Origin of the sequence: Halopenitus sp. POP-27 (assembly GCF_029889855.1) — an archaeon.
GTDB lineage: Archaea > Halobacteriota > Halobacteria > Halobacteriales > Haloferacaceae > Halopenitus > Halopenitus malekzadehii.
The window spans coordinates 1-50,203 of the sequence record NZ_JARANU010000019.1; the positions used below are offsets into that span (position 1 = coordinate 1).

45 protein-coding genes and 2 pseudogenes are annotated in these 50,203 nt (G+C 64.7%); 27 read left to right on the forward strand and 20 right to left on the reverse strand.

Annotated features, from left to right (window positions below):
* Positions 1-151: pseudogene (locus OQF70_RS11405) on the forward strand (RNA-guided endonuclease TnpB family protein); the annotation flags it as partial.
* Positions 152-162: 11 nt separating this feature from the next.
* Here the strand turns inward: OQF70_RS11405 and OQF70_RS11410 are convergent.
* Positions 163-732, reverse strand: coding sequence for a DsrE/DsrF/DrsH-like family protein (locus OQF70_RS11410; RefSeq protein ID WP_280537710.1), 570 nt, complete (start codon positions 730-732; stop codon positions 163-165).
* A 2-nt stretch (positions 733-734) separates the two neighbouring features.
* The gene (locus OQF70_RS11415; RefSeq protein WP_280537711.1) at positions 735-980 is read right to left on the reverse strand and encodes a sulfurtransferase TusA family protein; all 246 of its coding nucleotides are present in this window, start codon (positions 978-980) and stop codon (positions 735-737) included.
* A 245-nt stretch (positions 981-1,225) separates the two neighbouring features.
* On the opposite strand from OQF70_RS11415, the gene OQF70_RS11420 reads away from it, so the two are divergent.
* The 7 genes from OQF70_RS11420 to OQF70_RS11450 all read left to right on the forward strand — a co-directional run bounded on the left by OQF70_RS11420 (position 1,226) and on the right by OQF70_RS11450 (position 10,595).
* On the forward strand, positions 1,226-2,419 hold the full coding sequence (locus tag OQF70_RS11420; RefSeq protein WP_280537712.1) for an MBL fold metallo-hydrolase: 1,194 nt from the start codon (positions 1,226-1,228) through the stop codon (positions 2,417-2,419).
* Positions 2,420-2,427: 8 nt separating this feature from the next.
* Positions 2,428-2,985 (forward strand): YeeE/YedE family protein, encoded by a 558-nt coding sequence (locus tag OQF70_RS11425; RefSeq protein WP_280537713.1) that lies wholly within the window; start codon positions 2,428-2,430, stop codon positions 2,983-2,985.
* Positions 2,982-3,440: a YeeE/YedE family protein gene (locus OQF70_RS11430; protein WP_280537715.1), complete on the forward strand. Its 459-nt coding sequence runs from the start codon at positions 2,982-2,984 to the stop codon at positions 3,438-3,440. Before OQF70_RS11425 ends, OQF70_RS11430 begins: the two co-directional genes overlap by 4 nt.
* Before the next feature lie 15 nt (positions 3,441-3,455).
* Complete coding sequence (locus tag OQF70_RS11435; protein ID WP_280537717.1) at positions 3,456-4,631, forward strand: inorganic phosphate transporter; 1,176 nt, start codon at positions 3,456-3,458, stop codon at positions 4,629-4,631.
* A gap of 32 nt (positions 4,632-4,663) precedes the next feature.
* Positions 4,664-4,804: a hypothetical protein gene (locus OQF70_RS11440; protein ID WP_280537718.1), complete on the forward strand. Its 141-nt coding sequence runs from the start codon at positions 4,664-4,666 to the stop codon at positions 4,802-4,804.
* A 117-nt stretch (positions 4,805-4,921) separates the two neighbouring features.
* Positions 4,922-7,531, forward strand: coding sequence for a PD-(D/E)XK nuclease family protein (locus OQF70_RS13450; RefSeq protein ID WP_280537719.1), 2,610 nt, complete (start codon positions 4,922-4,924; stop codon positions 7,529-7,531).
* A 61-nt stretch (positions 7,532-7,592) separates the two neighbouring features.
* Positions 7,593-10,595 carry an ATP-dependent DNA helicase gene (locus OQF70_RS11450; RefSeq protein WP_280537759.1) on the forward strand — a complete coding sequence of 1,001 codons (3,003 nt, stop codon included), beginning with the start codon at positions 7,593-7,595 and terminating at the stop codon, positions 10,593-10,595.
* Positions 10,596-11,154: 559 nt separating this feature from the next.
* Here the strand turns inward: OQF70_RS11450 and ppc are convergent.
* Positions 11,155-13,848 (reverse strand): phosphoenolpyruvate carboxylase, encoded by a 2,694-nt coding sequence (gene ppc, locus OQF70_RS11455; protein WP_280537720.1) that lies wholly within the window; start codon positions 13,846-13,848, stop codon positions 11,155-11,157.
* Between the two features lie 414 nt (positions 13,849-14,262).
* Between ppc and OQF70_RS11460 the strand changes: the two genes are divergently transcribed.
* Positions 14,263-15,069, forward strand: coding sequence for an aldo/keto reductase (locus OQF70_RS11460; protein WP_280537721.1), 807 nt, complete (start codon positions 14,263-14,265; stop codon positions 15,067-15,069).
* A gap of 185 nt (positions 15,070-15,254) precedes the next feature.
* Positions 15,255-16,364: a Gfo/Idh/MocA family oxidoreductase gene (locus OQF70_RS11465; protein ID WP_280537722.1), complete on the forward strand. Its 1,110-nt coding sequence runs from the start codon at positions 15,255-15,257 to the stop codon at positions 16,362-16,364.
* A gap of 114 nt (positions 16,365-16,478) precedes the next feature.
* Here OQF70_RS11465 and iolM read toward each other — a convergent pair whose 3' ends face one another.
* Complete coding sequence (gene iolM / locus OQF70_RS11470) at positions 16,479-17,633, reverse strand: scyllo-inosose 3-dehydrogenase (protein ID WP_280537723.1); 1,155 nt, start codon at positions 17,631-17,633, stop codon at positions 16,479-16,481.
* Between the two features lie 122 nt (positions 17,634-17,755).
* Positions 17,756-19,498: a thiamine pyrophosphate-binding protein gene (locus OQF70_RS11475; protein WP_280537724.1), complete on the reverse strand. Its 1,743-nt coding sequence runs from the start codon at positions 19,496-19,498 to the stop codon at positions 17,756-17,758.
* A gap of 141 nt (positions 19,499-19,639) precedes the next feature.
* Here OQF70_RS11475 and OQF70_RS11480 point away from each other — a divergent pair, with 141 nt between their 5' ends.
* Positions 19,640-20,476, forward strand: coding sequence for an MBL fold metallo-hydrolase (locus tag OQF70_RS11480; protein ID WP_280537725.1), 837 nt, complete (start codon positions 19,640-19,642; stop codon positions 20,474-20,476).
* Positions 20,477-20,504: 28 nt separating this feature from the next.
* Here the strand turns inward: OQF70_RS11480 and OQF70_RS11485 are convergent, their stop codons facing one another.
* Together OQF70_RS11485 and OQF70_RS11490 are read right to left on the reverse strand one after the other, a co-directional pair.
* The gene (locus tag OQF70_RS11485) at positions 20,505-21,524 is read right to left on the reverse strand and encodes an LLM class flavin-dependent oxidoreductase (RefSeq protein WP_280537726.1); all 1,020 of its coding nucleotides are present in this window, start codon (positions 21,522-21,524) and stop codon (positions 20,505-20,507) included.
* Positions 21,525-21,701: 177 nt separating this feature from the next.
* Positions 21,702-22,934 (reverse strand): mandelate racemase/muconate lactonizing enzyme family protein, encoded by a 1,233-nt coding sequence (locus OQF70_RS11490; protein WP_280537727.1) that lies wholly within the window; start codon positions 22,932-22,934, stop codon positions 21,702-21,704.
* Between the two features lie 304 nt (positions 22,935-23,238).
* On the opposite strand from OQF70_RS11490, the gene OQF70_RS11495 reads away from it, so the two are divergent.
* Both OQF70_RS11495 and OQF70_RS11500 read left to right on the forward strand, forming a co-directional pair.
* Positions 23,239-24,006, forward strand: coding sequence for an IclR family transcriptional regulator (locus OQF70_RS11495; RefSeq protein WP_280537728.1), 768 nt, complete (start codon positions 23,239-23,241; stop codon positions 24,004-24,006).
* Positions 24,007-24,523: 517 nt separating this feature from the next.
* Positions 24,524-25,339 carry a sugar phosphate isomerase/epimerase gene (locus OQF70_RS11500; protein WP_280537729.1) on the forward strand — a complete coding sequence of 272 codons (816 nt, stop codon included), beginning with the start codon at positions 24,524-24,526 and terminating at the stop codon, positions 25,337-25,339.
* Positions 25,340-25,380: 41 nt separating this feature from the next.
* Here OQF70_RS11500 and OQF70_RS11505 read toward each other — a convergent pair whose 3' ends face one another.
* Complete coding sequence (locus OQF70_RS11505) at positions 25,381-26,310, reverse strand: EamA family transporter (protein ID WP_280537730.1); 930 nt, start codon at positions 26,308-26,310, stop codon at positions 25,381-25,383.
* Positions 26,311-26,505: 195 nt separating this feature from the next.
* Between OQF70_RS11505 and OQF70_RS11510 the strand changes: the two genes are divergently transcribed.
* The 3 genes from OQF70_RS11510 (at position 26,506) to OQF70_RS11520 (ending at position 29,233) form a co-directional block, all read left to right on the forward strand.
* Positions 26,506-27,642, forward strand: coding sequence for a C-terminal binding protein (locus OQF70_RS11510; protein WP_280537731.1), 1,137 nt, complete (start codon positions 26,506-26,508; stop codon positions 27,640-27,642).
* A gap of 62 nt (positions 27,643-27,704) precedes the next feature.
* Positions 27,705-28,694 carry an aldo/keto reductase gene (locus tag OQF70_RS11515; protein ID WP_280537732.1) on the forward strand — a complete coding sequence of 330 codons (990 nt, stop codon included), beginning with the start codon at positions 27,705-27,707 and terminating at the stop codon, positions 28,692-28,694.
* An 86-nt stretch (positions 28,695-28,780) separates the two neighbouring features.
* A complete protein-coding gene (locus OQF70_RS11520) occupies positions 28,781-29,233 on the forward strand; it encodes a universal stress protein (protein WP_280537734.1) in 453 nt (150 codons plus the stop codon).
* Positions 29,234-29,354: 121 nt separating this feature from the next.
* On the opposite strand, the gene OQF70_RS11525 is transcribed toward OQF70_RS11520, so the two are convergent.
* From OQF70_RS11525 to OQF70_RS11550, 6 genes are all read right to left on the reverse strand, one after another.
* On the reverse strand, positions 29,355-30,482 hold the full coding sequence (locus tag OQF70_RS11525) for a substrate-binding domain-containing protein (RefSeq protein WP_280537736.1): 1,128 nt from the start codon (positions 30,480-30,482) through the stop codon (positions 29,355-29,357).
* 94 nt (positions 30,483-30,576) lie between these two features.
* Positions 30,577-31,107, reverse strand: coding sequence for a VOC family protein (locus OQF70_RS11530; RefSeq protein ID WP_280537737.1), 531 nt, complete (start codon positions 31,105-31,107; stop codon positions 30,577-30,579).
* Positions 31,108-31,304: 197 nt separating this feature from the next.
* Positions 31,305-32,063 carry an ATP-binding cassette domain-containing protein gene (locus tag OQF70_RS11535; RefSeq protein ID WP_280537738.1) on the reverse strand — a complete coding sequence of 253 codons (759 nt, stop codon included), beginning with the start codon at positions 32,061-32,063 and terminating at the stop codon, positions 31,305-31,307.
* A 6-nt stretch (positions 32,064-32,069) separates the two neighbouring features.
* Entirely contained in the window at positions 32,070-32,990 is a 921-nt protein-coding gene (locus OQF70_RS11540; protein WP_280537739.1) for an ABC transporter permease, read from the reverse strand.
* 200 nt (positions 32,991-33,190) lie between these two features.
* On the reverse strand, positions 33,191-33,979 hold the full coding sequence (locus OQF70_RS11545) for a TIM barrel protein (RefSeq protein WP_280537740.1): 789 nt from the start codon (positions 33,977-33,979) through the stop codon (positions 33,191-33,193).
* Between the two features lie 103 nt (positions 33,980-34,082).
* On the reverse strand, positions 34,083-35,153 hold the full coding sequence (locus OQF70_RS11550; protein WP_280537742.1) for a 2,3-butanediol dehydrogenase: 1,071 nt from the start codon (positions 35,151-35,153) through the stop codon (positions 34,083-34,085).
* Positions 35,154-35,410: 257 nt separating this feature from the next.
* Here OQF70_RS11550 and OQF70_RS11555 point away from each other — a divergent pair, with 257 nt between their 5' ends.
* Complete coding sequence (locus OQF70_RS11555) at positions 35,411-36,208, forward strand: aldolase/citrate lyase family protein (RefSeq protein WP_280537743.1); 798 nt, start codon at positions 35,411-35,413, stop codon at positions 36,206-36,208.
* Positions 36,209-36,324: 116 nt separating this feature from the next.
* On the opposite strand, the gene OQF70_RS11560 is transcribed toward OQF70_RS11555, so the two are convergent.
* Complete coding sequence (locus tag OQF70_RS11560; RefSeq protein ID WP_280537744.1) at positions 36,325-37,392, reverse strand: Gfo/Idh/MocA family oxidoreductase; 1,068 nt, start codon at positions 37,390-37,392, stop codon at positions 36,325-36,327.
* 1,141 nt (positions 37,393-38,533) lie between these two features.
* Positions 38,534-39,133 carry a TetR/AcrR family transcriptional regulator gene (locus tag OQF70_RS11565; protein WP_280537745.1) on the reverse strand — a complete coding sequence of 200 codons (600 nt, stop codon included), beginning with the start codon at positions 39,131-39,133 and terminating at the stop codon, positions 38,534-38,536.
* Between the two features lie 174 nt (positions 39,134-39,307).
* Between OQF70_RS11565 and OQF70_RS11570 the strand changes: the two genes are divergently transcribed.
* The 3 genes from OQF70_RS11570 (at position 39,308) to OQF70_RS11580 (ending at position 42,328) form a co-directional block, all read left to right on the forward strand.
* Positions 39,308-40,078 carry a creatininase family protein gene (locus OQF70_RS11570; RefSeq protein WP_280537746.1) on the forward strand — a complete coding sequence of 257 codons (771 nt, stop codon included), beginning with the start codon at positions 39,308-39,310 and terminating at the stop codon, positions 40,076-40,078.
* A gap of 30 nt (positions 40,079-40,108) precedes the next feature.
* Positions 40,109-40,666 (forward strand): HD domain-containing protein, encoded by a 558-nt coding sequence (locus tag OQF70_RS11575; RefSeq protein ID WP_280537747.1) that lies wholly within the window; start codon positions 40,109-40,111, stop codon positions 40,664-40,666.
* 84 nt (positions 40,667-40,750) lie between these two features.
* Positions 40,751-42,328, forward strand: a complete 1,578-nt coding sequence (locus OQF70_RS11580) for an MEDS domain-containing protein (protein WP_280537748.1) — start codon at positions 40,751-40,753, stop codon at positions 42,326-42,328.
* A 43-nt stretch (positions 42,329-42,371) separates the two neighbouring features.
* Here OQF70_RS11580 and OQF70_RS11585 read toward each other — a convergent pair whose 3' ends face one another.
* Together OQF70_RS11585 and OQF70_RS11590 are read right to left on the reverse strand one after the other, a co-directional pair.
* Complete coding sequence (locus tag OQF70_RS11585) at positions 42,372-43,145, reverse strand: GTP cyclohydrolase IIa (RefSeq protein ID WP_280537749.1); 774 nt, start codon at positions 43,143-43,145, stop codon at positions 42,372-42,374.
* A gap of 170 nt (positions 43,146-43,315) precedes the next feature.
* Positions 43,316-43,950 (reverse strand): annotated as a pseudogene (locus OQF70_RS11590) (IS6 family transposase).
* Positions 43,951-44,051: 101 nt separating this feature from the next.
* Here OQF70_RS11590 and OQF70_RS11595 point away from each other — a divergent pair.
* Complete coding sequence (locus tag OQF70_RS11595) at positions 44,052-44,849, forward strand: HAD-IIA family hydrolase (RefSeq protein WP_280537750.1); 798 nt, start codon at positions 44,052-44,054, stop codon at positions 44,847-44,849.
* An 18-nt stretch (positions 44,850-44,867) separates the two neighbouring features.
* Here OQF70_RS11595 and OQF70_RS11600 read toward each other — a convergent pair whose 3' ends face one another.
* Positions 44,868-45,266, reverse strand: coding sequence for an OsmC family protein (locus OQF70_RS11600; RefSeq protein ID WP_280537751.1), 399 nt, complete (start codon positions 45,264-45,266; stop codon positions 44,868-44,870).
* 93 nt (positions 45,267-45,359) lie between these two features.
* Positions 45,360-46,079, reverse strand: coding sequence for a metal-dependent hydrolase (locus OQF70_RS11605; RefSeq protein WP_280537752.1), 720 nt, complete (start codon positions 46,077-46,079; stop codon positions 45,360-45,362).
* 160 nt (positions 46,080-46,239) lie between these two features.
* On the opposite strand from OQF70_RS11605, the gene hisC reads away from it, so the two are divergent.
* From hisC to OQF70_RS11635, 6 genes are all read left to right on the forward strand, one after another.
* Positions 46,240-47,334, forward strand: coding sequence for a histidinol-phosphate transaminase (gene hisC / locus OQF70_RS11610; RefSeq protein ID WP_280537753.1), 1,095 nt, complete (start codon positions 46,240-46,242; stop codon positions 47,332-47,334).
* The gene (locus OQF70_RS11615) at positions 47,334-47,876 is read left to right on the forward strand and encodes an adenylate kinase family protein (RefSeq protein WP_280537755.1); all 543 of its coding nucleotides are present in this window, start codon (positions 47,334-47,336) and stop codon (positions 47,874-47,876) included. The genes hisC and OQF70_RS11615 overlap by 1 nt, the downstream gene beginning before the upstream one ends.
* A 4-nt stretch (positions 47,877-47,880) precedes the next feature.
* Positions 47,881-48,540, forward strand: coding sequence for a CDP-alcohol phosphatidyltransferase family protein (locus tag OQF70_RS11620; protein ID WP_280537756.1), 660 nt, complete (start codon positions 47,881-47,883; stop codon positions 48,538-48,540).
* Between the two features lie 62 nt (positions 48,541-48,602).
* Positions 48,603-48,839: a hypothetical protein gene (locus OQF70_RS11625; RefSeq protein WP_092814752.1), complete on the forward strand. Its 237-nt coding sequence runs from the start codon at positions 48,603-48,605 to the stop codon at positions 48,837-48,839.
* A 180-nt stretch (positions 48,840-49,019) separates the two neighbouring features.
* On the forward strand, positions 49,020-49,610 hold the full coding sequence (locus tag OQF70_RS11630; protein ID WP_280537757.1) for a transcriptional regulator: 591 nt from the start codon (positions 49,020-49,022) through the stop codon (positions 49,608-49,610).
* 3 nt (positions 49,611-49,613) lie between these two features.
* Entirely contained in the window at positions 49,614-50,096 is a 483-nt protein-coding gene (locus tag OQF70_RS11635; protein ID WP_280537758.1) for a hypothetical protein, read from the forward strand.
* Positions 50,097-50,203 lie beyond the last annotated feature (107 nt).

Below are 50,203 nucleotides of genomic sequence, written 5' to 3' on the forward strand. Positions count from 1 at the left end.
TCGCGGACTCTCCAAACTAGGAGTGGGACACTCCGAAGCAACGCCTGTGGAGACTGCGCTCCCTGTGGATACACCCGTATCTGCAAAGCGCGTCGTGGAAACAGGAAGCCCTACCCTCAAGGAACGAGCCGCGTCAGCGGCGAGTGAGTAGGGTGGGGTAGTTCACACGAGGAGCTGGATGTCGGCGTCGGCCATGTCTTGGAGGGCGGTGGCGGCGCCGACGCCCGTGGTGACACCGTCGTAGAAGTCGTCCTCGTCGTAGTCCATCAGGTCGATGGTCATCTGACAGGCCTGGAACTCCACACCCATGTCGAGGCTCGTCTCGATGAGCTCCTCGATGGTGGCGGTGTCGTTATCCGCGATCTTCTTCTCCATCATCTTCGTCGTCACGCGGTCCATACCCGGGAGCGCCGCGACGGCGTTCGGCACGGGCATATTGGGGTTGCCGACGGAGCTGAGCTTGAGGTTCTTCGAGCGCTCCTCGTGGAGAATGTCGAGCCCCCAGAACGTGTGGAAGACGGTCACGTCGTAGCCGAAGGCGGCGGCGGTGCTGGCGAGGATGAGTGGGGGGTACGCCATGTCCAGCGTCCCCTTCGTCGCGATGATGCTCATCTTCTTGCCGTCGTCGTCACTGGTGGCTTCTGCGAGCGCGTCCTCCAGTTCGTCGACGCGGGCAGCCAACTCCGCACGCGAGGGCGCGTCGTCGGCCGAGTCGGGTGTGTCCGTGCTCATCGTTACTCCGTCTTGCGCACGTAGTGTTTGTATACGTCGTCGCCTTCCTCCTGGTCGACGAGCTCGACGCCCTCGGTACCGTCGGCCCAGCCGTCGATGTCGCTCATACTGCCCGGATCGGTGGCCAGCACCTCGAGGACCTCGCCGGCGGCGAGGTCGTCGATGGCGCCTTTCGTCTTCACCACAGGCATCGGGCACGATGCACCTTTCACGTCGAGCGTCTCCGCGATGTCGTATTCAGCACTCATTGGTTATCTGCTCCGTCTGTATTGGAGCTATCGCACAATACCTCCCACCCGACTAAAAGATTGTCGATTATTGTGCTTGATACAAACTACTGCTTGGGGTGGTGATCCCGTCTAATAGCTCCATCACCGTTTATCCGGGTGAATTGATGATATTTGGCGTGTCTGCTCCCGGATAGTATTGTTCAATTAGGGAAATACTATGAAAATGCTTTTGTACATCCGGCCGGTAGAAACGATTGCACACCATGAACGCTGATGACTTTCCGACTCCCGACGTCGAAGTCGCGTCGGTCGAGCCGGAATCGCTGAAGGACCGCATCGACGCTGGCGAGGACATTACCCTCCTCGACGCGCGCATGCAATCCGATTACGAGGAGTGGCGTATCGACGGCGAGAACGTCACGTCGATCAACGTTCCGTACTTCGAGTTCCTCGAGGACGACATCGACGATGACGTCCTCGATCAGATTCCCGACGACCGCGAAGTGACCGTCCTGTGTGCGAAGGGTGGCGCCAGCGAGTACGTCGCGGGCACGCTCGCGGAACGTGGCTATGACGTCAACCACCTCGAGGACGGCATGAACGGCTGGGCGAGCATCTACGAGACCGTCGAGGTCACCGACTACGACGGCGCGGGCACGCTCCTCCAGTACCAGCGCCCGTCCTCGGGCTGTCTCGGCTACCTCCTCTATGACGACGGCGAAGCCGCGATCATCGACCCGCTGCGGGCGTTCACCGACCGCTACCTGGAGGACGCCGACGACCTCGGTGTCGACCTGCAGTACGCGCTGGACACGCACATCCACGCCGACCACATCTCGGGCGTGCGTGCCCTCGACGACGAGGGTGTCGAGGGCGTCATCCCCGAGGCGGCCGTCGACCGCGGCGTCACGTACGCGGAGGAGCTGACCACGGCCGAGGACGGTGACTCCTTCCAGGTCGGCGACGCCACCATCGAGGCCGTCTCCACGCCCGGCCACACCACCGGAATGACCGCCTACCTCGTCGACGGCAGCCTGCTCGCGACCGGTGATGGACTGTTCATCGAGAGTGTCGCTCGCCCCGACCTCGAGGAGGGTGACGATGGGGCACCGGACGCGGCTCGTATGCTCTACGAGTCCCTCCAGGAGCGCGTGCTGACGCTGCCCGACGACACCCTGATCGGGGGCGCGCACTTCAGCGATGCCGCCGAGCCAGCCGCGGATGGGACCTACACGGCGCCCATCGGCGAGCTCGTCGCGGAGATGGACGCGCTTACGATGGACGAGGACGAATTCGTCGACCTGATCCTCTCGGACATGCCGCCCCGTCCGGCCAACTACGAGGACATCATCGCGACGAACCTCGGGCAGAACGCCGTCGACGACGAGGAAGCGTTCACGCTCGAACTCGGCCCCAACAACTGCGCGGCGAGCCAGGAGTCGCTCGCGGGTGACTAACCACGCCAATGGTGACTGATCCAGTCCCGCTCCAGCTCGCCGCCGAGCTGTTCCCCAACGGGATCAGCCGGTACGCCGTCGGTGGGCTACTCGTCGGGCTCGGTACCGTCGTCATCTATCTCGGGACGGGCATCCCAGCAGGGGCGAGCACGTTCCTCGAGTCGACGCTGTCGTACGTGTCCGGCCAGTCGCGGTTCCAGCAGTACGGCGCCTCGCGGGACTGGCGGCTCGTGTTCACGGCCGGCATCATCCTCGGCGGACTGGCCTTCGCCGCGACGGTCCAGTCTGGAGTGGTCACGAGCTCCCTGTACGAACCCGGGACCACCGGACAGCTGTACGAGGTCGCCGGCGTCACGCTCTGGACGACGGACGTCCAGCCGTGGCGGCTGTTCCTCGGCGGCATCCTCGTCGGCATCGGGACCCGCGTCGGCAAGGGCTGTACGTCCGGTCATGGTGTCTGTGGCGTCGGCTCGGCGTCGAAGACCTCGCTCGTCGGCGTCCTGACGTTCCTGACGGTGGCGATCGGGACGGCACAGGTCGTCGCCGCACTGGGGGTGAGCCCATGAGCGACCGACACCCGCTGTTCAAGCCGCTGATCTTCATTGGCGGCCTGATCTTCGGGTTCGGACTCGGGTTCAGCCACATGGCGCGCCCGGAGGTCGTGCTGAACTTCCTTCAGTTCGATGACCTCGGCCTGCCGTTCGTGATGTTCGGCGCCGCCATCGTCTCCGGGGTCGCGTTCGCGCTGCTCCCCCGGATTCGCGATGCCGCGCCGCTCACCGGTACTCCCTACGAGCGGCGGCTGAAGCCGTTCGACCGGAACGTCCTCGTCGGCGGCGCCATCTTCGGCGTCGGCTGGGGGCTCTCCGGCATCTGTCCCGGGGCAGCGTACGCGAGCCTCGGGGTCGGTAACATCACCATCCTCTGGGCGCTCGCCGGGATGTTCCTCGGCGCGTACGCCCAGGGCTACTGGCGCAGCCATAGTCAGGCACGTAACACCGCCCCAGCGGGCGGCGACTAACTTCACCCCATCTCAATGGACCCCGCTCTCATCGCCCTCTTCATCGGGGCAGCGCTCGCCAGTCTGTTCATGGCGTGGGTCATCGGCGCCGGATCGAGCGGTGCAACTCCGTTCGCCCCCGCCGTCGGTGCCAACGCCATCGGGACGATGCGAGCTGCCTTTTTGGTCGGCATCTTCGGGTTCGTCGGTGCCGTTACACAGGGCGGAAGCGTCTCGGAAGCCGTCGGGAGCGGTCTCGTCGGCGGGATGAGTATGCCCGTCGCCGGCGTTATTCTCGTGCTTGTGTTGGGCGCAGGGCTGATGGCCGTCGGCATCGTGACGGGATACCCGATTGCAACTGCGTTCACCGTGACCGGCGCCGTCATCGGCGTCGGCCTCGCTCTCGGCGGGACGCCGGTTTGGTCGAAGTATCAGCAGATCGCGGCCGTCTGGGTGTTGACGCCGTTCGTGGGTGGCGGGATCGCATACGCAATTGCGAGTCTCCTCCCGCGGCCTGACGTCCCTGAACGGTACAGTATTCCCGTCCTCGTCGGTCTCGTCACCGCTGTTCTTGTGAACATCGAGTTCAGTTTTCTCGGTGGGAAGAATTCCGCAGGAACCCTACGGGAAGCCGGACAGCAGATATTGGCAGTCGACGGCCGTGCGTCGGCGCTCGTCGTGACTGGTGGTGTCGCCGTGGCTGTCGCTGCCGTCGTCTGGTGGGACGTCGGTCGCGACCAACATGGGGGGCTACAGCGCGTGCTGCTCACCCTCGGCTCGCTCGTTGCGTTCTCCGCGGGCGGTAGCCAGGTCGGACTCGCTGTCGGGCCACTGATTCCACTCCTCGGGGAGATCGAGACGGTGTCGACAGTCGTGGTGCTGGTCGGTGGTGGCTTGGGGATGCTTGCGGGTTCGTGGACGGGTGCGCCCCGGATGATCAAGTCGCTCGCGCAGGACTACTCGTCGCTCGGGCCGCGACGCGCCATCTCCGCGCTCGTCCCGTCGTTCCTGATCGCACAGCTGGCCGTCCTGCTGGGTGTGCCAGTCTCGTTCAACGAAATCGTCGTCAGTGCGATCATCGGGAGTGGCGCGGCCGTCGGCGGGTGGGACGCCGTCGACGCCCGGAAAATCGGTATGACGCTCGGAGCGTGGGCGGGTTCGTTCGTCCTCTCGTTCGTTCTCGCATACGCGGCGGGCGCTGTCTTCCTGTAACCGAAAACTGAGTCAATCAACTTCGAACATCCATGACTACGACACCAGAATTGAATCAGGGAATCCGCGAACACCTCGGACAGTTCTCGCTGCACGTGCTCTTGGTGTTCGCGACCGGACGGTTCCGTCCTGAGAGCGAGCCGCTCGACTACCTCCCTGTTGTTGCGAAATAGCGAACGTAGTTATATTCGGATCGTAAATACGCAACGTCGTGTGACCGAGGCGGAACTTCGAGCGCTGGATTCCCCGAGCCACTCAACCTTTTTGAGGGAGACGCGAGCAGTACCACCGTGGCAGTCACACGGTCCCGCTCCATCGACGCGCTCTACGACGCGGTCGCCGACTACGATCTCGTGTTGACGACCGATTCCCCGCTCAGCCTCGCGTTGAACCGCCGACTCGATCGGCCACGCCTCGGCCGCTTTGCGGCGACGCCGCGGATGCTGGCCTCGGGGGAGCTCAACCCGCAGGACGACCGCTCGTTGTTCGTGCGCCTGGTCGAGGAGACGGATCTGCGGTACAAACACGCCGCCCATCTCCTCGAGAACGTCCTCGGGTGCTGGGAGGAGACCGGCGACATCCGCGCGATCCTCGACTACGAACGGTTCGATACCGCGGAGACGCGGCGGGTGATCGCGGTCATCGAGTCCGCCGAGAGCGCCCACCGGGACCTCGCCGAGTACCGGATCGAGGCGGGCACGTCGGTCGCGGTCATCGGCGAGGACCGGTTCACGGCGCTCGACAGGTCGGTGCTCCCGGCCGACTACGACGCGATCGACCCGTTCGTCGACGACGAGTTCGACCTCCCGCCGTTCCACGTCTTCGACGACTCGACCGCGATCGTCGACGCCGTCGTCGACAACGTCACGCCCGAGACCGCCGGCGACGTTGCGGTGGTTATGGACGGCGGGAGCGAGTATCCCGCCCTCGTCGAATCCGCGTTCGAAGCGGCCGGCATCCCCTTCCACGGCGGACCGGGATTCTCCGACGACGAAGCCCTTCGAACGTACCTTCGGTTGCTTCGGACGGCACAGGGCGACTCGCGGGCACGCGTCAGTGACGTTCGACCGATCCTCTCCCACCTGGGCCGCGCGCCGTCCGCCGTCGACGACGAGACGTTCCTCCACGAACTCGACCACGAGGCCCTTCGTCCGCTGCAGGCGTTCTGTCGCACCGTCGACGACCACACGTTCGGCCAGGCGCTGACCACGTTCGAGGAGTGGGGCGGGCGGTCGCTCGACGCGTTCCGCGAGGAGCTGCGGGCACTCGGGCTCCACGACGAACGGGTGACGACCGATTCGGTCGCCGATCTCGAGTTCTACCTCCAGACGTTCGACGTGCCCGTCGACCGCGACGACGCGGGCGTCCTGCTGGCCGATGCGACCGCCGCGGCGTACGTCGACCGGCCGGTCGTGTTCCACCTCGGGATGGACGTGGACTGGACGCATCGCGTGCTCGACCGCCCGTGGATCGATGCCGACGAGACGGACGAGCAGTACCTCCGGGAGTTCCAGATCCTCCTCCAGAACGGCCAGGACCGGTACTATCTCGTCCAGGAGACGAGCGCCGGCCAACCCGTCACGCCGTGTCTCTACTTCCACGACCTCCTCGACGGCGACCTCGAGACGTTCGGCGATCTGCCGCACGTGGCACACGCCCGTCGCCGAACCAGCGACGGCGAGACGGGCTTCGAGACGGCGGCCGTCGACGTCGCGCCGGCCGAGATCGAGACGGTCAGCCAGTCGAGTCTGAACACGTTTCTCAACTGTCCGCGGGACTACTTCTTCGACGCGATCGTCGACACCCCCGACCGCGACTACTTCCGGAAGGGGACCCTCTTTCACGACTACGCGGAGTTCTCCGTCAATCACCCCGATGTGGTCGAGGACGCCGACCGCTCGGAGCTGGTCGACCTGATGCTGGCGGAGATGCGACCATACGTCCCCGATATCGAACTGGAGCCGCTTGCGACCGAACTCGAGATCGGCCTCGACACGATCGAGCGATTCATCGCCGACGATCCGCCGACCGACCGGGAGTACAGTCTCTACGAGCAGCAGGAGGGTGACAACGTCTTCGCGGACCACTTCGGCACGTCGATCGACTCGCCCATCACCGAGCGCTGGTTCGAGGATCCCCAGCTCGGCGGCAAGGGGAAGGTCGACCTGATACACGCCCCGGAAACGCTCCTCGACTACAAGAGCGGCGGGCGCACGTCGGCGTCCACGGTCGTCTCGCGGTCGGACATCCAGGAGATTAGCGACGATCCCGACTTCCAAGCGCTGCTCTACCTCGCCCACCATCGACGGGAGTTTCCGGACGAGCGTCTCGAGTTCGTCTTCTTCCACTTTCTGGAGTTGGTCGACGACGTCGTCGCCGGGGGATCGACCGGGGACTCGGCTGACGCTCCGGCCAGGAAGCCGGATCTCGAGGACGCGCTCGTTCGGATCACCTACCACCCGACGTCGTTCGGGACGTATGCCGGCAGTCGCGAGGCGTTCGATGCACTCTGCGCGGGCGTTGCCGAGAGCAACGACCGGCGGAAGACGCTGGAGCGACTGGGGTACGACGCGTACGCGTCCTTCTTCGAGCGCCACGACGTTCCGGCGACCGACGATCCCGACGCGTTGCTCGCCACCGCGTTCGCGACCCGCTTCACCGAGCACGCGAAGTCGGAGGTTGGAGACTACGTCTACGTCGAGAACGGCACCAAGAGCGCGCTCAAGACCCTCCTCCGGATTCGCGGCCGCAACTACTTCGCGGACGAACTCGACGCGTTCGAGGACTTTCTCGACGACCAGATCGACCGGATCAACCGGTATCGTGCGTCGCAGTTCCCCGTCGGCGAGCCGAACGTCGATCGAGTCACCCACCGCGACCTGATCCGCACCGATGACTGAGGACGACCCCACGACGACCGAGGACGGCCCCACGACGACGACCGAGGACGACCCCACGACGATGACCGAATACGAGCCGAACGACCGACAGCAGGAGCTGATCGACGCGACGAGCGGCATCCACGTCGTCGACGCCGGCGCCGGAACCGGCAAGACCTTCACCATCACGCGCCGCTACGCGAACCTTCTCGAGCAGGAGGACGTCGAACCCGAGGACACCCTCCTGATCACGTTCACGCGCAACGCCGCGGGCGAGATGACCGAACGCGTCGTGGCCAACTGCGACTACTCGATGGCCGCGCTACGGGATGCGCCGATCGACACGTTCCACGGGTACTGCCACGATCTCCTCCTCCGGCACGGGTTCGACGCGCCGACGCGTCTCGGCATCGACGACCGGATCACGTCGTCGACGCGACTCCTCGAGAACGAGGTCATCGAGGAGGACCGCTTTCGCGAGTTCCTCGACGGGTTCATCGAGGCCCACCCCGAGCATCACGACTTCGTCCGGACGCTCACCGACTCGACGTCGCTTCTCGACCTGATCACGCAGCTCGCCGCCAAGGGCGTCTTCCCGACTGATGAGGGCTGGTTCCGCGACGGCGAGTCCGTTCTCGACGGCGACGAGGAGGCGTTCGAGACGCTCTTCGAGGCGGCCAACGAGCCGAACGAGGGCGCGAACGGTCCGACCCAGTCGGACTTGCGAGCCGGTCTGAGCGGGTTCGACCGCGATCGCTGCTACGACCCCGACGCGCCAAGCGAGAGCGACCTTCGAGACGGGTATCCCCGGATCGACGACGCGTGGGCGGGCCGGGCGTTCGACGAGGACCGTGAGGACCTGAAGGCATTCGTTCACGACGTCTACTTCGAGTACATCGCGTTCGCGCTCCGGCGGAACTACCTGAACTTCAGCTTCCTGCTGATGTTCACCTTCGCGATGCTCTGTGAGGATCACTCGCTGCGGGAGTCGGTTCAGTTCGACCACGTGCTCGTCGACGAGTTCCAGGACACGAGCGAGATCCAGTTCAAACTCGCGCTGTTGCTCGCCGGCACGGACAACCTCTGTGTCGTCGGCGACTGGAAGCAGAGCATCTACGGGTTCCAGTACGCCTCGGTCGACAACATCCGTCGCTTCGAGGAGCGCCTCCGGACCTACAAGCGGGAGCTCAACGGCGACCACACGCGGGTCGAGTTCCCCGTCGACGACGTGAACGAGATCGCGCTGGTCGAGAACTACCGATCGACGCAATCGATCCTCGACTTCTCCGAACACAGCCTCACGCTCCCGGCGACGGGCAGCGAGGACGTCGATCCGTCGATCCGGGACGACGTCACGTCGCTCGTGGCGACCACGGACCACGACCACAGCACCATCGAGGCGTTCACGAGCGAGGATGAGCAGGCGGCGATCCTGACGCGGATTCAGGAGATCGTCGGAAACCGGGAGTACGCCGTCGAGGTCGATGGAGACGGTGACCAGAGCGACGGTGACCGAAGCGACGGTGACCGTTCTGACGCCGCCGGTGCCGACGCCGCCGGTGCCGACGTCGCCCGTTCCGCCGACGACGTGGACGACGCCGACGCGGACGACGAACTGCGAGTCCCGACGTACGACGACATCGCGGTGTTGACGCGGACCCGTGACTTCGGCCGCGAGTTGCAGGCGTGTGCCGCGGACTACGGGATCCCGGTGGCGTACGAGGGTGGCGTCGAGCTGTTCGGCACCGAGCAGTCGATCCTGCTGCTCGCGTGGCTGCGCATCCTCGAGGACGAGGACTCCACGCGCGGCTGGGCGGTCGTCCTGGAGGAGGCCGGCTACACCCTCGACGAGGTGACACACGTCCTCGGGACCGGGGCGTACCCCGCGACGATGGTCGCGTTCCGTGACCGGCTCGCGGCGGCGGAGACCGTCGGCGGGATCGCGCGTCGGGTGTTCGATCGATACGGGTTCGACGACGCGTACGCGGACGGCCTCGTCTCGCTGGTACAGGGTACCTTCGAGAGCACCCACCACAACCGCGGCGACATCGTTCGGTTCCTCGAGCGAAGCCTCGAGGCCGACGCCACCCACGACGTCGAGGACGCCCCCGGCGGCGACTCGGTAACGGTCCAGACGATCCACGCCGCCAAGGGACTCGAACACCCCATCGTCATCGTGGCGAACGTCAACCGGCACCGGTTCCCGCCGTCCGGCGGCGGCGCGGATCGGATCCGGTATGAGGAGCCGGTCGGTCTCCGACAGAGCAAGCGCTACACCGACGCGCACGGTCGCCCTCATCTCTACGATAACTGGCGGTATCGGATCCTCTCGGCCTGTCTCGGTCGCGAGTACGACGAGGAACGGAGACTGCTCTACGTCGCCATCACGCGCGCCCGGAGCCACGTGCTGTTCTCCGCCGGCGAGTCGCCGAGCCCGTTCTTCGAGACCCTCCCGCTCGAGCCGTCGACGGTCGACCCGAACGTCGAGGAGGTCGTCGTCGACGGGACGGATCGGACGCCGCTGCAGGTCTCGGTCCCGGTGTCACACACGCCCTCCCGTCAGTCCCCGCACTCGTTGATGGACGACGACGTGTTCGGCGACGTCGAGGAGGGGATGGGAACGGCGTTCGGGACGCGCGTCCACGAGTTCGCCGAGGAATACGCGCTGGGACGGGCGGTCGAACCGACCTCATCCGACGAGCGGACCGTCCGGACGTTCCTCGATTCGCTGCCCGGCGAACTGCGGGTCGAGGAGCACGTCTCCCTCCCGGTGTCGGTTGATGGACACCGGGTGACGATCGCCGGGATCGTCGATCTCCTCCACGTGACCGACGACCGCGTCGAGATCGTGGACTACAAGACCGACCGCGGTCGCCACGCCGAATCCGAGTACCGGAAACAGGTAAGCGTCTACTACCACGTCGTTCGGCACGCGTATCCCGACCGCCGGGTCACGACGAGCATCTACTACACCGCCGACGGCGAGCGCGTCGCGATCGACCCGCTGTCGATCGCGGACCTCGAAGGACTCGTCGACGTCGACGAAACGGACGACGACCGCGGTCACGATCCGCGAGTCCGGTAATCCGTTGGTTCTCTGTCGGTGGTGTGCGATCGGGATCGTCGACCGTCACCGTTCGTCTGGCGGCTTCGGACCCGATCGTCGCCGTTCGATCCGTATCCGTCGACCACGATGGCCGGATTCGGTCCGATCGTTTCGCGGCGATCCCTCCCGAGAGGATACATCCGCGATGTGTGTCCGGAAACACCATTTTAAAACTATTATAAGTTTATATAGTATATGGAATGGATCAACCACCCAGCCCCTATCGACGACACACGCAATATAATTTCGTTGTTTATATATACAGTAATACTGGATCTTTGAATCATATTTATAGATGTTTGATCAATACTCTGTCGGAGAAGGAGAACTGCACCGCCCCTTCGTTATCATATGAATAAATATATTTATCCAATACTATTGGTTTTTCATCACTAGATCGGATCGCGGATCGCGACCGTCGATGTCGACGACCACGATCCGGGGCGATCGCCGCCCCCATAACGACCACGAGACGGGCGATCACGATCGCGATCTCCTCGTCATCGCCGCCAACGATGTTTCGCTCCCGAGTACGGCCTCATCCCGTGTTCTTCATCCCGGCGGCGATCCCCTTAACGGTCAACCGGAGCGTCCGCTCCTCGATGTCGGTCCGGTCGTCCCGGTCGAGGAGGTGGACCTGCAGGACGTGCAGCGGATCGACGTAGGGGTTTCGGAGATCGAGACTTTCGCCGAGCCACTCACGGGTGTACAGGGTCTCACGCCGACCGATCTCGGTGATCAGTTCGGTCGCCCGATCGTACTCGTCGATGAGACGCGGGAGGAACCGATCGCGGAGATCCGCATCGGCCATCGCCGCGTATCGGGTCGCGATCTCGGGATCGGTCCGGGTCAGCGCGAGGGCGGCGTTATCGAGCGTCGTCCGGAAGAACGGCCACTCGTCGTACATCTCCTGGAGCGTCTCGACGGACCCGCCGTCCTCGAGGTACGCGTCGATCCCGGTCGCGAGCGCGTACCACCCGGGCAGGATGCACCGCGATTGGGTCCAGGAGAACACCCACGGGATCGCGCGGAGGTCCTCGACGGTGCGCTCGCCGCTTCTGGAGGCCGGCCGTGACCCCAGATCGAGGTTCTCGATGACCGTGATCGGCGTCGCCTGCTCGAAGTAGCGGACGAACCCCTCACTCTCGAGCAGGTCGCGGTACTCCGCTCTGGCGGCGTCGGCCATCGTCTCCATCGCGTCGATCCACTCCTCGCGAACCGGCTCGGTGGGCCGTTCGATCGCCTGCTTGCGTGCCCGAAGCTGTGCGTTCAGCATCTGTTCGATGTTCCGCTCGGCGATCCGGGGATTGGCGTACTTTTCGGCGATCGCCTCCCCCTGCTCGGTGAACTTGACCTGTCCCGTCACGGTCGCGTTCGGCAGGGCCAAAAGCGCCTCGTTCATCGGTCCGCCGCCGCGGGAGATCGACCCACCCCGGCCGTGAAAGAGCCGCATCGTCACGTCGTGGTCGGCACAGATATCTCCCAGCCGGCGCTGGTTCCGGTACAGCGACCAGTTCGCGGCCAAAAACCCGTTCTCCTTGTTCGAATCCGAGTACCCCAACATGATCTCCTGGGTCCGCCCGCGGGCGTCGAGCGCCTGCGCGTAGGCCTCGTTCTCGAACAGCGTGCCCATGATGCGACGGGCACCCGAGAGGGCGGATTCGGTCTCCAGTAGCGGCACGACGTCGAGGCCCGAGTGGTCCGGCAGCGAGACGACGCCGGCCTGGTCGGCCAGGAAGAGCACCTCGAGCACGTGGCTTGGTTCCTCGGTCATCGAGATGCAGTACGTGTCGATCGCCTGGGTGCCGTACTCGTCCTGCCAGTCAGCGAGCCTGTCGAAGCGCGTGAACACCCGGGTCGCCGCCGCCGAGAGGGACTCGGTCCGGCCGAGATCGAGAACGGGATCGTCCTGCAGGATGGCGTCCGTCAGGAACTCGACGCGTTCCGTCTCCGAGCGCTCGCGATAGTCGATCCCGTTCGCCTCCAGCGCTTCCGCGATCGCATCGGTGTGCTTCTGCCGGTGGTCCCGCAGGTCCAGGCTCGCCAACGAGAATCCGAACGTCTCGATCCGCCGACGAAGCGGCTCGATGTGTGTCTCCACGATGCTGTCGGCACCGGCGGTACGGAGGCTCTCCGCGATGGTCTCGACGTCGGTCACGAACTCCTCGGCGTCCGCGTAGCCCCCCGGTCGAACGTCGTCGACGCGGCGGAGCCGCTCGTGCATCAGCTTCAGCTTCTGTCGGTAGGGTTCATTGGGGTAGCGCTCGGCGGCGGCGGTCCGGGCGCCGTCCGGGAGCCGGTCGCGATCCGCCTCGAGCGACGCACGGAACGTCTCGCCCACGTCTATCCGACTTCCGTCCTGACTCAGCACGCCCGCGAGGCGCTCGAGCTGCTCCCGGTACCGGTCGAGGACCACGGACCGCTGTCGCTGTAAGGTGGTGTCGGTCACGGACGGGGTCACGTACGGGTTTCCATCGCGGTCGCTTCCCGCCCACGATCGGAACTCGAAGAGTTTCGGCACGTCGATCTCCTCGTGGAACTCGGCCTCGATGGCGTCGTCAAGCACGTCGTAGACGTCGCCGACGACGTCGAAGAGCGTGTTCTCGAGGTACCACTGGACGTTGCGCGCCTCGTCTTCGGGCTCCGGCTGTCGGTTGCGAACCTGTGGCGTCTGCCAGAGGCTCGTCACCTCGGCCTCGATCTCCCGCCAGACCCGGTCCCGCTCGTCGTCGGTGAGGGTTCGTTCGTCGAGGGTTTCCAGGGCGGTCGCGATCGTTCGAAGCTTCGACTTCACGGTCTTGCGACGCGCTTCGGTCGGATGAGCCGTGAAGGTCGGCTCGATGAGGACGTCGTCGAGGATCTCGCGGGCAATCTCCCCGTCGGCCGCTGTGAGTTCGGCGACCGCGGCTTCGATGCCGTCCTCGACGGGGCCGTCCTGTGCGGCCGTCCGGACGGTTCGGATCCGTTCGCGTTCCTCCGCGAGGTTGATCAGCTCGAAGTACGTCGTGAACGCGCGTGCGACGACGCGTTGATCGTCCGTCGAGAGCCCGGTGAGGTCGTCGACGAGCGGGGTACGCGACTCCAGATCGCCGTTGCGGTAGTCGATCGCCGCGCGGCGACACGACTCGACCGTGTCGAACGTCTCGGCGGACGTCTGCTCCTCGAGGATGTCCCCCAACAGCGTGCCGAGTTCACGAACGTCTCGGCTAACGCTCCTGTTATGTAGTTCCATATCACAGACGATCCTGTGTATTCCTTATAAATCCTTTGTCCATCGGGACGTCGTGGATCCGCCGACTGCCCCATTCAGTTTGTTTCTCACGAACGACGGGCCGACCTCGGTCACGATCGAGCGACTCACGCGGTCGAGACACGACATAGCTTACAAGATTATGCGTGTAATGAATCGTGGGCGAGCGTGAGGTCCCGTTCGATGAGAGATCGTCCGCCGATCGGCCCACGCCACCGACGTTCGGCGATGAATTGCGTTTGTATCTCCCAAACGGTTGGCAGCGGTGGTCTCGTGCCCCGGAACGCGTCGACCGAACCACGACAGTCGAACACGGCAGCGATCGCCGTCCCCTTTCGCTGGCCGGCGGGGCGAGAGACGGGAAAGTATAAGGGAAACTCGACCGTTCCATCGAATATGCTGGATGAAGACGCATACGGACTCGGATTCGGGACGTACAGCCTCACGGACGAGGACGGGATCGACGCGCTCGTGACGGCGATCGAGGCGGGCTATCGGCACCTCGATACGGCCCGTCTCTACGGGAACGAGGAGGAGGTCGGCGAGGCGATCGACCGCGCCGACGTCGATCGGGACGAGCTGTTCGTCGCCACAAAGATCGCCCACTTCGAGGAGCCGGAGCCGACGCCGTCGTACGTTCGTGAGGGGGTCGCCGAGAGCTGTGACCGGCTGGGCATCGACACGATCGACCTCCTGTATCACCATTGGCCCGGCGGCTCGGAGGATATCGAGGCCGTCCTGCCGGTCCTCGACGATCTCCGGACGTCGGGGCCCGTCGAGCGCCTCGGCGTCAGCAACTACACGCCCGCCGACCTGGAGCTCGCCGACGACCTTCTCGACGCCCCGCCGTACGCGGTTCAAGCCGAGATGCACCCGTTCTTGCCACAGGAGGAGCTTCGTGGTGCCGTTCGGGACCGCGACGCGTACTTCGTGGCTTACTCGCCGATCGCCCAGGGCGAGGTGTTCGACTCGCCGGTCATCACCGAGATCGCCGAAAAACACGGCGTTGCCGAGGCGGTGGTGACGTTGGCCTGGCACCGCTCGAAGGACGTCGTCCCGATTCCGCGCTCGAAGACGCCCGAGCACATCCGGAGCAACCGCGACGCGCTCACCCTCGAACTGGACGAGACGGACCTCGACCGTATCGACGCCATCGATCGACGACTCCGCTGTGAGGACCCCGACTGGATGGAGTGGTCGTAACGAACGTGGCCGGAACGGCCGTCCCGATGCGCCGGATCGGGTCCCGGTACCTATTTGCACATCGGGGCGAATCGGGTCCATATGTGGCTTCCACGCCCATCCGAGGGACTGCTCGGTAACGGCGCGGTGAACGAACTGACGGGGGCAGCGACCACGACCCAGGGTCCGCCACGGAGGCGATCACGATGACGCTACGGGCCGGCTTCATCGGATACGGTTTTATGGGGAAGGCCCACGCCAACGCGCTCGCACGCCTGCCGATGTTCTTCCCCGACGTGCCCGCGGTCGAACGCCATATGCTCTGTGGCCGCAACGAGGAACGCGTCGAGGCGGCCGCGGACCGATTCGGGTTCACACACACCACCGACGACTGGGAAACGCTGGTCGAGTCGGTGGACGTGGTGTACAACCTCGGGCCGAACGGCCTCCATGCCGACCCGTCGATCGCCGCCCTCGAGCGGGACGTCCACGTTCTGTGTGAGAAGCCGCTGGCGTCGACCCTCGAGGACGCGGAGCGAATGGTCGAGGCCGCACGCGACAGCGACGCGGTCGCCGCCTGCGCGTTCAACTATCGGTACGTGCCGGCGCTCCGGCTCGCGAAGGACCTCATCGATCGGGGGGCGCTCGGCGACGTCCGACACGTCCGCGGGAGCTACCTCGGCGACTGGCAGGCCGACGCCGACCACCCCTGGACGTGGCGCAACGACGCCGACCTGGCCGGGTACGGACAGGTCGCCGACGTCGGGTCCCACACGATCGACCTGGTCCGGTGGCTCGTGGGCGGGATCGACGACGTCAGCGGTCGGCTCGCCACACAGGTCGAGGAACGACCCGCACCGGACGGTGACGGAACCCGTCCGGTGACGACCGACGACGCCTACGTCGCGACCGTCTCGTTCGAATCGGGCGCGATCGGCGTCCTGGAGGGGTCAAGCGTCGCCACGGGACACAAGGCGTCGAACACCGTCGAGGTCATCGGGTCCGACGGCGCGATCCGGTTCGATCTCGAGCGACTCAACGAGCTCGAGGTCCACGATGCCGACGGCCGCGGCTACGAGCGGATCCTCGTCACCGACGAGGACGATCCTTACGGTGACCGATGGTGGCCGGCCGGCCACGCGATCGGCTGGGAACACACGGTGGTTCACGAGAACTACGAGTTCTGCCGGGCGATCGCCGGCGATGGTGGCGACGTGGTTCCCTTTTCCGAGGCGTTCGAGGTCCTGCGGATCGTCGATGCGCTCGTGGAGAGCGATGCGCGCGGCGAACGCCGCTCACTCCACGTCGACGATTGATGACGTCTCGGCGAGTGAGAACGCATCGACGGATGAGAGCGTCTCGGCGGCTGAAGTCGTGAGCTGACGATCGACTCGTCCTCGACGACCGACTCCGCTCTCGACGACCGCCGATCAGACCTCGATCAGCACTTTCCCGTCGACGCGCTCGGCCGCTTGCCGAACCGCGTCGTCGGCGTCCGCGAGGTCGAACGTCGAGGTGATGATCGATCGGTTATCCAGCCGTCCGGCAGCCATCAGCCGGATCACCCGCGGGTAGACCCGTTGGCCAGTATGCCCCTCCGAGCCGTAAAGCTGTGCGCCGTTCCCCTGGTACTTCCGCAGGGCGAGGTCGGGGTCGGCGCCGGCGTTGCTGATGTGGACGACGGTGGCGTCCTCCGCCAGCGTGTCCTCGATGACCGGGTAGGTCTGGGTCACGGCGCCGGCGGTCTCGACGTGGACGTCCGCGCCCTCGCCATCGGTGATCGAGGCGACCGTCTCGACCGGATCGCACTCGATCGGGTTATAGACGTGTTCATAGCCGAGATCCCGGGCGATCTCCCGGCGCTCGGGCGAGGGTTCGAAGGCGATCACCGCGCCGGCGCCGGCGGCCCGGGAGACGTTCATTCCGGTGAGTCCGATCGGTCCTGCCCCGTGGTAGACGTGGTGGTCGCCGGGCATAATCCCGTCCGCCCGGACGAACAGGCCGTGATAGGTGATCGTGCTCGGTTCGATCGTCGCCGCGGCTCGCAACGCCTCGTCCTCCGTCTCGTAGGTCTCCCGTAACGCCGAGACGTCCCAACAGAGCTTCTCGGGAACGGCGACGTACTCGGCGAACGCCCCGGGGATCGTGAACCCGATCTGCTCGAAGTTCTCACAGTGGCCGTGAAAGCCCTGCCGGCAGGTGTTACACCGGCCGCAGTAGTCGGTGACCTCGGCGGTGACCAGATCCCCCGGCTCGAACAGCCGCGTGTCGTCGCCCGTCTCGACGATCTCGCCGGCGAACTCGTGACCGGTCACGTTCGGAAGCCCGAGATACGCTGAGTAATGGACGTAGCCGTCCTCGTCCGTCTCGATCATCGAGACGTCGCTGCCGCAGATCCCGGCATACCGAACTCGCACGAGCACCTCGTCGTCGGCGGGCGTCGGTCGCTCCCGGTCGACCACCCGCAACTCGGGGTCACGCCACACCTGTGAGGCGTTCATCGCCGTCCGTGACTCGCGCTCGTCGTCCGACACGTCGTACTCCGGCCGTGGGTCCCACTCGGCATCCACTACAAGGGATCGCATACCACGGGATTCAGCCCAATCCACTATAAGAATACCGAAGCCGGAGCGGCGTCGAGCCGGGGACGACCGCCGTCCGGCGATCGAATCGCCCACCCAGCCGTCCATCGGCCGGTTCGTCGTCCTCAGTCGTCCGCCTCGAGGTCCGCCAGGTCCCACTCGCCGGTGATGATCGCGCCGGAGTCGGGGTTGTCCGGTTCGACGACGGCTTCGACGAAGGCTGGACCGTCGTGGTCGATCGCGGCCTCGAGCGTCTCGGCGAGGTTCTCGGGTTTGACGACGCGCTCGGCGAATCCGACGCTGAACGCCTCGGCCATCGCCACGAAGTCGACGTCGTCCTCCCCGTCGAACTCCGTGTTGAGGACGCGGTCCCAGCCGTACTTGTCGACCTGGAGGTTCCGGATCGACTTCCAGCCGTTGTTGTTGACGACCAGCCAGGTGACGTCGATGTCGTGTTCGACCGCACAGGCGACCTCCTGGTTGCACATCAGGAAGCTCCCGTCGCCCTCGATGTTCACGACCGGGCGGTCGGGCTCGGCGAGCTTCGCGCCGATGGCGGCGGAGACGCCGAATCCCATCGTCGAGAACCCGCCACAGGAGATGTTCGTCTGGGGATCGTACACCGGGAACTCGGGGTTCGTGACCTCCTGTGGCTGCCCCGCGCTCGAAACGATCATTCCCTCACGCGGTAGCACGTCGCGGAGCCCCGCGAGCACGCGGGAGATGCTCATCGGGACCTCGTCAGTGTGGCGCTCCTCGACCCGGTCCTGCCAGTCGTTCCACAGGCGCTGGATCTCCTCGTAGTACTCGTTGTCCTCGGTCGTGACCGGCTTGAGCCGCTCGGAGACGGCGTCGTACAGCTGGTCGGTGACGACCTTGGCGTCGCCGAGTATCCCGACCTCCACGGGATAGTTCTTGCCGATCTCCGTGTTGTCGATGTCGACGTGGATCAGCTTGCTCGGCGGGATCTCGAAGCTGACCCCCTGCTCGAAGGAGGACGTGTGGAGGTCCGAGAATCGACAGCCGATCGCGAGGACCACGTCGGCGTTGCTCGCGAGTTCGTTGCCGGCGGTGGAACCGATCCACCCTGCGTACCCGACGAAGAGCTCGTGGTCCTCCGGGATGATCCCCTTCGCCTGGAAGGTCGGAATGACGGGCGCCTGTAGGTGTTCGGCCAGCGCCTGGACCTCGTCCCAGGCCTCGCCGAGCATACAGCCGCCGCCGGGGACGATCACCGGTCGATCCGCCTCGGCGAGCAGGTCTGCCGCCTCCGCGATCGATCCGGGATCGCCGCCCGGCCGACTGTGCGTGCGTGTCTCCGCCGGATCGGGAATCTCGACGTCGGCCGCAGCGCCCTGGACGTCCATCGGTACGTCGACGTGGACCGGGCCGGGACGCCCCGTCACCGCGATCTGGAACGCGCGCCGCAGGATTCGAGGCAGCCGCTCGACGTCGTCCGCGACGAAGCTCCGCTTGGTGACGGGCTCCATCACGCTCGGGAAGTCGCCCGGTTTCTGTCGGTCCAACTCCTGGAGGATACCCTCGCCGTACTCGTGGGTCTGTGGCGCACCGGTGAAGATCACCATCGGGATGGAGTCGACGTAGGCCGTCGCCGCGCCCGTCACCGTGTTGGTCGCGCCGGGACCGATCGAGGTGAACACGGCGAGGGGCTCGCCGGACGCGCGAGCGTACCCGTCCGCGAGGTGGGTCGCACCCTGTTCGTGTCGCGGCTGGATCACCTCGACGTCGGACTCGTTGAACGCGTCGAGCAGGTTCGTGCTGCCGTGGCCCGGAATGCCGACGAGGTATTCGACGCCCTCCGTTTCGAGATACTCGGCGATGATCTCGCCACCAGTACGCATAGGCATGTCTGATCGATCAGCACGGTGTGTTATAAACATTCGCCCTCGCGGGTTCGGCATCGTGCCCGGGTCGTGACGGTCCCTCGGTTTTGAACGCCGGTTCACGGAACCGATACACTCTTGAACACAACGACCACTCCGGTGAGTATGGCCGTTCATAGCGACTGGGGGGACTGGCTGCCGCAGGCGATCGCGGACAGCGACCCCGACGGCGTCGCCGTCTGGTACCTCGGCTGTAACGGGTTCGTCCTTCGGGACGGGGAGGGAACGACGATATTCATCGATCCGTATCTCGGAACCGGCGATCCGCCGCGAACGATCCGGATGATCCCGGTTCCGTTCGATCCGACCGATGTCGAACACGCGGACGCGATCCTCGCGACCCACGAACACGTCGACCACGTTCACGGTCCCTCGCAAGCACCGATCCTGGAGGGGACCGACGCCACGTTCTACGGCCCCGACGACGCCGTCGCCGTGGCTCGTGAGGAGGAGGCGTGGCCGGAGACGTACGACGTCGCGGAGGATCGGTTGGTGCCCGTCGCGGAGGGCGACGCCGTCGAGATCGGCGCGTTCACGGTCCACGTCGAGCCCGCAACCGACCCCGACGCGAGCCACCCGGTCACCTACGTGATCGACCACCCGGCCGGAACGATGTTCCACGGCGGCGATTCGAAGCCGGACCCCGAATTCGCCGACATCGGGTCACGGTACGACATCGATCTCGGGGTGTTGGCCGTCGGCACCGTCGGGATGATGCCGGATCGCGAGACCCGCGTTCCGGCCGTCACGAAGTGGTACAACGACGAAACACAGTGTGTTTCGGCCGCTCGGGACCTGCAACTCGATCGACTGCTGCCGAGCCACTGGGATATGTGGAAGCGGCTGACCGCGGATCCGACCGCCCTTCACGATCACGTTCGTGGGCTCGAGCACCCGCAACGGCTCGAGATCGTGGAGATCGGCGACCGAACCGATATCTGAGTCGTTCCCACGGCCTCAGTGGAACCGATCACAGTGACGGGATGACCTCGTCGTGCATCACGTCGAACAGTCGTTCGGGCTCCGGGCTGGTGTTGCCGACGGCGATCCGGTCGAACCCCATCTCGGCGTACTCCTCGAGTTGCGCCGCGATCGCCGACGGATCATCGGCGATCAGGAACTTCTCCTCGATCTCCTCGCGGGTCGCCTGCTCGCCTTCCGCCTCGATCTCCTTCGGGTTCGCCATCGCCCGGTCGAAGACGTTCTGCGTGGTCGCCCACCACGGTCGCGTCGCCTCGAGGGCGCGTTCGTACTCGGGATGGTACGAGGCGGTCACGAGCAGCGTCGTCTCGATCGCGTCCGGATCGTTCCCCTCCTCCTCGGCGTACCGCCGGATCGCCGGGTAGAGCCGGTCGGTGTACTCCTCGCCCTTCTTGACCGTGATGAAGCCGTCGGCGTACCGTGCCGCAAGCCGAGCGGTGCTCGGCCCGTTTGCCGCGATATGCAGCTTCGGCGACCTATCGGCGGTCGTGTACAGTTTCGCCTCGTCGAGGTCGAACCGATCGCCGTCGTAGCTGACGAATCCCTCCTCGTTGATCCGCTCGCGGACCGCATCGCTGACCCATTCCTCGTCGCCCCACAGCGCGCGGATGATCTGGATCGCCTCCTCGAGGCGGTCGCGGCGTTCGGGATACTCGGGCCAGTCGAACCCGAGCGGCGTCTCGTTCATCGCCTCCCCGGTCGAGAGGCCGAGGAGCACCGGATCGTCGTGGAGCTGCTGCAGCGTCGCGAACGCCTGCGCGATCATTCCGGGATGGTAATGGCCCGTCGCCGGCGTGACGCACGTGCCGATCGGGCCGTCGAGCCGTTCCGTGGCGGCGCCGAGCCAGGACCACGCGAATCCGGACTCCGCATCCGTATGGAACCACGGGTGGAAGTGGTCCGACGTCCAGACGGTCTCATAGCCGCTGTCGATGGCGTGCTCGCCGTAGTCCAACAGCGTGGTCGGGTCGTACTGCTCCTGATGAGCCATATAGTCGATGCGAACCATCGTCGTCCACCGGTACGAACGGCCCTGCATTAGGTGTTGTGCTCGATCGAGCCGGTACTGTCGATCGTCTCAGTGAGCCCGTGGGTCTCGCCCCGCGGCCATCGGACGGTGAACGAACGAGACGTGTGACGGAACGGCGTCGGACTACGATGCGGTCTCAGGACGCGACGATGTCCGTCACGTCTTTCGGTGGCTCTCGACGACGTCCCAGTCCAGTTCGATGCCGAGGCCTGGCCCGTCCGGCACCGTGATCCGGCCGTCCTGGATCAGCGGTTCGTCTCGCGCGAGGAGGTCGTCCCACCAGGACACTTCCCGGGCGTGGTACTCGAGGGCGACGAAGTTCGGGACCGTCGCACCAACGTGTGCCGTTGCGACCGTGGCAACCGGGCTGCCGATGTTGTGGGGGACGAGCGCCTGGTAGTAGGCTTCGGCCATCTCGGCGATCTTTTTCGTCTCCGCGATGCCGCCGGTTTTGGGTACGTCCGGCGCGAGGAAGTCCACGGCCTGGTCCTCGATCAGATCCCGGAAGCCGTGCCGGCCGTACCGGTTTTCCCCGGTCAGCAGGGTCTGGTCCGTCGACCGCTGCAGCTCCCGCATCGCGTCGGTGTTCTCCGGCGGGAGTGGGTCTTCGACCCACGCGAGGTCGTATGGCTCGATCGCCTGACAGAGTCGTTTGGCGGTTTCGGGACTGAAGTTCCAGTGGAGGTCGACCGCAACCTCGGCGTCGTCGCCGACCTCCTCGGTGACGGCCTCGACGATCGACCGTTTGTGCTCGATCTCCGGCGGGTCGAAGTGACGGGAGAGCGTGTCGATGTCCCGGCCGGACGGAACGTCGAGATCGAATTTGACAGCGTCGAACCCGTCATTGACCGCCATCCGGGCGGCCTGGGCGTACGCCTCCGGCTCGTAGGTCGCTTCCTCTTGCCCCTCCTGGGCCGACGCGACCATCGCCTCGCCCGCGTGACAGTCCGCATAGACGCGGACTTCATCGCGGGTTTTCCCACCGAGAAGCTGGTAGACCGGCTGATCGAGGATCTTTCCGGCCGCGTCCCACAGGGCGATCTCGACGCCGCTTATCGCGATCGTCCCAACCCCCCATTGTGACCCCCGGCCGGAGAGGCTCCCACGCATCAGGTTGTAGAGCCGCTCGACGTCGAGCGGATTCTCCCCGACGAGTACGGGCCGCAGGTAATCCGTCACGATCTCGTGTACTCCCGGCGAGGGATACGCTTCCCCGATCCCGGTTACGCCCTGATCGGTCTCGAGCGTGACGATCGTCCACGGGAAGTTCCCGTCGATGACGATCGTGTCGATATCGGTGATCTCGGGCGTCGGCCCGTCCCGTTCCGGCGTCTCGTTGAAATCGGTCCACATCGTCGCCGCAAGCGTGGATGCAAAGTCCTCGTACATGGTGTGTGAATCTGATGTCGCTGTCGTCGACTCCCACGTCGGTCGATCCGGACGATTCCTCCCACGTCCGGAGGGTCGATTCCGTGATCGGCGGCCGTGCGACCAGCCATCGATCGCATCGGATCACGCGTCGCGTCGACGGCGGACACGGGCGCGTTCGAGGCGGGTCGCATTATCAGGTCGATTGCGGAGATGGCTGTTATAACTTCCGGTGACGAGCCCGGATCGAGACGATCCGGATCCCGTCTGCGTCTGCGTTTGGAGCACACAAACAATTTAGTATGTGCGGGTACGTGCTGCAGGTATGACGCCGGAAACGAACCCCAGAACGATCCAGGCAGTCGGGATCACCCTCGAGGTCATCGACTATCTTCACGAACACGATCGGGCACGTGTCACCGAGATCGCGGACGCACTCGACCGATCGAAGGGAACGATACACTGCCATCTCGCGACGTTGCTCGAGAAGGAACACGTCGTGAAGGACGGTGACGACTACCGGCTCAGTCTCCGGTACCTCGAACTCGGCGAACGAGTGAAGGACCGGTTGGGGATCTACGACGTGGTGACCGACGAGCTGTCGGACCTCGCCGAACAGTCCAACGAGTTGGTCCAGTTTGCAACCGAGGAACACGGTAAGGGGGTCTATCTGTACAAGAAGGGCGGCGAGCGAGCCGTTCAGACGGCCTCCTCGATCGGCAAACGTGAATACCTCCACTGCACCTCGCTGGGGAAGTCGATCCTGGCCCACTACCCGCGCGAGCGTGTCGAAGCGATCATCGATCGACACGGCCTGCCCGGATACACGCCGAACACGATCACGAGCAGCACGGAACTCTTCGAGGAACTCGAGACGATCCGGGATCGCGGGTACGCCTTCGACGACGAGGAGAAGATAGAGGGGTTACGGTGTGTCGCTGCGCCCGTGAAGGCCGGCGAGGACGACGTTCTCGGTGCCGTCAGCATATCGGGCCCCTCGAGCCGGATGACGGGCGATCGATACCGAGAGGAGTTACCGGACATGGTCTCCCGATCCGCGAACGTGATCGAGATCAACGCCAAGTTCTCCTGATCGATGAGGCTGCTCCGGTTGCAGTCCACCTATCGTTCGTCGTATGCAAACGTCGATCTGTTGTCCGGGCGGCCGTTCCATCCGCAATCGGTAATGCGACCAAAACTGGCCGTTGAGAGGGACTATAACCGCGGTTTGATCGTGTCGGTCGGTCGAGACGACGTCGCTCCCCACCCACCGAAGGTGAAACGGCGATCAGGATCGTACCGAACCCACCATTGGACTTACAGTAGTATGTTTGTTAGTATTCTTGCGCCAGAGCCGTACTGCGGTGGAGATCCGTCCCGTCTCCCGCCACCAACAGTTTGTATCTCCCAAACGTTCGTATGGTGCGTGAAATCACAACAGACGACGGTGACGACGACATACGGTGACGGAGTGGGCGCACGGTCCCGGCCGATGCGCGCTGTGAAGTCGCCATCCGCCGCACAGCCGATCCCACCGCGCAGCCAGGCAGTCGGACGGGATGAGCCGGCTGACCAAAAGCTATTTCTCACGGACCGTACTTCGCCGTACCATGGGAACTGGGTACACCACCGTTATGTATGACGCCGAGGACGTCGAGACCGCGCTCACCGACATCGTGGCCTGTCGATACGACGGCGTCGAGATCGGGATCGAGAAGATCCGTTCGATCGGGTTCGACACGCTTTCGGCGTGGCTCACGGAGTACGACCTCGATCTCTACCTGGCGATGAGCGAGTGGATCGAAAGTGAGGACGCGGTCGATCGGATGGTTGAGGAGATGCCCGCTATCGCCGGTCTCGACGCCGAATTCGTCGGACTACTGCCGCCACAGCGGGGACGGTACGAGGCCGCAACCGTCGAGAACTGGCTGGGGCGGCTCACCGATGCAGCCCTCGATGCCGGTGTCCAACCCCTCGTTCACCACCACGGCGCGACGGCCGTCGAGCAGCCCGAGGAGATCCGCCACTATCTCGACGCGGTCGACGGGCTTGAACTCGTCTTCGATACGGCCCACTACTACCCGTACGGTGAGAACTTCCCCGACGGCGACGTCACCGACGGGATCGAACGGTTCGCCGACGACATCGCCTACGTCCACCTCAAGGACGTCGAACCGGTCAAGGATTTCGCGGCAAACCGGGACGCGCTCACCGCGGGCGACTTCCACCTCGACAACGTCATCAACTACTTCCGATCGTTCACCGATCTCGGCGACGGCATTCTCGATCTCGAGGGCGCCTACGAGGCGTTCCAGAAGGCCGGGTACGACGGTCACTTCACGATCGAGATCGAGAACCAAACCGATCGGCCGCTCCTGCACGCCAAGGAGAACTACGATCACTGGTCGTCGGTGACTGACGCATAGACCGCCGATCGCCGTCCTCCCTGCCGTTCTCCCTCCGGGGGTCACCCTATCTGCATCAACGACGCGCCGAGGACGACGCTGACGATCCCGCTCAGGATGCGCGGCGACCGTGGCACCTGTCTCACGAGCACGTACGAGATCACGACGACGACGAGCGGTGCGACGTTCGAGAGCGGGATGACCGTGATCACCGTCCCGAGCTGAAGCGCCGAAAACCACGCGAGCCAATTCCCCGCGACGAAGACGCCCGCAAGCGTGAACGCGGCGAGCGCGAGCGGATCGCGGACCTGAACCCCGGATCGCGCCGCTCCCGAGACGCCGAAGAGCACCAGAAACGCCACCAACGCGGCGGTCTGTCCCACGGCGGTGCCGAACAGCGGATCGTCGATCCGGTTCAGCCCGATCGCGACCAGCACGAACGAGACGCCGAGAAGCACCATCGCGACGACCGGGAACAGGAGGTCACGCACGTTCACTCGCGAGAACTCCTCGATGAGGAGGTCCTCCGAGGCTGCCTCGTCCGTTCGGGCCCCCTGTAACACGATGCCGCCGATGACGATACAGCTCAGCCCGACCCCGGTGGCCGGTGTGAACGATTCGCCGAGTAGCGGAACCGCAAGCAGCGCGGCAACGGCGGGGTTCGCCCCCACGACTGCGGCGGCGACGCGGGCACCGACGCGGCCGATCCCGCGGAAGTAGAGCACCCGGAACGCCGCCGGGTTCAACAGTCCCGCGACCACGAACGGCGCCATCCCCCGGACGGAGACGCCCGCAAGCTCGACGCCGCGGACGGCCAGGAGGATCCAGAACACGACGACGCTGACGACGATCGTGACCACGGTCGCGGCCAGCGCCGGCGATTCACGGCCGGTATATGTCCCGTTCTCGAGCCCGTACTCGACCGAGAGGGTCTGGAGGGCCGAACACACCGACGCCAGCAGCGCCAGGGCCGCGCTCAGCTCGATGAACATCCGTGGATCGGCGTCGTCGCGGCCGGTCGTCGGAGGACGGGCGTCCACTGACGGCGGGATCGAACCGACTGACGGGGGCAGGGCTCCGATGTCGACATAATTCTTCCTGTGGCGTCGGGTGACATAGTGGTGTCGATGCAGGGCTCGATCGGGGGAACACTCTTTGAGACGCGTCGTGAACGACGACCGAGGAGAATGACGGGAGCTTCATCCACACCGATAGTCGGCGTGACGGCCGGGAGCGCGTTCGATCTCGAGATCGAGCGCGAGGTGTTCGACGGTATGGACGTCCGGTTTCGTCCGGTCGACGTCGAGACGACCGACGACCTGATCGCGGAGCTTGCGGACGTCGACGCCGTTATCGACCGGCTGCTGGCCGCCCCCTACACCGCGGCGGTCATCGACGCCCTCGAGGACTGCCGGGTCATCGCCCGGTGTGGCATCGGCGTCGACGCCATCGATACGGAACGGGCCGCGGGGGCGGACACCTACGTCGTCAACGTCCCGACGTACTGCCAAGACGAGGTCTCCGAACACACGCTACTGCTGTTGCTCGCGCTGGAACGGAACCTCACGGACTACGACGCCGCCCTGAAGGACGGCGTCTGGGCCCGGGACGTGACCACCGCCGGAGTCCACCGGCTGCGAGGACGCACGCTCGGCCTCATCGGATTCGGAACGATCGCACGACTCGTGGCCGAGAAGGCACACGCGTTCGGACTGGACGTGATGGCCGCCGATCCGTACGTCGACGCGGAGACGATGGCCGAGGCGGACGTGGAGAAGGCCCCCTTCGAGACGGTGGTGGAAACCGCCGACGCCGTCTCGCTGCACGCGCCCCTGATCGAGGACACACGGGGGATGATGGACGCCGACGCGTTCGCCCGGATGAAGGAGTCGGCGGTCCTGATCAACGTCGCCCGCGGGGGGCTCGTCGTCACCGAGGACCTCGTGGACGCGCTCCGGACCGGCCGGATCGCCGGCGCGGGCCTGGACGTGTTCGACGTCGAGCCGTCGGGACAGGGAGGGGCCGACCCGCCCTTCGAGAGCCCGCTCCGCGAGTTCGACACCGTCGTTCTCACGCCGCACGTCGCGTGGTTCTCACGGGAAGCGAACGACGAGCGGCGACGAACCGCGGCACGGGACGTTCGACGCGTCCTCGAGGGGAGACCGCCCACGAACGCCGTGAACGATCCCGAGGGAGCGAACGGGAACGCCGCCGCTGACGATGCTGACGACGCTAATGCTGCCGCCGACGAAGCCAACGCTGACGTCGCCGACGGAGCCAACGCTGACGCCGCCGACGGAGCCGACGTAACTGACGACGAGTAAACCGCGTGGCGCCGCACCGTCACGACCCGACCACCTTTATGCCCGGTCCACGATGGATCGCTATGGAGCGACACCGACTCGGAACGACCGATCATCGGGTGACCGAGATCGGGCTCGGAACGTGGGAGATCGGCGGCGACTGGGGCGACGTGAGCGAGGAGACGGGACGGACCGCCATCCGAACCGCGCTCGAGGAGGGCGTCGACTTCCTGGATACGGCGGACGTCTACGGGGACGGTCGGTCCGAACGGATCATCGGCGAGGCCCTCGCGGACCATCCCGCCGGCGAGGAGGTGACCGTGGCTACGAAGGTCGGTCGCCGTCTGGATCCGCACACGGCGGACGGGTACACGCATGAGAACCTCGAACGGTTCGTCGCGCGATCGCGAACGAACCTCGGCGTCGAGTCACTCGATCTGGTCCAGCTCCACTGTCCGCCCACGTCGGTGTACTACCAGCCCGAGACGTTCGCGGCCCTGGAGTCGCTGCGGGAGGACGGGCTGATCGATGCCTACGGCGTCAGCGTCGAGCGCGTCGAGGAGGGGCTCAAGGCGATCGAATACGACGGCGTGGAGACCGTCCAGATCGTCTTCAACCCGTTCCGCCAGCGTCCCGCGGAGCTGTTCTTCCGCGAGGCGGCCCGTCGCAACGTCGGCGTCATCGTCCGCGTCCCGCTGGCGTCGGGGCTGTTGACCGGCACGATGTCCGCCGACGCGTCCTTCCCGGAGAACGACCACCGCAACTTCAACCGCGAGGGCGACGCCTTCGACGTCGGCGAGACGTTCGCGGGCGTGCCCCTCTCGGTCGGCGTGGAGGCGGCCGAACGACTCCGGCCGGCCGTCCCGGAGGACGCCACGCTCGCACAGTTCACGCTGCGGTGGATCCTCTCGTTCGACGCCGTCACGACCGTCATTCCCGGGTCGACGTCGCCGGACCACGTCCGTGACAACGTCGCCGCCGCCGACCTTCCGGCTCCCTCGGGCGAGGACCACGCGCTCGTCGACGCCGTCTACGAGTCGCTCGTTCGCGAGCACGTCCATCACCGCTGGTAACGCGAACGGGCTCGGAACGGCTTGGCCGTCGATCGTACGGGACTGACGACCAAAACGATATATAGGTGCGAGCTGATGGATCCGGTATGACCGACGAGATACACGATGTGTTGCTCGCCGTAGGTCCGAACGACCGCGACCACGTCACGACGATCCTCGATGCGGCGCTCGGCGTCGTGGTTCCGACGGGAGCATCGGTTACCCTGCTCCACGTGTTCCCCCGCAGCGAGTACGAGTCCCTGCTCGAAAAGATCGAGTCCGGAACCGGAACCCTCGATCCCGACGAACTCGCGGCACGGCACGAGGGTATCAACACGCCGGTCGCACGCCTCGAGGAGGCCGGCATCGACTACGATATCCGGGGCGTGATCGGCGATCCGGACGTGGAGATCGTCCGTCTCGCAGAGGAACTCGACGTCGATCGGATCTTCATCGGGGGGTCGAGCCGGTCGCCGACGGGAAAGGCGGTCTTCGGCGATCACGCACAACAGGTCCTGCTCAACGCGTCCTGTCCGGTAACGTACGTGCAGCGGGACTGAGACGCGGGGTCCACAGATCGATTTCGAGGCCCACCGACGGGCGTCGAACGAACCCTGATGACTGCAATGGCGACCTTCTCCGCACGTGTCCGGGTGAAAATGAGCGACGACGTCGTCGATATCAGGCGACGCCGAACTTCTCGATCTGCTGTTGGACGGCGTCGACGTTGCTCGCGTCGACGAACGTCGGGCCGGTCGGCGTGTGCGTCGGCGTGAGGATCCCCGAGTTGACCTGTGTGGTCAGGTAGTGTGCCGCCTGGTACGCCTGCAGCGCCGGCTGTTGGATGACCGCCGCCAGGTTGTATCCCTCGTTGATCGCGTCAGCCTGGCTCTGGGAGATGTCACAGCCCGCGTGGAACATCTCCCCCTCAAGCCCCTCGTTGGAGATGTAGTCGATCGCCGGGTTGCCGGCGGTCGGGCCGAGGGTGAAGACCAGACTCGTGTCGGGGTTGCTGGACCGGAAGCTGGCAAGCCTGCTGATCACGCCGGAGGGGTCGCCACCCGGAACCTCGATCCAGTCGTTGGAGATGCCCTGTTCCTCGAGCACCTGCTCGATACCGTCCTGCCGCATGGACAGCGCCGAATGGCCGGGATCGTGGTTGAGGATGACGGCGCGGCTCGGCTGGGAGCCGAGCTCCTCCTCGATCAGCGGCAGCGTGTTACTGGCGAGCGTCGACCCGACCATCGCCTCGTTCTGTCCCACGTAGCCGTGGTAGGGCATGCTCTGCTCGCCGCTTTCGAGGAAGCTCTGCTCGGTGACGTTCGTGACGATGACGTACACGCCCTCCTCGGCGGCGCGCTGGAGCGCGTCCTGGAACAGATCCGGATCGGGGAGGGTCACCGCGATCGCGTCGGCGCCGGAGTCGATCGCCGTCTCGACGTTGCTGACCTGCTGGGTGAAGTTCGCCGACGAGTCGGGGCCCTGGTAGGCCGCGTCCACGCCGAGCTGATCGACGGCCATCTGCCACCCCTCGCTCTGTGCCGACCAGAACGGGTCCTGGCCCGGCGCTCCGTGCGGAATGTACCGGATAGAGATGTCCTGGTTGTCCACCTGGTTGGTCGTTCCCGTTCCTCCGTTGCCGTTGCCGCCGTTTCCGTTGCCGCCGTTTCCGTTGCCGTTGCCGCCGCCGTTTCCGTTCCCGCTACAGCCGGCGATTCCGGCTGCACCGATCGTTCCGGTCGCCGCCAGCATATGGCGCCGACTGATCGCTTCGAACTCGACAGTGTCATCGGTTGACTTTCGGGTCATTCGCGTATGTGCCATATTGGTACTATTAAATAAATATAACGGTTATTGGTACCAGACACCACGCTAACGGCGTCGATCCGGTTCGGAGCCTCGTCTAGTTCTGGCCGCTTTGGCCCTCCTCGGAATCGGGCGGGTACACGTATTTCGGCCCCGGATCGTACTCCCCGCCGGCCAGCGTCTCGAAGTACACGCCGTTCAATCTGTCCCTCGTGTCGAAGTATATGTAGTGTGTGTCGTGCCACTTGCCGCTCTGGACGACGGGAATCCCGGCGTTCTCGAACGATTCGACGACGTCTATGACGTCGTCGAAGGCGAAGCACGCGAGGTGGTGGATCCCCTCGCCGTGCTCCTCGAGGAAATCACGGTGCACGCTGTCCCCCTCGAGCGGTTCGATGATCTCGATCTCGAGATCGCCGAGGTATGCGTACCCGATCTCGAATGCTGCCTCCGTCGGCTCGCCGTAGTAGGTGGCTTCCTCCTGTTCGGGCGGGCCGATGTAGTAGACCTCCCACGGTTCGATGCCGAGGATCCGGCGATACCGTTCCATCGCGTCCTCGAGGTCCTCGACGACGAGCGCGACCTGGCTGATCTCGGGAACGTCGATCCCGACGTCCGGAACGTCCATACGCACCGACGGTCGTAGTCATATATAAATCCAGACGGTATGGAAACAGATACCTCGTGAACTGTAGCCACACGGGATGGGTAGCGATGGTCGCTGCTGGTCGATGACCGATGTGGCACCGATGGTCGGAAGCCAGGGTCACACACGAAACACGAGGATTCGAAAGGACGGTCGGGATCGCAACGACGCCGGCGCGACTACTCGGCCTCTTGCCCGGCGACCAGCTTCATCCGGTCGATCAGCTCCTTGGGACCCTCGATGTCTTCCTTGGTGAACTCGTCGATCGTCGCACCGGAATCCAGGAGATGGAACCGATCGGCGACCTCGTAGGCGTTGAAGATGTTGTGGGAGATGTATATCGTCCCGATCCCCTGCTCTTTCGTCCGTTCGACCGTCTCGAGCACCTTCTCGGACTCCTTGACCGAGAGGTTTCGAAGCGGCTCGTCGAGGATCAACAGGTCCGCATCGAAGTGGAGCGCCCGGCCGATCTTGATGCTCTGTGCCTCACCGCCGGACAGGTTTTCGGCCGGAAGGTTCGGATCGTTCAGCGATCCCAATCCGATGTCGTCTAGTACCTCCTTGGTTTCCTCGTACATCAGATCGGAATCGAGATTCCCGAACCGATCGGTCGGCTCCTTGCCGAGGAACAGGTTCCGCGCGACCGTCAGGGAGGGGATGAGCTCCATGTCCTGATAGACCACGCTGATCCCCTGTTCGAGAGCCTCGTCCGGATTGTTGAACGTGACCTGCTCCCCCTTCCAGTGGATCTCGCCCGCATCGGGTTGATGGTAGCCGACGATGTTCTTGATCAGGGTGCTCTTGCCGGCGCCGTTGTCGCCGACGAGCGCGAGGACTTCGCCCTCGTCCACGTCCAGTGAGACGCCCTTGAGCGCCTGGATCGACCCGAAGCTCTTCTCGATGCCTTTCAGTCGCAATAGGTTGTTGGTATCACTCATAGTGAATCACCGCTTCTCCTGTCGAAGCGTGTTGATATGGCGGTTGAAGACCACTGCAGCCACGAGGACGACGCCGACGAAGAACTGGTACCACGCCGAGTTCGCGCCGGCCGCGATCAGTCCCGCGCCGAACGTCCCGAAGGTCAACGCGCCGAAGAACCCGGCGTTCGGGCTCCCTCGGCCGCCGAACAGCGCACAGCCGCCGAGGACGGCGGCGGCGATCGCCATCAAGGGAAGTTCCGTCTGGAGGATCGGTCGTGCGGTGCCGAACCGGGCGACGTGCATCAGGGACGCGAAGGCCGCCGACATCCCGGTCAGCGTGAACGCGACGAGTCGCGTCCTGGTGACCCGAATACCGCGGGCCCGTGCCGCATCCCGGTCGCTACCGACTGCATAGAGGTGGTTCCCGTAGGCCGTCCGATGCACGAGGTATAACGCGCCAAAGAGGATGAGGAACATCCAGAGTACCAACGCCTCGAAGTTGGCGCCGAACTCGTAGCTGAAGATCTGCAACAACGGGACGTCGGCGTTCAGACTCGAACTCCCGCTGAAGATCAGCAGTAGTGCCCCCCGGATGGAGAACCAGCCGCCGAGCGTGATGATGAACGAGTGAATTCCGGTGAACGTCACCAGTGCGCCGTTCATCAGCCCGACAGCGCCTCCCAACACGAGGGTCGCGAGGATGGCGACGATCGGCGGGATGCCCTGGTTGACGACGGTGATGAAGAACATCGCCGACATCGCGTAGTTGGCGCCGACGGTCATATCGAAGTCGCCGCCGATCATCAACACCGCGACCATGATGGCCACCGGGCCCATAAGCGCCGTCTCACGGAAGATGTTCCCCCAGATGTTCGGTCGAGTCATCACGCCAGGGTTCAACACGAAGAACAGTGCGGTGACGCCGAGCCACGTCAGAACGGCCACCAGAACCGGATGCTTGATGACGGCATTAAGTATCGGACCGGTTACTCTATCGAGTCCTGTGGACCTCGTTTCCACACTCATAATTATGAGAGTCTTTCGTACGATATATAAAAGTTTCCATAGCCAAGGGAAACGTTCACGGGTACCGTGGTATGCGATCGTTTCAATGCTCCCAACGCCGTCACCGGGTCTCGATATCCCTATCCAGTCACCAGATCGTGGATCGTCTCCAATGCGGTGTCGTCGTCCGACGCGGCAACGTATTCGAAGCCCACGTAGCCGTCGTATGTCGACTCGTCGATCGCCGTGAGGATGTTCGGATAGTGTAGCTCACCCGTCCCCGGTTCGTGACGACCCGGAACGTCGGCGATATGGATATGGCCGATCGCGTCGACGTCGTCCGTGATCGTCGCGATGATGTTGCCCTCGCTGATCTGCTGGTGATAGATGTCGAAGTTGATCCGCACCGCCGGACTGTCGACGTCGCGGACGATGTCGAAGCCGACCGCCGATCGTTCGAGGAAGTACCCGTCGTGATCCACGGCACGATTGAGTGGCTCCACGATGAGCGTCACCCCGGCCGCCTCGGCCGCCGGAGCGACCTCGCGCAGACACGCAACGACGCTGTCATACGCCTCCGCACGCGTGTACTCGTCCGGCTTCGGTCCGACGAGGACGATGAGGTTCGGACAGTCAAGCCGGTCCGCGACCGCGATCGATTCCGTGATGTCCTCAACGACGGCGTCCCGCTTCGTCGGGTCGGTCAGCGGCCGTTCGAGCGCCTCGGGGCGCCGCGGCTCCGTGTTCGCGACCATACCCGCCACGGAGACGTCGTGGTCCTCGAGTCGATCCGCAAGGGCGTCGAGGTCCTTGTCCGGCCACGTCCAGAACTCGACGGTCTCGAACCCGTGTGCCGCCACTCGGTCGATGCGGTCGACGAACGGGACGTCCTCGTAGATCATCTCCAGACAGATGGACGGGCGGATCATGGGTGTCGATCCTCCGGTTTCAGTCGGGTACTTCGGTACTCTCTCGGTCGCGTCTCTACAGTTCTCATTGGACTGGGTTCGGAGATATCGTGGTGACGGTCGATCACGGTTCCACCAGAATCTTGACGTGCTCAGTGTCCGCATCAAGCAGACTTTCGAACCCCTCCTCGACGACGTCGTCGAGGTCGATCCGCCCGGTGATGAACGGGTCGGTGTCGATCTCCCCGTTCGCGAGCGACCGGATGATCGCGTCGAATTCGGTGCGGACCGAGCGTGGCGGGAACCCGTAGCAGTTCGTCCCGACGATCGTTCGTTCGGTCGTCACGACCTCGTTGAGATCGGTGGTCGTCTCGGAGTCACTGACGCTGCCGACGGTGACCGTCCCACCCCGTTTAGTACACCGAACCGCCGCGTTGAACGCGGGATCGATCCCGGCGAACTCGAAGGCGACGTCGACGCCGTCGGGCGTCTCCGATCTGATCACGTCGACGGCATCCCGTTCCATCGGATCGATCGCGACGTCCGCGCCGAGTTCGCGCGCGACCGCTCGGCGGGAATCGTTCGGCTCCGAGACGAAGACGCGCTTGGCGCCGCCGGCGACCGCGGCACGAACGGCCGTGAGCCCGATCGGCCCACAGCCGATGACGGCCGCCGTATCGCCGATCCGGAGCCCGGACTGTCGGACGGCGTGCAGGCCGACGGCCAGCGGTTCGACGAGCGCCCCGTCCTCGAGCGAGACCGAATCCGGAAGCACGTGGACGTGGTCCTCGGGTGCCACCGCGTTCTCCGCGAACCCCCCGGATCCGGTGTGAAAACCGATGGCGACGGCGTCGGGACAGCGGTTGTATTCGCCGTCTTCACAGTACCGACACTCCCCGCAGGGGATGTTCGGTTCGACCGTCACCCGGTCTCCGACGGCGACTCGTGACACCGACGATCCGATCTCGCTGACGACGCCGCTGAACTCGTGGCCCATCGTCATCGGGAGCTGTGCACCGGTCCGTGGGTGGGGTTCCTGCGGGGTGAAATCGGGTCCGGCCCGGTATTCGTGGAGGTCAGACCCACAGATGCCGCATACCTCGATGTCGATGCGAACCGCCGAGTCATCGAGCGGGGACTGGTCGACATCCTCTACGCGAACCTCTTCCGTGTCGTGGAAACGTGCTGCTTTCATTGGTAGTCCGTGTCGTCGATGGACGCCCTATCGACGAATCGTGTGCATTGATACACCGGTACGTTAAATGCGTTTCTCCCGTCGGCTGGCCGTTTCCTTCGAACGCGCGTTCATTTCCACCGACGGTTCGCGACGGATCAGGGACAAGTATTTATACCAATCTACCAATCTGGTTCACACGAAGCGCTCACGCCCCCCGGACCGCGTCGACGGCGATCGTCCCGGTCGACCGATCGGGGGGTCACGCCCTACCAACGATGACTGACCTCAAACAACGGTTCCAAACCGAAACGAACCTCGTCGGTGCGTGGCTCTCCATCGGCCACCCCACCGTCGCGGAAGTGACAGCAACGCGCGGCTTCGACTTCGTGCTCATCGACACCGAGCACACGACCATAAACCTCGAAACGGTCGAGAACATGTCCCGCGGCGTCGACGCCGCCGAGGGCGATACGGAAACCCTCGTTCGCGTGCCGTCCGACGACCCGGTCCGGATCAAACGCGTCCTGGACATCGGCGTCGCCGGCATCATGGTCCCGCGGATCGAAACGGCCGAGGCGGCCCGTGACGTCGTGAACGCGGTCACTTACCCGCCGAACGGGATGCGCGGCGTCGCGTCCGGCCGCGCAGCCACGTACGGCGATGCGTTTCAGGAATACGTCGAGACGGCCGACGAGAAGATCACGACCGTCGTCCAGATCGAGACGCCGACGGGACTCGAGAACGTCGGGGAGATCGCTGCCGTCGAGGGTATCGACGCCGTGTTCGTCGGGCCTGCGGACCTGTCGGCGAATCTCGGCATCTTCGGCGAGTGGGATAGTGATCGCCTCGATGCCGCGATCGAGAAGGTCGTCACCGCCGGGGACGAGGCCGGGATTCCGGTCGGAACGCTCGTCGTCGATCCGGACGACATCGAGATGCGGGTCGAACAGGGCTTTGATTTCCTCATCGTCGGCAAGGACACCAGCCATCTCTCGGCGGCCAACGAACGAATCCGCACCCGGTATGAGGACGCGCTTGCCCGCTCCACCGCGCCCGCCTCGAACGAGGACTGATAGCTGGGTCTCCACTGGATTCGTATCGGTTCCGTGAATCGCCCGTCGCGTCTCGAACGCGTCATCCACGCCCGTTGGAGGACATCCGTCGTCGTGAACCCATCCTGGTGTCGGAGTTATTCAGTTGCGTGATCGAACAGCGACGTGATCAGTTCCACGTCAGTCGCCGCGTCGGCGATCGGGGTGGGTACCGACGCCTCGCCGCGAACGCAGTTTATAAACCGTTCGAGTTCGCGTTTGAAGCTCTCCTCACGCGTCGGGGTGTACTCGCGATCGACCGTTTCGGTGGTCCCGTCACGGATCGACAGACTTGCCGCGTTGTACTTGATGAACGGATGGTCGAACTCGAGTCGGAGCATCCGGTCGGGTGCATCAACCCGAAGGAACTGCTCGTGCCAGTGCCGCTCGGAATCGCCCGTCTGCAGGACGCACTGCTCCCCGCCTTCGAACGTGAGATGAGCGGTGCCGAAGTGGCCGTCACGCACGAAGTCGACATGCTCGATGGAGGTGACGTCGCCGAACAACCCACGAAGCGCGTTGACGTCGTGGCAGACGTGTTCGAGCTGGAAGTCGTAGGCTGCGGCGAGGTCCTCGTCATCGGTCCCGATCGCTTGCTTGCATTGCTCGCGTCGGCGTTCGATGCTTCGTTCGATGAACGACTCCGAGAGCTCCGGCTGGACGAGGTCGTACACGTCCGGCAGCGACCGGGAGAAGTCCGCATCGACCGCGTACGCGGTGATGCTGTCGACCCGATCGACGTCATCCAGCTCGCGTGCAAGCCGTTCGTAGGCCAGCTCGAACCGGCGGTTGTAGGCGACCATCGCCGTGGCATCGCTGTCTGCCGCCACCGCGGCCAGCCGGTCGGCATCCGCCGGCGTGACGGCTAACGGCTTCTCCACGAGCGTGTTCACGCCGGCCGTTAGCGCCCGTTCCACGATGTCGGCGTGCGTCTGCATCGGCGTGGTGACGATGACCGCATCGAGCTCGTCTCCGACGTCGTCGATCAGCCCCTCCGGCTCGGCGTACCGCCGGTCGGCTGGCACGTTGTACCGATCGCCGAGCGTCGCCGTCACGTTCTCGGCGGGGTCACAGATCGCCGCGAGTTCCGCGTCGGGGATCTCGACGACGTTCGGGATGTGCATGATCTGTGCAATGGTTCCGCAGCCAATGATTCCGAATCGCATATCGCTGGGTTCGACAAGTGACGACTAAAAGGTTCCTCTCCGGATCCCGCCGGTCGGTTTTGCTGTCTCGTGCCGTATTCAGCCGCTGTGTCGCGGCGTATTCCGGCGTGTTCACGCTGCGGGTAGGGCTGTCGATTCACCGGCCGGCGTTTGACACTCACAAACCAAAGTCGGTGATCAGCACCACCACCGACCTCACGAGATCGAATGGCAGGTCACTCAGACGCGGTGGCGGGATCGGCAACCGAGGATGTCGCGCCAGGTCAGCCGATGCGATACCAGTCGCCTGAAAACGCACGACTGATCGGAACGGAACGCTGGGACAGGCATCGGACACGGGTGATGGAACACGTCGTCGGGGAACGTCTGCCCCGTGCTGGAACCAACCATCCCAGCCCCCGCTGATGCGGCACCGTCGATCCGTCCCGCCATCGACAGCTCCGCGATCGTCGCAGAAACCGTGTGGCGGTTCGTTCGTAACACTCAAACACACGAGTAACGAGGTCCAAACAGTGACCGTGAGCTGACGACTCAGAAAACCGACGGTCGTTGCTGATGAGGGCGACGGGTAACGACTCGGTACTTGGCGATCGTAACGACGTCGATCGGGACGTTTCCGGATGATAATTACACTAGTATTGTTGTTATCCTGTGTCCCACAGCGACGGTGAGACAGATGTTTGAGAGAAACGAACGAGCTGGCGAATGAGCCGTCTCTCAAAGATTCAACAGTGATGATTCGGGCAGTGACGGCACGATATTCGTTACGTGATAGAACTATCACTACAATAAACATATTTTTATCTTCTATTCTATACTATTTATATATTTTATATACTATTAAATTTCCCATTATATACGTGATATAATTTCAATAAATAACTACGTTATATATTATACATCCATTTATATCCAATATTTCTATATTTTATAGCATATTTGAGGAATAACCATAATATATACAATATATTAAATAAAGTGGTATTATACACATACATCAAATATATTGTATATTTTGCCGGAGCTACCCACTGAACGAACCGATTTCGGACAACGGGAACGGTTCGGCTGTGGAGTATCGACACACGGCGCTCCCATCGCTCACACACAGCCTGCGAGATCGATCCTGACCGAGCAATCGCTACAGATTCTCCGATTCGTCCGGGAGGAGGCGTGCGTCGACGTATCCGGTCACCGTTTCCATCGACTGCTGGGGGGGCTCGTCGATCGTCACTTGACGCGTGAAAGCGCCCGTCGTGGCCGACACGAGGAACTCGGCCGCGAGATCGGGGTCGACGGAGTCGTCGAACTCCCCCGTCTCAACGCCGGTCGAGACGATCGCGTGGACGCGTTCGAAGAGCACCTCGTCGAAGGTCACCATCCGATCCCGGATCGCCTCGTTGTACGGCGCCTGGGCGATCACCTCGAGCATCGCGGTTCGGAACTCCCGTCCCGTGGCCTCCGCGTCGTCATCCAACACGACCGCCAACAGCGCGAGGAGCCGCTGGCGCGCACCGTCGGTGTCGTCGTCGTCGATCGACGCGAGCCGATCGGTGTAGCGGTCGGAGAGGTACTCCAGAAACTCGATGAAGAGGGTCTCCTTGTCGTCGAAGTAGTAATGGATGGACGCCGTGCTGCGGTCCGCCTCGGCAGCGATGTCCTCGATCGTGAGATCGGCGTAGCCGTGTCTACTGAGTGCGCGATACGTCGCCTCGAGGATCTCCGTGGCGGTGTCGTCCATCGCGGTCGCTGTCGGGCTTACTGATTAATTAGTCAAAAGCCTTTGGAAGCCACGGCGACGTCGGTCGAAGGATCGCCATCCCACTCCCGACGCGAGCGGTCGGGAACGCGACTGCGACACGATCGCCATCCCCGTTTGCACAGTTTGAAGCTGCACGACCCAGTAGCTCCGTCCATGTACCTCGCCGAGGAAGCGTGGCCGGACCTCGATGCGTACTTCGAGAACGAGTCCCTGGCGCTCGTCCCGCTCGGGTCGACCGAACAGCACGGACCCCATCTCCCGCTGGCGACCGACCACCTGATCGCGGAGGCGTTCGCGACGGCGGCCGCCGACCGGACCGGTTTCCTCCGGACGCCGACGATCACCGTCGGCGTGAGCCCGCACCATCGGCAGTTTACCGGCACGATGTGGGTCGACGCGCCCGTCTTCCGGGACTACGTCGAGTCGTTCACCCGGAACCTGGCGTATCACGGGATCGACCGCGTGATCTACGTGAACGCCCACGGCGGAAACGTCGAACACCTCCGGGAGGTCGGTCGCCGTCTCCACGACGACGAGGACGTCTACGCCATCGAGTGGATGTGGAACGACTCCATCCCCGATCTGGTCGACGAGCTCTTCGAGCACAACGGCCCCCACGGCGGCCCCAAGGAGACGGCGCTGATCCAACACCTCCGGTCGGAGCTCGTCCACGACGACCGGCTCGCGGACGCACGCGACGGCGGCTTTCCGGAGTTCGAGGCTTCGGCTCCGACCCACCACGGTGCTCGGACCTTCTACGACGCCATCGACAACACGGATAACGGCGTCTTCGGCGATCAAACCGACGCGACCGCCGAGAAAGGCGAACGGATGTTCGAGGAAGCCACCGCACAGCTCGTCCAGCTGTGCAACTGGCTCGACGACCAGCCCTTCGCGGACCTCCTTCCGAAGGATCACGTCTGAACTTTTTGTACTGCGACGCGAACGGAGCGTATGATCACGGACCAGATCCGAACGACGTTCCCGGAACTCGACGCGATCGACGACGAGACGCTTCGTGACGGTGTGATCGAGGCGTGGCGGACCGCGATGGCGGATCACGGCGTCGACGACCTCGCCGCGGTGCCGTGGCTGCCGCCGACACAGCGCGATCTCGAGCTCCCCGACGAGACGCTCGTCGATCACGTTCGCGACGTGACTGCCTGTAGCGTCGGGCTCGCCGAGACCCTCACGGAGCGACGGCCCGATACGTTGGCGATCGATATGGACACCGTCCTCGCCGGCGCGCTCGTCCACGACGTGAGCAAGCTCGCCGAGTTCGACGGGATGGCTGAGACGGACGTATACAGGCTGTTGGGTCATCCGTACTACGGCGTCCACGCGATCGCGCGAGCGGGGCTACCCGTCGAACTCGCGCACATCGTGCTGTCCCACACCGACCGCACGGCGGTCGAGCCCGCGACGATCGAGGCGACGATCGTTCGGCGGGCCGACGAGGCCGCGGCGGCAGCCGTTCGGTGGCGGGCGACCGACGACCTCCGGACCGTCTAACCGCGACCGCTGACGTCTCTCACCACCCACCTCTCGTCTCGCCGCATCCCAAGGGCTAATTGTGTGAATCACGGACGGTGCCGTATGTCCACGCCGGAGGCCGATGCTCGTTCGTCCGCAGTCGAGACGGACGCGCTCCGGTATGAATCGTTGCGGGCCGCGTTCGACCGCGAGGAACTCGGCCGGCATCTCGCGCTGTTTTACGAGACGACCGACGCCCAGCTACGGGCGAGCGCGGCCTTCATCGACGCGGCGCTCGCGAACGACCAGCGGTGTCTCTACCTCGCGGACGCGAACGACCCGTCGACGATCGAGGACGCCCTGGCCTCAGTCGGCATCGACGTCGACCGACGTCTGGCCGACGGCGATCTGGAGATCTATCCGGCGAGCGACCTCTATGCGACCGACGCGTTCGACCCGGAGCGAAGCATCGATCTGTTGGCGGACCGAGCGCAGGCGACCGCCGACACCGACCGCTACGCGGGGCTGGCCGTCGCCGGCGAGAACACCTGGAGCTTTCGGACCGGATCGGAGTTCGGGGAGGTCCTCGAGTTCGAGGTCGGCTTCGACGACCGGTGTCCCGACCTCCCGCTGACCGCGATGTGTCAGTACGACCTCGACCGCTTCACGAACGACGCGATCGCCGCCGCCGTCTGGACGCACAAGCGGATCGTGTACCGGGACACGCTCTGTGAGAATCCATTCTACGTGTCGCCGGCTGACCGGCACGACCACGTCGACACCCCGGCCACGGAGGACGGAGGGACGGATCCGGACGGGACGGGGCGTTCGGCGGGGACGACGGACACGGATGCGGCCGGCGATCCCGGGATGGACGTCCGGTTGATGCTCGAACAGACCTTGGAACTCACGCACGCCCGCCGACAGATCGCCCGGCGCGAACAGCGTCTGTCGGTGGTCGATCGCGCCCTCAGACACAACATCCGAAACGAGTTGAACGTCGTTCTCGGCTACCTCGAGTTGTTGCGTACGGAATCCGACCTCGATCGGCGGACGCGTGAGTACGTCGACACCTGTCTCGAGTACACCGAGCGCGTCGTCGACCGCTCGGAGAAGGCCCGCCACATTCAGGGCACCCTCGAGGACGAATCGGTCGTTCCGGTGGACCCCGTTGCCGAGGTGGGTGCCGCCGTCAGACGCGTTCGCGACCGCTATCCGGAGATGACGGTCTCGGTGACGGCCAACGGACGGTCGCTGTCGGTGGCCGACGGATCGGTCGGGGGCGACCCACGAACCACCCGTGAGGAGGGGGCCCACGGCGTTCTCGATGTCGGGGACGCGGTCGACCTCGGCCGGGTCATCGCCCACGAACGGCTCGACATCGCGATCGTCGAGCTGCTCGTGAACGCGGTCACCCACCAGACCGACGACGAGTCCGAGGACCCGGTGGTGTCCATTACGCTCTCGACCACCGACGACGGCTATCTCGATCTGTCCGTCTCAAACCCCGGCCCGTCGATCCCGCTCGATGACCGGCGCGCGCTGTTGGCGGGGACGGAGACGCCGCTCGAACACGGCGGCGGGATCGGGCTCTGGCTCGTCAAGTGGATCGCCGATGCCTCCTACGGGCGGCTGTCGTTCCCCGATGACGGGAGCGACACGTCGACCGTCACCATCTCGTTGCCGTGCGTCGATCGGTGAACTGGACGAGAAACACGCGACCGGCACCCGTGCCGGCCCCCGGCTACCGCGTGACTGCGGTCGGCGCGGCGAACTCGACGGTCGTCCCCTCGTACCGGCAGTCCTCGAGGGCGTGTTTGGCCGCGAAGCCGGCCTCGTGGGCCGACCGGCCGCGACCGACGCCGACCTTGAAGTCGACGTCGGCCGCCTCGCTGACGTGATCGATCGTCGCCCGGTAGTCGGCCTCGGTCATATCGGGGCAGATGGAGATGATGTTGTCCCCGCCGACGAAAAACGAGAGCGCCCCGTGTTCCTCACGCAGACGCTTCATCAGGGCCGCATACCCCTGTTCGATCCGGATGAACGAGTCGAACTCGTTGAGCTGGTCGGTGTATTTGCCGGTCGCGTCGTTGACGTCGAAGTGGGCGATCGCGAGGTCGTCGTCGCCGGGCGCGTCGACGTACTCGCCGGCTAGCACCTCGGTCCGGCTGTGGTCCTGTGCGCTGCCGGCCGCCTGGATCCGCCCGGTCGCGTCCTCGAGCGCATCGATCGGGCGCTCGGCGACGGAGACGCCGAGGCTGACGGTAACGGGGTACCGGTTCCGGATCGTCGCCTGCAGCCGTTCGTGGTCGCGGCCGTCGAGGCCGTTCGTTACCGCGACCATGTTGTCGAACCGAGTGAAGAAGGCGTAGCCGTCCCGGGACCCGACGAACTGGGCGATGTCGGCGAACAGCCGCGACTGCATCGTCTGGAGGTCCATCTCGCGCCGCGGTTCGGGAGTGACCGTCCACGGGCCGTAGTTGTCGATCTGAACGAGCGTTACCTGGGTGGTCGTCACGATGTCCGTGTATGCGTGCCGGGGTCGTTTGAGGGTTCCGTTATCCACAGAATGGGCCATATCACGAAATCGTGACGATGAGTCCGCCACCGACGCCGGGACGCGTTCACGGCGTCGACGCCGAAAGCGTCCCTCCCATTTTGAGGAGAACGTCCGACCGCGGGTAGTGTTCAGATAAGCTGATTCCATGCGAAGGCGAACGATCTGAGCCACTCGTTTGCTGTTTCTGCTTCGGCGTTGCTGAAACAGTTTGAGAAACTGGTAGTTCTGCGTTTTACCCCACGAAAGACACATTCGACGTTGTTCCGATTTCCATGTCGTTCGTATCTAAAATCGAGGCCGTGTTTGCGACAGGCTCGCTGAAGTGGAACTGCGCCATCAACGAGAACGATCGCGTCATCGACATCGTGTTTGTCATGAAGTTCTGTGAAAAATTGATCTGCTATAACGTTTGTTCTTGTCGGTTCAAGCTGTGTATGTGGAAAATTGTTCGAGTCAGTGTCGACAGCAGCGTACAGCCAATAGTGTTCATCGTCGAGCTGAATCACAGTCTCGTCAACCGCAACGTGATTCGGGCTCCGACCAGTTTCTGGCTGTAAATCGGCTTTGTGAACCCAGTTATGAACGTTGATCGAACTTGATCAACACCGAATACCTCAAGAAATGAAACAGTATTCGAAAGAGATAGTCCAGACAAATGGAGCTGAATACTGAGCTTCATCAACAGCCGCGGTGTTGCTTCTCGCTCCACAAACTCTACGTTGATCTCGTCTAAACAGCCGCTGAGGCGGTCGTTTTCGGACATGAATCACTTTGAAAACGTACCGCCTCACCTTTCAATCCGTATCTGAACACCGCCCGACCGCGGGGCACAACCCCTACTACGCCGGCGTTCCTGTGACCGATATGGACTACGACGGAGCGGTCCTCGACGTCGACGGGACGGTGGTTCGCGGGGACGACCCGATTCCCGGTGCCGCCGAGGGATACGACCGGATCCGGGCGGCCGGGATCGATCCGCTGTTCGTCTCGAACAACCCGACGAAGGCTCCACCAGCATACGCTGATCGGCTCGCTGCGGCCGGCTTCACCGTCGACCCGAACCGGATCGTCACCGCGGGCACGGTCACGGTCGACTACCTCCGGGAGCGACACCCCGACGCGGACCACTTCGTGATCGGCGAGTCCGGGCTCTTCGAACAGCTGGCCGGGGCCGACCTCGGGACGACCGACGACGTGGAGACGGCCGACGTGCTCGTCGCGTCGATCGACCGCGAGTTCGACTACGGGGACCTCCGGGACGCGCTGTGGGCACTCGAGCGCGACATCCCGTTCATCGGGACCGATCCGGACGTCGTCATCCCCGCTGCCGAACGGAACGTCCCCGGATCGGGAGCCGTGATCAACGCGATCGCCGGCGTCGCCGAGCGGGACCCCGACATCACGCTGGGCAAGCCCTCACAGCCCGCGGTCGATCTCGTCCGGGAGCGTCTCGGCGTCGATCCCGAGCGCTGTCTCGTCGTGGGCGACCGGCTCGACACCGACATCGCCTTCGGCGAGCGCGCTGGGATGACTACCGTCCTCGTACGGACCGGAATCACCGACGACGCGCGGCTGGCTGCGACTTCCTACGAGCCGGATTACGTCCTCGACTCGCTTGCGGAGATCGACCGGGTGCTCGCGGACGGCGCGAAAACGCGATAACAATGGACGACTGACGGCTCAGAACGCGTCGCCGTACGCCGAGATGTCGGCCTGCAGTTCCTCGCGCAGCGCCGAGTGGACGTGACAGATGTCCTCGCCGCGCTCGACGATCTCGGCCAGATCGTCCTCGTCGACGTCGGCCTCGACGTGGAGGTCGAAGGCGATCGACGCCAGGTCGTCGTCATCGTCGAGCTCCGCGGAGGCGTCGATCTGGACCGTACCGAGGTCCTCGATCCCGCGCTGTTGGGCGCCAACGCGGAACGCCGGGATGTAACAGGAGGCGTACGTCGCCACGAGCGCCGTGTTCGGGTCCGGGCCGGTCTCGCCGGTGGCGTCGATCTGGAGGTCGAAATCGCCGACCTGGCTGGTGGACGCGTACCCCTCGTCGCTGACCGTCGTGGTTTCGATGTCGGACATATCACCTCGACATCCTCGCGAGACGGCCTAAAGGGTATCGGCCTCTGTCGCCGACCGGCCCGGCTCGAGGATCAGGAACGCGATCTCGTGGACCTAGATCTCGTAGCTCTCGTCGCCCTCGAGGACGACCGGTTCGCTCGGGCCGGCGGTCGCCTCGACCTCACGGACGAAGTCGTCGGTGTCGATCTCGATCGGCGGGAAGCTGTCGTAGTGCATCGGGATGGCGACGTCCGCGCCCACCCAGTCGGCGGCGATCGCGGCCTGTGCGGGCCCCATCGTGAAGTGGTCGCCGGCGGGCAGGGCGGCGACGTCCGGCTCGAGGAACGGAGCGATGACCTCGCGCATCTCGACCATCAGACTCGTGTCGCCGGCGTGATAGAACGTCGACGATTCGGCGTCGGACTCCTGGGTCGGCTTCGAGTCCGAGACCACGAAGCCGGCCGGCATCCCGGCGGAGGTGCCGTAGCCCGTGTCGATCCCGTTCGAGTGGTCCGCCCGCACCATCGTCACGAAGGCGTCGCCGCACTCGACGGTGCCGCCGAGGTTCATTCCCATCCCGCCGACGGCGCTGTCGTGGCCGAAGGTGTCCTGGACGTAGCCGACCAGCTCGGGCGTGGCGACGAGGGTGGCGTCCTCGTAGCGGTCGACGTCGCCGATGTGGTCGGCGTGGCCGTGGGTCAAGAGGAGATAATCCGGGTCCAGTTCCTCCGGCGAGACGTCCGTCTTCGGGTTGTCGAAGAAGGGGTCGATGAGCAGGTCCGTCTCGCCGACCGAAACGTGCCACGTGGAGTGGCCGTGCCAGGTGAGTTCCATATGCGTTCGTGTCATCGGTCGGATGACTAATAAAGGTCGCCGCCCGGGTCAGGAGCGTAACCGAAAAGCGGCACGATCACGTAGTGGCGTCTCTCCGACCGTCGGGATCGCGGGAGCCGGAAGCTGTAGTCTTAAGGCTGCCGCCCTCGGACGGGGTCGTATGCACACACGGGACCTCTCCGACCACTCCCCGTACGTTCCCGGTCGCGGCGACGAGGAGGTCGCCCGCGAGCTCGGGATCGATCCGGCGGAACTCATCACCCTCTCCTCGAACGAGAACCCCCACGGCGCGAGCCCCGACGCCGTCGAGGCGATCCGGGAGGGCGCCGAGTCGATCAGCGTCTACCCCAAGTCCTCACACGCCGACCTCATCGCGGCACTCGCCGAGGAGTGGGGCCTCGCGGACGAACAGGTGTGGCTTTCGGCAGGCGCCGACGGGTCGATCGACTACCTCTCCCGGGCGATGCTCGAGCCGGACGACCGGATCCTGATCCCCGATCCGGGATTCGCCTACTACGGAATGTCGGCGCGGTACCATCACGGCGAGGTCGCGACCTACGACCTCGACCCTGCGGACGACTTCGAGCAAACGGCCGAGTCGATTCTCGACGCCTACGCCGGCGAGCGGATGATCTACGTCACCTCGCCGCACAACCCCTCCGGCTCCGTGATGGACCTCTCGGAGGTCCGGCTGCTCGCCGAGGCGACCGCCGAGGAGACGCTCGTCGTGGTTGACGAAGCCTACGGCGAGTTCGCCGAGACGCCATCGGCGGTCGAGCTCTTCGAGGAACGCGACGACGTCGCCGTCCTCCGAACGTTCTCGAAGGCCTACGGGCTCGCGGGACTGCGCGTGGGATACGCGCTCGTTCCCGAGAACTGGGCGGACGCCTACGCCCGCGTGAACACGCCGTTCGCCGCCAGCGAGCTGGCCTGCCGCGCGGCGCTGGCCGCCCTGGCGGACGACGAGCACGTCGAGCGCTCGATCGAGTCGGCGCGGTGGGGCCGCGAGTACGTCCGCGAGCACGTCGACGCGCCGACCGTCGAGTCGGCCGGCAACTTCGTGCTGATCGAGGTCGGCGACGCCGAGTCGGTGACCGAAGCGCTCCAACACGAGGGGATCATCGTCCGTGACTGCACGTCCTTCGGTCTACCCGAACACGTCCGGGTCACGACCGGCACGCGCGAGGAGACGCGAGCGGCGGTCGAGGCCATCAACGACGTGCTCGCGCGGCTCGAACCGGGTGTGTCGGCGTAATGCGGGTCGCCGTCACCGGAACTCCGGGCACCGGAAAGACGTCCGCGACGCGGCTGCTCGAGGGTGAAGACGGGGACGAAGACGAGGCCGATGACGGGAACGCCCGCTCGGTCATCCACCTCAACGAGCTGATCGAGTCGGGCGAGGACCTCTGGACCGAGCGCGACGACGACCGGGGCTCGCTCGTCGCCGACCTCGAGGCGATCGCCGACCGGATTGGCGACTGGGACGGGATCCTCGAGTCGCATCTCGCGCACCACTTCGAGGCCGACCGGGTCGTCGTGCTCCGGTGTGCTCCCGAAATCCTCGAGGACCGGCTGACCGATCGGGGCGAGCCGCCGGCGACGGCGCGTGAGAACGCAGAGAGCGAGGCGCTGGACGTGATCCTCTCGGAGGCCGTCGAGCGGTTCGGACGCGAGAACGTCTACGAGATCGACACGACCGACGCGGAACCCGACGCGGTCGCCGACGCGATCCGGGCGGTCATCGACGGCGACCGCGAGCCCAGCGCCGGAACGGTCGACTTCACGGGGTACTTATAAACCGATGACGCTCGACCGCCTGCGACCGCTCGCGGACCGGCTGCTCAGTCCGTGGGTGGCGGCGGCCGACCGGCTGGGGATGAGCCCGGACGGGGTGAGCGTCGCGGCGTTTCTCGCGGCGATCGCCGCCGGGGTGGCGTTCGCGCTCGCGACGCCGGCCGGCTACCTCGCCGGCGCCGTCCTCGTGTTCGGGAACGGCTGGCTCGACCTCGTCGACGGCGCGCTGGCCCGCGAGCAGGGCGTCGAGTCCTCGGGCGGCGACCTGCTCGACCACGTCCTCGATCGGTACGCCGACATCGCGATCCTCGCCGGACTCGCGGCCGGGATCGGCCGGTACGGACTCGGGCTCGCGGCGGTGACGGGCGTGTTGATGACCTCCTACCTCGGCACGCAGATCCAGGCGGTCGGGCTGGGTCGGGAGTACGGCGGACTGCTCGGGCGCGCCGATCGGCTCGCGCTCGTGGGCGTGACGGGCGTCCTCGCGGCGGTCGTTCCCGGCCCGGTCGTGTCGACGACCGTGCTTCCGGACGCGATCCTCGACCTCGTCGGCCCCGCGATCGGCCCGACCGGGATCGGGATCGTGGCGATCCTTCTGGCGCTGTTCGCCGTCGTCGGCCATCTCACCGCACTCCAGCGGTTTCAGGGCGCCTGGGCCGATCTGTAGCCGGATGGAGGCGCGTCACCCCAACCCTGGTCCTTAAAAGCCTCGGCGAAATACGTGGCGATATGCCGACCTTCGAACTGTCCTTGTCCGACGACGTGTACTCCGAGTTCCAGCAGCTGGCCGACCAGGAGTTCGTCAGCGAGGAGCAGGCCGCCGAGGAGCTCATCGCCTCGGGGATCGAGGCGTACAACGTCACGATCGTCGACGAAGAGCCCCGCGACGAGATGATGGAAAGCGCCGAGAACAACATGTTCGACACCGCCGAGGATCCCGGCAGCATCGAGGACGATCGGCTCTGACGTTCTGCCACGGAGTGGCCGATGTTCTACTCGCCGCCGTCGGCGGCTTCTTGAGGCAGGGATAGTTCACCCTGTACTGAGCGATATAATTCCTTCACACCCAAGTACGATTCGTCCGCATTGGGAAGGAATATAGGATCCCACCAAAGAACTATATTACTCTCCATCCTGGGTTTCTCTATGAACGACCGACATCCGCCGGAAGAGTTTGCGGACGTCAACGAAGCGGTCAAAGAGGACTGGGTGTCCGAAACGACGCCCTACCAGCGCATTCGACAGGTCATTGCCCATACGTACAGCGCCGTCTCAGCTGGGTCGGTTGCTGACGATGCACGGACGGCTCCGAAGACCGCCCGAAAGCACCTGAACACACTCGCCGACGAGGGATTCGTCGAGACGACTGCCGGCGAACACGGCGGCACGCTCTATCGCCGCTCACCCGAGTCCCTCGTCGTTGAGCAGGCTACCGACATACTCAACCACGTCTCGACCGACGAACTCATCACGCGGATTCAGGAAATGCGCGAGCAGCTCACCGAGTACCAGACTGAATTCGGTGTCGACTCACCCGAAGAATTGGCCGTTGACCGGGCGAATCGGGCGCTCGCCGAGTCCGGTTCCCAACAGGAGGAGATCGATCCCGAGACGATTCGGGAGTGGAAGACACTCCGTCGGAACCTCGCGTTCGCGAACGCTGCCCTCTCGATCGGAAACGCCGAGCAGTTCGTCGACGGAAACCGTCGTTCAACCGGCGATAGCGTCCCCGCCTGAGCGATGTCGGAGTCTCCCGATCAAGCGGAAATTCACACGCTTCGTGGGGCCACCGACCGTCCAGCGCTGTTGAGGATCCGTGGTGTCATCGAGGAGATGGAACCGCTTGCGACACCCGAACTCGACGACTATCTCCACCCATCAGCCCTCGAAGTTGCGTTCGACGATGGGCTGTGTGAGGCTGAGGAGGCCACCATCGAGATTCAATGGACGACCCGGCACGATTACAAGTTCCATTACACGGACACGGAAGGGGTGAACCTTCGCTGGGGAAAGCACCCACACGGAGGAGACTACGTTCACGTCGACGGATCGGAACACTACCATCCACCGCCCGATGCGAGTTCGGATCCAGCCGAAGTCGAAGCCTCGTGTATCACACAGTCCCCTGAAGAGTTGGTCACTCGTGCCGTCCTCAAACTCTGGCGGGTCGCCTACCACACGGACTCGTATCGACCACTCAACGCGGGACGAAATCCACCGTGAAGTACCTCGGGGTCAAGCCCCGAGGCTTCACCGTCTTGGGGTCGCACCGCACCCGCAGGCGAATTTAATTCCCCTCGACCTTCCTGAGATGGGTCGGTTCGGAATAA

Excerpts from the sequence above, each read along its gene's own strand:
- OQF70_RS11630 (WP_280537757.1), top strand. The coding sequence starts at position 49,020 with ATGAACGACCGACATCCGCCGGAAGAGTTTGCGGACGTCAACGAAGCG.
- OQF70_RS11635 (WP_280537758.1), top strand. The coding sequence starts at position 49,614 with ATGTCGGAGTCTCCCGATCAAGCGGAAATTCACACGCTTCGTGGGGCC.
- OQF70_RS11600 (WP_280537751.1), bottom strand. The coding sequence starts at position 45,266 with ATGTCCGACATCGAAACCACGACGGTCAGCGACGAGGGGTACGCGTCC.
- OQF70_RS11530 (WP_280537737.1), bottom strand. The coding sequence starts at position 31,107 with ATGGACGTTCCGGACGTCGGGATCGACGTTCCCGAGATCAGCCAGGTC.
- OQF70_RS11420 (WP_280537712.1), top strand. The coding sequence starts at position 1,226 with ATGAACGCTGATGACTTTCCGACTCCCGACGTCGAAGTCGCGTCGGTC.
- OQF70_RS11475 (WP_280537724.1), bottom strand. The coding sequence starts at position 19,498 with ATGCCTATGCGTACTGGTGGCGAGATCATCGCCGAGTATCTCGAAACG.
- OQF70_RS11500 (WP_280537729.1), top strand. The coding sequence starts at position 24,524 with ATGGGAACTGGGTACACCACCGTTATGTATGACGCCGAGGACGTCGAG.
- OQF70_RS11505 (WP_280537730.1), bottom strand. The coding sequence starts at position 26,310 with ATGTTCATCGAGCTGAGCGCGGCCCTGGCGCTGCTGGCGTCGGTGTGT.
- OQF70_RS11450 (WP_280537759.1), top strand. The coding sequence starts at position 7,593 with ATGACCGAATACGAGCCGAACGACCGACAGCAGGAGCTGATCGACGCG.
- OQF70_RS11490 (WP_280537727.1), bottom strand. The coding sequence starts at position 22,934 with ATGTACGAGGACTTTGCATCCACGCTTGCGGCGACGATGTGGACCGAT.
- OQF70_RS11485 (WP_280537726.1), bottom strand. The coding sequence starts at position 21,524 with ATGGTTCGCATCGACTATATGGCTCATCAGGAGCAGTACGACCCGACC.
- OQF70_RS11625 (WP_092814752.1), top strand. The coding sequence starts at position 48,603 with ATGCCGACCTTCGAACTGTCCTTGTCCGACGACGTGTACTCCGAGTTC.
- OQF70_RS11595 (WP_280537750.1), top strand. The coding sequence starts at position 44,052 with ATGGACTACGACGGAGCGGTCCTCGACGTCGACGGGACGGTGGTTCGC.
- OQF70_RS11425 (WP_280537713.1), top strand. The coding sequence starts at position 2,428 with ATGGTGACTGATCCAGTCCCGCTCCAGCTCGCCGCCGAGCTGTTCCCC.
- OQF70_RS11555 (WP_280537743.1), top strand. The coding sequence starts at position 35,411 with ATGACTGACCTCAAACAACGGTTCCAAACCGAAACGAACCTCGTCGGT.
- OQF70_RS11550 (WP_280537742.1), bottom strand. The coding sequence starts at position 35,153 with ATGAAAGCAGCACGTTTCCACGACACGGAAGAGGTTCGCGTAGAGGAT.
- hisC (WP_280537753.1), top strand. The coding sequence starts at position 46,240 with ATGCACACACGGGACCTCTCCGACCACTCCCCGTACGTTCCCGGTCGC.
- ppc (WP_280537720.1), bottom strand. The coding sequence starts at position 13,848 with ATGGAACTACATAACAGGAGCGTTAGCCGAGACGTTCGTGAACTCGGC.
- OQF70_RS11575 (WP_280537747.1), top strand. The coding sequence starts at position 40,109 with ATGATCACGGACCAGATCCGAACGACGTTCCCGGAACTCGACGCGATC.
- OQF70_RS11410 (WP_280537710.1), bottom strand. The coding sequence starts at position 732 with ATGAGCACGGACACACCCGACTCGGCCGACGACGCGCCCTCGCGTGCG.
- OQF70_RS11620 (WP_280537756.1), top strand. The coding sequence starts at position 47,881 with ATGACGCTCGACCGCCTGCGACCGCTCGCGGACCGGCTGCTCAGTCCG.
- OQF70_RS11460 (WP_280537721.1), top strand. The coding sequence starts at position 14,263 with ATGCTGGATGAAGACGCATACGGACTCGGATTCGGGACGTACAGCCTC.
- OQF70_RS11430 (WP_280537715.1), top strand. The coding sequence starts at position 2,982 with ATGAGCGACCGACACCCGCTGTTCAAGCCGCTGATCTTCATTGGCGGC.
- OQF70_RS11510 (WP_280537731.1), top strand. The coding sequence starts at position 26,506 with ATGACGGGAGCTTCATCCACACCGATAGTCGGCGTGACGGCCGGGAGC.
- OQF70_RS11535 (WP_280537738.1), bottom strand. The coding sequence starts at position 32,063 with ATGAGTGATACCAACAACCTATTGCGACTGAAAGGCATCGAGAAGAGC.
- OQF70_RS11515 (WP_280537732.1), top strand. The coding sequence starts at position 27,705 with ATGGAGCGACACCGACTCGGAACGACCGATCATCGGGTGACCGAGATC.
- OQF70_RS11565 (WP_280537745.1), bottom strand. The coding sequence starts at position 39,133 with ATGGACGACACCGCCACGGAGATCCTCGAGGCGACGTATCGCGCACTC.
- OQF70_RS11520 (WP_280537734.1), top strand. The coding sequence starts at position 28,781 with ATGACCGACGAGATACACGATGTGTTGCTCGCCGTAGGTCCGAACGAC.
- OQF70_RS11615 (WP_280537755.1), top strand. The coding sequence starts at position 47,334 with ATGCGGGTCGCCGTCACCGGAACTCCGGGCACCGGAAAGACGTCCGCG.
- OQF70_RS11465 (WP_280537722.1), top strand. The coding sequence starts at position 15,255 with ATGACGCTACGGGCCGGCTTCATCGGATACGGTTTTATGGGGAAGGCC.
- OQF70_RS11580 (WP_280537748.1), top strand. The coding sequence starts at position 40,751 with ATGTCCACGCCGGAGGCCGATGCTCGTTCGTCCGCAGTCGAGACGGAC.
- iolM (WP_280537723.1), bottom strand. The coding sequence starts at position 17,633 with ATGCGATCCCTTGTAGTGGATGCCGAGTGGGACCCACGGCCGGAGTAC.
- OQF70_RS11495 (WP_280537728.1), top strand. The coding sequence starts at position 23,239 with ATGACGCCGGAAACGAACCCCAGAACGATCCAGGCAGTCGGGATCACC.
- OQF70_RS11480 (WP_280537725.1), top strand. The coding sequence starts at position 19,640 with ATGGCCGTTCATAGCGACTGGGGGGACTGGCTGCCGCAGGCGATCGCG.
- OQF70_RS11570 (WP_280537746.1), top strand. The coding sequence starts at position 39,308 with ATGTACCTCGCCGAGGAAGCGTGGCCGGACCTCGATGCGTACTTCGAG.
- OQF70_RS11415 (WP_280537711.1), bottom strand. The coding sequence starts at position 980 with ATGAGTGCTGAATACGACATCGCGGAGACGCTCGACGTGAAAGGTGCA.
- OQF70_RS11525 (WP_280537736.1), bottom strand. The coding sequence starts at position 30,482 with ATGACCCGAAAGTCAACCGATGACACTGTCGAGTTCGAAGCGATCAGT.
- OQF70_RS11605 (WP_280537752.1), bottom strand. The coding sequence starts at position 46,079 with ATGGAACTCACCTGGCACGGCCACTCCACGTGGCACGTTTCGGTCGGC.
- OQF70_RS11440 (WP_280537718.1), top strand. The coding sequence starts at position 4,664 with ATGACTACGACACCAGAATTGAATCAGGGAATCCGCGAACACCTCGGA.
- OQF70_RS11545 (WP_280537740.1), bottom strand. The coding sequence starts at position 33,979 with ATGATCCGCCCGTCCATCTGTCTGGAGATGATCTACGAGGACGTCCCG.
- OQF70_RS11435 (WP_280537717.1), top strand. The coding sequence starts at position 3,456 with ATGGACCCCGCTCTCATCGCCCTCTTCATCGGGGCAGCGCTCGCCAGT.
- OQF70_RS11560 (WP_280537744.1), bottom strand. The coding sequence starts at position 37,392 with ATGCGATTCGGAATCATTGGCTGCGGAACCATTGCACAGATCATGCAC.